42 protein-coding genes and 1 riboswitch (2 of these 43 running past the window's edge) are annotated in these 57671 nt (G+C 66.9%); of the genes, 15 read left to right on the top strand and 27 right to left on the bottom strand.

Annotated features, from left to right (window positions below; translation table 11 throughout):
* The 6 genes from uca to ACSFBL_RS11520 form a co-directional block, all read right to left on the bottom strand.
* On the bottom strand, positions 1–413 hold the 5' end (the start) of the coding sequence (gene uca / locus ACSFBL_RS11545) for an urea carboxylase (protein WP_435515893.1). The gene continues 3238 nt to the left of window position 1, outside the view; the window shows 413 of its 3651 coding nt (coding positions 1–413); the start codon lies at positions 411–413; its stop codon lies beyond the left edge, outside the window.
* 87 nt (positions 414–500) lie between these two features.
* A complete protein-coding gene (locus ACSFBL_RS11540; RefSeq protein WP_435515892.1) occupies positions 501–1142 on the bottom strand; it encodes an urea amidolyase associated protein UAAP2 in 642 nt (213 codons plus the stop codon).
* 8 nt (positions 1143–1150) lie between these two features.
* The gene (locus ACSFBL_RS11535) at positions 1151–1855 is read right to left on the bottom strand and encodes an urea amidolyase associated protein UAAP1 (protein ID WP_435515891.1); all 705 of its coding nucleotides are present in this window, start codon (positions 1853–1855) and stop codon (positions 1151–1153) included.
* On the bottom strand, positions 1839–2597 hold the full coding sequence (locus tag ACSFBL_RS11530; protein WP_435515890.1) for an ABC transporter ATP-binding protein: 759 nt from the start codon (positions 2595–2597) through the stop codon (positions 1839–1841). Before ACSFBL_RS11530 ends, ACSFBL_RS11535 begins: the two co-directional genes overlap by 17 nt.
* The gene (locus ACSFBL_RS11525) at positions 2590–3408 is read right to left on the bottom strand and encodes an ABC transporter permease (RefSeq protein ID WP_435515889.1); all 819 of its coding nucleotides are present in this window, start codon (positions 3406–3408) and stop codon (positions 2590–2592) included. The genes ACSFBL_RS11530 and ACSFBL_RS11525 overlap by 8 nt, the downstream gene beginning before the upstream one ends.
* A 36-nt stretch (positions 3409–3444) precedes the next feature.
* Positions 3445–4518, bottom strand: a complete 1074-nt coding sequence (locus ACSFBL_RS11520; RefSeq protein WP_435515888.1) for a putative urea ABC transporter substrate-binding protein — start codon at positions 4516–4518, stop codon at positions 3445–3447.
* A gap of 65 nt (positions 4519–4583) precedes the next feature.
* Positions 4584–4685: riboswitch (guanidine-I (ykkC/yxkD leader) on the bottom strand.
* A gap of 312 nt (positions 4686–4997) precedes the next feature.
* On the opposite strand from ACSFBL_RS11520, the gene ACSFBL_RS11515 reads away from it, so the two are divergent.
* Together ACSFBL_RS11515 and ACSFBL_RS11510 are read left to right on the top strand one after the other, a co-directional pair.
* A complete protein-coding gene (locus ACSFBL_RS11515) occupies positions 4998–6038 on the top strand; it encodes an isopenicillin N synthase family dioxygenase (RefSeq protein ID WP_435515887.1) in 1041 nt (346 codons plus the stop codon).
* On the top strand, positions 6035–6976 hold the full coding sequence (locus ACSFBL_RS11510; protein WP_435515886.1) for a hypothetical protein: 942 nt from the start codon (positions 6035–6037) through the stop codon (positions 6974–6976). The genes ACSFBL_RS11515 and ACSFBL_RS11510 overlap by 4 nt, the downstream gene beginning before the upstream one ends.
* A 132-nt stretch (positions 6977–7108) precedes the next feature.
* Here ACSFBL_RS11510 and ACSFBL_RS11505 read toward each other — a convergent pair whose 3' ends face one another.
* From ACSFBL_RS11505 to ACSFBL_RS11490, 4 genes are all read right to left on the bottom strand, one after another.
* Positions 7109–8338: a pyridoxal-phosphate-dependent aminotransferase family protein gene (locus tag ACSFBL_RS11505; protein WP_435515885.1), complete on the bottom strand. Its 1230-nt coding sequence runs from the start codon at positions 8336–8338 to the stop codon at positions 7109–7111.
* 20 nt (positions 8339–8358) lie between these two features.
* Positions 8359–8763, bottom strand: coding sequence for a nuclear transport factor 2 family protein (locus ACSFBL_RS11500; RefSeq protein WP_435515884.1), 405 nt, complete (start codon positions 8761–8763; stop codon positions 8359–8361).
* Between the two features lie 47 nt (positions 8764–8810).
* Positions 8811–10109, bottom strand: coding sequence for a flavin-dependent oxidoreductase (locus tag ACSFBL_RS11495; RefSeq protein ID WP_435515883.1), 1299 nt, complete (start codon positions 10107–10109; stop codon positions 8811–8813).
* Positions 10110–10400: 291 nt separating this feature from the next.
* Positions 10401–10790, bottom strand: coding sequence for a hypothetical protein (locus tag ACSFBL_RS11490; RefSeq protein ID WP_435515882.1), 390 nt, complete (start codon positions 10788–10790; stop codon positions 10401–10403).
* A gap of 39 nt (positions 10791–10829) precedes the next feature.
* On the opposite strand from ACSFBL_RS11490, the gene ACSFBL_RS11485 reads away from it, so the two are divergent.
* Positions 10830–12788 (top strand): vWA domain-containing protein, encoded by a 1959-nt coding sequence (locus ACSFBL_RS11485; protein WP_435515881.1) that lies wholly within the window; start codon positions 10830–10832, stop codon positions 12786–12788.
* A gap of 132 nt (positions 12789–12920) precedes the next feature.
* A complete protein-coding gene (gene panE, locus ACSFBL_RS11480) occupies positions 12921–13853 on the top strand; it encodes a 2-dehydropantoate 2-reductase (RefSeq protein WP_435515880.1) in 933 nt (310 codons plus the stop codon).
* Between the two features lie 334 nt (positions 13854–14187).
* Here panE and pbpC read toward each other — a convergent pair whose 3' ends face one another.
* The 6 genes from pbpC to ACSFBL_RS11450 all read right to left on the bottom strand — a co-directional run bounded on the left by pbpC (position 14188) and on the right by ACSFBL_RS11450 (position 24440).
* Positions 14188–16332: a penicillin-binding protein 1C gene (gene pbpC / locus ACSFBL_RS11475; protein WP_435515879.1), complete on the bottom strand. Its 2145-nt coding sequence runs from the start codon at positions 16330–16332 to the stop codon at positions 14188–14190.
* A 104-nt stretch (positions 16333–16436) separates the two neighbouring features.
* Positions 16437–17345, bottom strand: coding sequence for a polysaccharide deacetylase family protein (locus tag ACSFBL_RS11470; RefSeq protein ID WP_435515878.1), 909 nt, complete (start codon positions 17343–17345; stop codon positions 16437–16439).
* 116 nt (positions 17346–17461) lie between these two features.
* A complete protein-coding gene (locus ACSFBL_RS11465) occupies positions 17462–17728 on the bottom strand; it encodes a hypothetical protein (protein WP_435515877.1) in 267 nt (88 codons plus the stop codon).
* 27 nt (positions 17729–17755) lie between these two features.
* Positions 17756–18166, bottom strand: coding sequence for a PaaI family thioesterase (locus ACSFBL_RS11460; RefSeq protein WP_435515876.1), 411 nt, complete (start codon positions 18164–18166; stop codon positions 17756–17758).
* A gap of 25 nt (positions 18167–18191) precedes the next feature.
* Positions 18192–18470, bottom strand: coding sequence for a DUF2277 domain-containing protein (locus tag ACSFBL_RS11455; RefSeq protein WP_435515875.1), 279 nt, complete (start codon positions 18468–18470; stop codon positions 18192–18194).
* Between the two features lie 33 nt (positions 18471–18503).
* Positions 18504–24440: an alpha-2-macroglobulin family protein gene (locus ACSFBL_RS11450; RefSeq protein ID WP_435515874.1), complete on the bottom strand. Its 5937-nt coding sequence runs from the start codon at positions 24438–24440 to the stop codon at positions 18504–18506.
* Between the two features lie 128 nt (positions 24441–24568).
* Between ACSFBL_RS11450 and opgC the strand changes: the two genes are divergently transcribed.
* Positions 24569–25711 carry an OpgC domain-containing protein gene (opgC, locus tag ACSFBL_RS11445; protein ID WP_435515941.1) on the top strand — a complete coding sequence of 381 codons (1143 nt, stop codon included), beginning with the start codon at positions 24569–24571 and terminating at the stop codon, positions 25709–25711.
* Here the strand turns inward: opgC and ACSFBL_RS11440 are convergent.
* The 5 genes from ACSFBL_RS11440 to argH all read right to left on the bottom strand — a co-directional run bounded on the left by ACSFBL_RS11440 (position 25688) and on the right by argH (position 31341).
* Positions 25688–26422, bottom strand: a complete 735-nt coding sequence (locus ACSFBL_RS11440) for an SGNH/GDSL hydrolase family protein (protein WP_435515873.1) — start codon at positions 26420–26422, stop codon at positions 25688–25690. The two genes, opgC and ACSFBL_RS11440, sit on opposite strands and share 24 nt — an antisense overlap.
* 80 nt (positions 26423–26502) lie before the next feature.
* Positions 26503–27876 carry a UDP-glucose dehydrogenase family protein gene (locus tag ACSFBL_RS11435; protein ID WP_435515872.1) on the bottom strand — a complete coding sequence of 458 codons (1374 nt, stop codon included), beginning with the start codon at positions 27874–27876 and terminating at the stop codon, positions 26503–26505.
* A 4-nt stretch (positions 27877–27880) separates the two neighbouring features.
* The gene (locus ACSFBL_RS11430) at positions 27881–28852 is read right to left on the bottom strand and encodes a UDP-glucuronic acid decarboxylase family protein (RefSeq protein ID WP_435515871.1); all 972 of its coding nucleotides are present in this window, start codon (positions 28850–28852) and stop codon (positions 27881–27883) included.
* Positions 28853–28885: 33 nt separating this feature from the next.
* Positions 28886–29722, bottom strand: coding sequence for a glycosyltransferase family 2 protein (locus ACSFBL_RS11425; RefSeq protein WP_435515870.1), 837 nt, complete (start codon positions 29720–29722; stop codon positions 28886–28888).
* Positions 29723–29943: 221 nt separating this feature from the next.
* On the bottom strand, positions 29944–31341 hold the full coding sequence (gene argH / locus ACSFBL_RS11420) for an argininosuccinate lyase (RefSeq protein ID WP_435515869.1): 1398 nt from the start codon (positions 31339–31341) through the stop codon (positions 29944–29946).
* 49 nt (positions 31342–31390) lie between these two features.
* Here argH and ACSFBL_RS11415 point away from each other — a divergent pair, with 49 nt between their 5' ends.
* The 3 genes from ACSFBL_RS11415 to ACSFBL_RS11405 are packed head-to-tail and all read left to right on the top strand — an operon-like array spanning position 31391 to position 34388.
* Entirely contained in the window at positions 31391–32476 is a 1086-nt protein-coding gene (locus ACSFBL_RS11415) for a sensor histidine kinase (protein ID WP_435515868.1), read from the top strand.
* Positions 32473–33222, top strand: coding sequence for a LytR/AlgR family response regulator transcription factor (locus tag ACSFBL_RS11410; protein WP_435515867.1), 750 nt, complete (start codon positions 32473–32475; stop codon positions 33220–33222). The genes ACSFBL_RS11415 and ACSFBL_RS11410 overlap by 4 nt, the downstream gene beginning before the upstream one ends.
* Entirely contained in the window at positions 33219–34388 is a 1170-nt protein-coding gene (locus ACSFBL_RS11405; RefSeq protein WP_435515866.1) for an AI-2E family transporter, read from the top strand. Before ACSFBL_RS11410 ends, ACSFBL_RS11405 begins: the two co-directional genes overlap by 4 nt.
* A 120-nt stretch (positions 34389–34508) precedes the next feature.
* On the opposite strand, the gene ACSFBL_RS11400 is transcribed toward ACSFBL_RS11405, so the two are convergent.
* The 3 genes from ACSFBL_RS11400 to ppc form a co-directional block, all read right to left on the bottom strand.
* Positions 34509–42671: a glycoside hydrolase family 94 protein gene (locus tag ACSFBL_RS11400; protein ID WP_435515865.1), complete on the bottom strand. Its 8163-nt coding sequence runs from the start codon at positions 42669–42671 to the stop codon at positions 34509–34511.
* Positions 42668–42886 (bottom strand): hypothetical protein, encoded by a 219-nt coding sequence (locus ACSFBL_RS11395; RefSeq protein WP_435515864.1) that lies wholly within the window; start codon positions 42884–42886, stop codon positions 42668–42670. The genes ACSFBL_RS11400 and ACSFBL_RS11395 overlap by 4 nt, the downstream gene beginning before the upstream one ends.
* Before the next feature lie 162 nt (positions 42887–43048).
* Positions 43049–45895, bottom strand: a complete 2847-nt coding sequence (gene ppc, locus ACSFBL_RS11390; RefSeq protein ID WP_435515863.1) for a phosphoenolpyruvate carboxylase — start codon at positions 45893–45895, stop codon at positions 43049–43051.
* Positions 45896–45947: 52 nt separating this feature from the next.
* Between ppc and hemC the strand changes: the two genes are divergently transcribed.
* The 7 genes from hemC to ACSFBL_RS11355 all read left to right on the top strand — a co-directional run bounded on the left by hemC (position 45948) and on the right by ACSFBL_RS11355 (position 54135).
* On the top strand, positions 45948–46895 hold the full coding sequence (gene hemC / locus ACSFBL_RS11385; RefSeq protein WP_435515862.1) for a hydroxymethylbilane synthase: 948 nt from the start codon (positions 45948–45950) through the stop codon (positions 46893–46895).
* A gap of 1 nt (position 46896) precedes the next feature.
* Positions 46897–47667 (top strand): uroporphyrinogen-III synthase, encoded by a 771-nt coding sequence (locus ACSFBL_RS11380; protein ID WP_435515861.1) that lies wholly within the window; start codon positions 46897–46899, stop codon positions 47665–47667.
* Complete coding sequence (locus ACSFBL_RS11375) at positions 47664–48743, top strand: uroporphyrinogen-III C-methyltransferase (RefSeq protein WP_435515860.1); 1080 nt, start codon at positions 47664–47666, stop codon at positions 48741–48743. The genes ACSFBL_RS11380 and ACSFBL_RS11375 overlap by 4 nt, the downstream gene beginning before the upstream one ends.
* Positions 48744–48750: 7 nt before the next feature.
* Positions 48751–50034 (top strand): heme biosynthesis HemY N-terminal domain-containing protein, encoded by a 1284-nt coding sequence (locus ACSFBL_RS11370; RefSeq protein ID WP_435515859.1) that lies wholly within the window; start codon positions 48751–48753, stop codon positions 50032–50034.
* 276 nt (positions 50035–50310) lie between these two features.
* Positions 50311–51429 (top strand): polysaccharide biosynthesis/export family protein, encoded by a 1119-nt coding sequence (locus ACSFBL_RS11365; RefSeq protein WP_435515858.1) that lies wholly within the window; start codon positions 50311–50313, stop codon positions 51427–51429.
* Between the two features lie 16 nt (positions 51430–51445).
* A complete protein-coding gene (locus ACSFBL_RS11360) occupies positions 51446–51886 on the top strand; it encodes a low molecular weight protein-tyrosine-phosphatase (protein ID WP_435515940.1) in 441 nt (146 codons plus the stop codon).
* Positions 51883–54135, top strand: coding sequence for a polysaccharide biosynthesis tyrosine autokinase (locus ACSFBL_RS11355; protein ID WP_435515857.1), 2253 nt, complete (start codon positions 51883–51885; stop codon positions 54133–54135). The genes ACSFBL_RS11360 and ACSFBL_RS11355 overlap by 4 nt, the downstream gene beginning before the upstream one ends.
* A gap of 262 nt (positions 54136–54397) precedes the next feature.
* On the opposite strand, the gene ACSFBL_RS11350 is transcribed toward ACSFBL_RS11355, so the two are convergent.
* The 3 genes in view from ACSFBL_RS11350 to ACSFBL_RS11340 are tightly spaced (at most 7 nt apart) and all read right to left on the bottom strand, a layout consistent with a single transcriptional unit that may run on beyond the window.
* Positions 54398–55654, bottom strand: a complete 1257-nt coding sequence (locus ACSFBL_RS11350) for a glycosyltransferase WbuB (protein WP_435515856.1) — start codon at positions 55652–55654, stop codon at positions 54398–54400.
* Between the two features lie 7 nt (positions 55655–55661).
* Positions 55662–56879, bottom strand: coding sequence for a glycosyltransferase (locus ACSFBL_RS11345; protein ID WP_435515855.1), 1218 nt, complete (start codon positions 56877–56879; stop codon positions 55662–55664).
* Positions 56876–57671, bottom strand: partial view of a hypothetical protein gene (locus ACSFBL_RS11340; protein ID WP_435515854.1) — the 3' portion only. It continues 554 nt past the right edge of the window; only the last 796 of its 1350 coding nucleotides appear in the window; its start codon lies beyond the right edge, outside the window — the gene reads right to left on this strand; its stop codon occupies positions 56876–56878. Before ACSFBL_RS11340 ends, ACSFBL_RS11345 begins: the two co-directional genes overlap by 4 nt.

Raw genomic sequence — 57671 nt, 5'->3', positions numbered from 1 at the left:
GCGAGCAAGCCGCTGCCCGGCAACAAGGGAACGCCGTGTGCCTCGGCGAGTGCCCGGGCGGTGTGCTTGAGCCCGAAGGCCCGCATCTGCTGCGCCGTCGGGCCGATGAAGGCGATGCCGGCGTCCTCGCAGGCCTGCGCGAAGCCCGGGTTCTCGGACAGGAACCCATAGCCCGGATGAATCGCGCCCGCACCGGTCTCGCGTGCGACGGCGAGGATGCGGTCGGCATCGAGGTAGCTCAACGCCGCGGGCGCGGGGCCGATGCAGACGGCTTCGTCGGCCTGCCGCACGTGGGCCGAATCGGCGTCCGCCTCCGAGTACACGGCGACGGACTTCAGGCCGAGCGCGCGAAGCGTACGGATGATGCGGCACGCGATCGCGCCGCGGTTGGCGATCAATACTTTGTCGAACATGATGTGAAGCGCTGCTTTGGCAGGCCGTCCTGCCAGTTGGTCTTGCGTGCCGGGGTCGTCCCCGGCAAGGCGCCGCTTGCCGCGGCGCTAGTCCCAGATCAGGAGCTCGGCGGGCGTCGGGTTGTACGCATTGCAGGGGTTGTTCAACTGCGGACAGTTGGAGATCAGCACCAGCAGGTCCATCTCGGCGACGACTTCGACGTACTTGTGCGCCGCCGAGATGCCGTCCTCGAAGCTCAGGCCACCCTCGGGCGTGACCGGCACGTTCATGAAGAAATTGACGTTGGCGCCCAACTCGCGCTTGGCCAGGCGGCCGTCGTGCGCGCAGGCCCGCAGGAAGTTGTCGCGGCAGCTGTGCATGTAGCGCTTGCCCAGCGCGTAGCGCACGCTGTTGCTCTCCTGGGCGCAGGCACCGCCGAGGGTGTCATGGCGCCCGCAGGTGTCGGCGACCACGCGCAGCATGCGATGGCCGCGGTTCGAATACAGCACCGTGCCGGTCGTGATGTAGAGGCTGTTCTGCCGACGCAGCGTGCGCTGCGGATCGAATCGCTCGCTGCGGTCGTGCAGGTTGAAGAAGAGCGTGTCCACCGCCTGGTTGCCTTCGAGGTCGAGGATGCGCAAGGTCTGCCCGGCCTTGAGCTCCTTCAGCCACGGTTCGCCGGCGGCAAGGGTTTCGCGGAACACCGCCGTCTCCGGCGTTCTGGTGCTGGGTGTCAGTGTGTTCGACATGGAGGGCCTCACAGGTACAGGCGATCGGTGTTGATGAAGCCGCGCTGGTTCTCTTCGCACGACAGGCGGCAGATCTCGGCGACGGAGGCGTCGGGACGTTGCAGCGCCAGCCGCACAGGCTTGGGTGCATAGCGATCGTCCGGATCGAGCGGATGCTGGATCGCGGTAAGGATGACGAGCGTGTCCATCGGCGCATACAGCTCCACCAGATCGCCGGCCTTCGAGTTGCCCGGCGCGAAACGGAATGCGCCGGCCTCGTCCACATCGACGCGGCTGAACAGGTTGAGCGTCATCTGCAGGTCGGCGATGTTCAGCCCCCACTTGCCCATCTCCACCAGCAGGTTGTCCTGGCCATTGCGATGGAAGTCGTTGCGCAGTTCCTGGTAGCGCCCGTGGCCGTACAGGGCCTCGACCTCGCTCGCGTCGGAAACGCCGCCGATCGGGTCATGCCAGCCGCAGGTGTCGCGCACGATGGCGGCCAGCACGCGACCCATGTCGGAGTAAAGGCACTGGCCCGCCGTGAGCTTCGCCGTGTGCTGGCACTTGAGCGTGTCGGGGAGATTGAGCCGCTCGCTCTTCTCGTGCGCGTTCAGCATCAGCAGGCTGACGTTCGCGCCGCCATGGATGTCGGTGATGCGCAGCGACTGGCCGCGCTTGACGACGAGCGATGTGTGCCCGCCGCCCGGGACTGTTTCTTCAAGCAGTGAGTTCATGTGCGTTCTCTTGTCGAATGGGGTCGGTGGCTTGCGCCAGGGGGATGTCGTAGGTGATGCGCGCGCCGTAGGCGCCGGGCGCCTGTGGATCGACGCGCACCTTGTCGAAGACCAGCATGCGGCTGCCCAGTGCGAAGCCTTCCCTGAGGTCGTGCGTCACCATGAAGATGGTCAGCCCGGTCTCGCGCCAGAGCTTCAGCAGCAGTTCGTGCATGTCGCGCCGCACGCCCGGATCGAGCGCGCCGAAGGGCTCGTCCAGCAGCAGGATGCGCGGCTTCGTCACCAGCGCCTGGGCGATGGCGAGACGCTGCTGCATGCCGCCGGAGAGCTGGCTCGGGTACTTGTTCAGCGCGCCTTGCAGGCCCACGCGTTCCAGCATCGCGACCGCTTCGTCCTGCGCGGCACGACGGCGTGCGCCGAAAAGCCGACCGAGGAAGGGCGATTGCGGCAGTTCGAGACCGACGAGCACATTGCGCAGCACGTCGAGATGCTCGAACACCGAGTAGCGCTGGAACACCACGCCCCGGTGCCGGTCGGGCTCGGACGGCAGCGGCTTTCCGTCCAGCAGCAGCTCGCCCTTGGTGACCTGCTCCTGGCCGAGCAGCAGCCGGAGGAAGGTCGACTTGCCGCAGCCCGAGGCGCCGACCATCGAGCAGAACTCGCCCTCCTTGACGCTGAGGTTCAGCCGCTCCAGCACGACCTGGTCGCCATAGCGCTTCCAGACGTTGCGTACTTCAAGCATGGCGAGCACCTCCGAACCACGGGAAGGCGCGTTTCGTGATGCTGGCCAGCGCCAGGTCCATGAGCCAGGCCAGCAGCGTGATCCACGCCACGTACGGCAGGATCACGTCCATGGCGAGGTAGCGCCGCACCAGGAAGATCCGGTAGCCCAGTCCGTCCGTCGACGCGATCGCTTCCGCGGCGATGAGGAAGAGCCATGCGGAACACAGCGACAGCCGCAACGCGACGAGCAGGCGCGGCACGAGCTGGGGCACGATCACGCGCAACACCAGCGTCCAGCTGTTCGCGCCCAGGGTCTGCGCCTTGACCCACACTTCCCTCGGGATCTCGTTGGCCCGCTGCTGAAGATCGCGCGCCATGACCGGCGTGATGCCGATCACGATCAGCACCACCTTCGACAACTCGTCCAGGCCGAACACGATGAAGAGAATCGGCAGCACGGCCAGCGGCGGGATCATCGAGATCACCGTGACGAAGGGCGAGAAAGTCGCCGCGAACAACGGAATGCTCCCGAGAAGAATGCCGAGGAGCAACGCGATCGCCGCGCTGATCACGAGCGCGATCCCCAGGCGCTTCAGGCTCGCAGCCGTGTCCACCCACAGCAGGTAGTCGCCCGTTCGCTTGTCTTCGGCGAATGCGTACATCCTGACCGCATCGGCCATCTGCGCGGCACTCGGCAACAGCTTGTCGTCCGGGTTGTCCGCCAGTCGTGCCGTCGATCCGCAGAAGTAGATGACGATCAGCAGGATGAACGGCATCAGCAGGAGGAACACGGAGTTCCCTCGACCGGGACGTCGATTGATGAAACGCATGGTGCAAGGCCTCGCGGTTGCGATTGCGACGTCGGTCTAGAGCTTGCCTTCGGCGGCCATGCGGACGTAGGTTTGGTCGAAGCGCAGCTTGACGTTGTTGCGGTTGCCAAAGACCGCGCCGCCGTCGAAGGCCATGCCGATCGCTTCGGCGCTCTTCACGCCTTGCCCCAGGATGCCGTGCTCGAAGGAGAACTTCGCCACGCGGCCCATGATCTTCGGCATCTCCGGGCTGGTCGCGAACTCCAGGGCCGCCTTGGGCGTGTAGAAGAGCGCGGTGGTCGACAGCTGCGCCTTGAACCCGGCGAGGTCGGTGCCCGAGGCCTTGGCCATGGCCGTGAGGGATTTCGTGGCGCGCTCGTCCTTGGCGGACATGACCGACATCATCTCGAACCAGGCGCCGGTGAGCGCCTTCCCGAAGGCTGGGTTCTCGTTGAGCGTCTTCGTGTTGACGACCATCATGTCCATCAACTCGCCGGGCAGCTGGTGCGAGGTGTAGACCAGCGTCGCATCCTGGCCTTCGGCGAGCGAGGCGAGCATGGGGTTCCAGGTCGCCGCGTTCTTGACCGATGGCGTCGCGAAGGCGGCGACGATGTCCGCATCGCTGGTGTTGACGACCTTGATGTCGCGCTCGCTCATGCCGACCGATTCGAGGGCGCGCGCGAGGAAGTAGTGGGAGACCGAGAACTCGACCAGGTTCACGCTCTGCCCCTTGAGGTCGGCCAGCTTCCTGTTCTTGCCCTTGATCACGATGCCGTCGTTGCCGTCGGAGTAGTCGGCCACGATGATCGCGGTCGAATCGACGCCGCCTGCCGCCGGGATGGTCAACGCATCCATGTTGGCCATGGCGCAACCGTCGAACTTGCCGGCGGTGTACTGATTGATGGATTCGACGTAGTCGTTGAGCTGCACGACGCTGATGTTCACGCCGTACTTCTTGCCCCACCTCGCGAGGATGCCCTGCGACTGGGCCTCGGCCCACGGCATGAAGCCGGCGTAGATGGACGAGCACACCTTGAAATCGGTGCGGGGCGCTGCGTGTGCGGAATGGATGCCGGCGATGCCTGCCAGGCAGAGGGCGGCACAGCCCAGGAGTCGGGAGATCTTTGACACGGGACGATCCTCAAGTAGGGTGGAACAAGAAAGCCAGGGAGCGGCGCGGTCCTTCGATCGCGTCCATCTCCCGGGCTTTTGTCCCGCCGTGTAACCCCTACCGAGGTCGACAGCTCTCGGACCAGCATTCGCTTGTTGAGCGAACCGGAACCCTAGCCGTCCATTGCAAATTGTGCGTGCCAACCGGTTTGTCGCCGGCTCCCGCAACAGCTTGAGCAGGACTCGTGCCAAGCCTTGTCGCCTCATTTCGAGGCGCGGCGTTCCGGTTAACGAGACATGTGCGCACCTTCTCCCTCGATTGGTGCTTCGCATCCGCGCGGGCCCCGCGATTGGTGCGAACCGCACGGGCCCGGAAACTGCTTTTGACATCGCACTCTCGCACTCCGCGAGCCAGGACGACTTGGGCCCCGCATGGCATGCGAATGCATGCAGGGTAGACAGACTGGACGGCCAGGCACTTTCATTCAAAGGAGTTCAAGGTGCCAGGTGCCCAAGCCAAACACACGGCCTTCCAGGTCTTGCCCGTGGTCGATATTTCCGCGCTCTATTCCGCCGACCTTCGAGAGCGCCAGGAAGCGGCCGAACGACTCGGTCAGGCCGCACGCGATGCGGGGTTCTTCTATCTCACTGGCCATCGCGTCAGCGCGTCGCGCATCGCGGCATTGATCGCCCGGGCGAAGTCCTACTTCGCGCAACCGATCGACGAGAAGATGCGCCACTACATCGGCGATTCGTCGAACCACAGCGGCTATGTGCCCGAAGGCGAGGAGCGCTTCAGCGAGAACGTCGTCGACCGCAAGGAGGCCTACGACGTCGGGTTCGACTTCCAGCCTGCGCAAGGACGCAAGCCCTTGCTCGGCCCGAACCGTTGGCCGGACATGCCCGGGTTCAGGGAAGACGTCAGCGCCTATTACGAAGAGGTGTTGGCGCTGAGCAAGGTCCTGTTCCGCGGCTTCGCGCTGGCGCTCGGCGTCGAGGAAGACCGGCTGGTGCGCAACGTGAACCAGCCACCGAGCCAGCTGCGGTTGATTCACTATCCCTTCGACGCGCAGCCTCGGGGGGAAGGGCAGGGGATCGGCTCGCACACCGACTACGAGTGCTTCACCATCCTGCTGCCGACGGCGCCGGGCCTGGAGGTCATCAACGGCGCCGGCGAATGGATCCCGGTACCGGTCGTGCCGGGCGCCTTCGTGATCAACATCGGCGACATGCTCGAAGTGCTGTCGAACGGTGCCTTCGTGGCGACACGCCATCGTGTTCGCAAGGTGCCGGAGGAGCGTTATTCGTTCCCGCTCTTCTGTGCGTGCGACTATGACACCGTCATCGAACCGATCGTGCCCCGGCCTGCGGAAGAGGGGCCGAGCCCCTACGCCCCGCTGGTGTGCGGCGAGCACATCCATGCGCAGACGCAGCAGACCTTCACCTACCTGAAGCAGCGGATCGCACGCGGCGAGATGAAGCTGCCCGACGGCGCCCGGAAGGTCGACAGCTTCGGCCGGAAGGCAGAGGCGGTGCAATGATGCAACTCCGCGAACTCATCGAGATGCACCTTCGGCGCCCGTCGCAACATGTGCCGGAATGGATGATGGGGCTCTACCGGCGCCACTGCATCGCCTTCGCCGACGGAACGAGCGACACCGAGACGCAGGTGTTCTGGCTGCAGAGCCGCAACTTCTCCATCGACCTGCGGATTCCGCGCGACGACGAGCTGCCGGCGTCTGCAAAGCCGTGGGCCGAATACTCTGCGGCCGAACTGCAGGTGCTGGCCAACTGCGAGGGTTGGGTGGCGCAGTCCATATGGGATGGCGAGCAGCTGGTGTGGCGTGAACCGACCGCGCTGCAACTGCACGATCGATGGCCCGAGCCCGCACCATTGCGCAGGGTCGGCAATTGCATGGTGGAGTTAGCGCCCAGCGGTGCCTACGTCGAGGACTGGCGCTTGCAGCCGTCGGCGCCGGGTCCGCTGGTCGGGCTGCGTCTGATCGAGGAGCGCGAAGTCGGCAGCGGGCGGCTGCTCCACCGTGGCGGTGGCCTGATCGTGAGCGGAGACCATGCAGGTCTCGTGCTTGGCCGTCCGGAAGAACCGTCTCCGGGCGAGTCGCTGGTTCAGCAGGTTCTGGCGGAGGTCGGGAACGGGCAGGCGCTGAGCCGATTGATGGACTTCGAGACCTCGATGGCGCAAGGCTCGGTGCAGGACGGCTTCCGCGTCACGCACTCGACATGCCCCGGCCGCGTGGGCGAGGAGATCTTCGCGCTCGATGGCTTCAGTCTCGATGCCGACGGGACGGTGCGCCAAGTCGTCGTGCGAGAGGGTCTGGCCTCGGAGCGGTGCTTCGCGGTCGATGTCATCGAGCCCGCGTTCTCGTGGCCTCAAGTCACGCTGCAGACGGCCTCGGGGCAGGCCTGGCGCGCCCGTGAATTCGCAACCCTCGATCGCTACACGCGCTCACTGATCTGAAGGCATACCCCATGTATCGCATGACCCGCACGACGCCTGTGACCACCCAGGATGTGTTTCCCTGCTGCGGCCGGACCGGTCTCGCCTTGCTGCTGCTTGACCTGTTCCGCGCCGCGCGACAGAGGCGGGCCGCTAGACGCTGAGCGTCTGGCGAGGTCTCTCTCCGCGCTCCGAGAGCATGCGCTCCAGCGTGGCCATGCCCGCCGGCACGTTGAGAGAGGCTCCGTTCGCCTCCAGGCTCAGCCCGAACGCATGGAGCGTCCTGAAGAGGTTGTGCTCCCTGCATTGCTCTCCCATCTGTCCGATGCGCAGGATGTTCAAGCCGAAGGAGCCGGATATCTCGACCTTGTGCGTGCGGGACATGTAGGTTCTCGCCCGATCGGCATCCACGTTGTCGGGCAGGTTGATCCCGATGACCGAGTTGAGCCGTGAGGGTTTGTCGACGAGGAGCGAGAGGCCCATAGCTTCAATGCCCGCCTGGAGCGCTTCCGAGCACACCGTGTGCCGGAGGAAGCGGGTCGGCAATGTCTCCTCGCACACCAGTCGAAGCGCCTCGTGGATGGCCAGGATGCCGGAAACCGGGGCGGTGTAGTGGTACGAGTTCTGGTTCCAGAACTTGTCCGCGAGCCTCGCATCGAGGCACCAGTGCGGCATGCTGCCGTCGCGGCGCTCGATCCGCTCCCAGGCTGCCTGCGAGAAGGCGAGCAGGGACACGCCGGGGATGGACGACAAGCCTTTCTGTCCGCCGGTGATGACGGCGTCGATCTGCCAGTCGTCCATGTGCAGCGGCATCGTGCTGAGCGTGCACACCGCGTCGACGATGACGAGGCAACCATGGGCCTTTGCCACCGCGGCGATCGCCTGGAGATCCCTGTTATGGACCGTGTTGGAAGTTTCGCCCTGCACCAGGGTCAGCACGTCGTACTTCTGCGCCCTGAGTCGTTCGTCGACGAGATCGGGGCTCGCGCTCCGGTTGCCCGGGATTTCGAGGACATCCACCAGCCCGCCGACCCGGCGCGCCATCTCGGCCATGCGCTGGCTGAAGTAGCCGTTCGCGATGCTGAGCACCCGGTCGCCGGGCGCGACCAGGTTGGTGATGGCCATCTCCATCGCCGCGGACCCCGGCCCGGCGACGCCGAGCACATGCGACGAAGACGTCTGGAAGACATACCTGCCCATGTCCTTGACCTGGCCAATGACCTTGCCCATCGTGTCGCCCAGGTGGTTGATGACGATGGAGTTGGCATAGGCGACCCGGTGCGGAATCGGGACGGGGCCCGCGCCCATCATGAGGAGGGGCTCGTCCGGCAGGATGCTTTCAAGCGGAACGATGCGCGGCGGCGAGAGATGTGTGAGGGTCATGCGTCGAAGTATCTCAAGCCCTACTGGTTCGCCTGCAGCATCGCGGCCATCTTCTGGTGGATCAGGTTGACCGCCTTGAGGGGGCGAAGCATCACCTTGAATTCGCTGATCCTGCCTTCGTCGTTCCACTTGATCATGTCGACGCCGTTGACCTTGACGCCTTCGATCTCGACCTCGAACTCCAGCACCGCATCGCGATCGCCGGTGAGTTCGCGGACATAGCGGAACGACGGGTTGAAGAAGACCTGGAATGCGGCGCCAAGGTAGGCCTTCGTGACGGCCTTGCCGACCTGGGGCGTGTGAACCACGGGTGACAGGAAGACCGCGCCGTCCGCAAGCAGCGCATCGAGTCCACGCGCATCGTGTTCCTTGACGAGCTGGTGCCAGCGGGCGATCGGGCTTTCGGGAGAGGCGGAGGTGGTCATGGAATCCTCGTGGGGAGAGCAAGCGTTGGTGATTGTGGACCCGGGTCCTACGCGTTGCGTATGCGCGCGCCCGGTGCGATGGTCGGAGGCGCCGCGTTCAGCGTCTCGATGGCGAACCCGGCGGCTGCCTTGTAGCGCGCCATGAAGGCCTCGCGTTCGGCGGCGGGGATGACCTGGTCGATGTCGTCGAACATGCCGCCGCAACGCTCGTCGACCAGCCCCAGGATGCCGAACGGTCCGGCGCCGCGGTTGCGCAGCACCAGGGCCGAGATGTCGGCGCATAGCTTGTCGTTGTAGGCGTGGAGCGCGGCGCGGCCGACGCCGTGTTCCAGCATGGCCGCGCCCAGCACCCGCGCGTCGACGATGGCCTGGCTCGCGCCGTTGGAGCCGACCGGATACATCACGTGCGCCGCATCGCCGAGCAGCGCGACGCCGCCGTCCACCCAGTTCGGCACGGGGTCGCGGTCGATCATCGGGTACTCGAAGATTTCGCTGGCACCGCGCAGCATCGCGGGCACGTCGAGCCAGCCGTGGTCCCAGCCCTCGAAGTGGTGAATGAAGTCGTCGAGTCGGACGCGGCGGTTCCAGTCGCCCTGGGTCCAGCCGTTGGCGTTGTCGACGGTGATCTCGGCGATCCAGTTGATCGTGGCCAGGCCGGTCGCCGGGTCGGGCGGCGAGATGGGGTAGAGCACGACCCGGTGCCGCAGCGACCCCACGCCGACGAAGGAGGCGCCGGTGCGAACGGGGACGCCCGGGGTGGTGCCGCGCCACATGATGGCGCCGCCCCACTGGATCGGCGGCTGTTCCGGGTACATCTGCGCGCGCACGGCCGAATGGAGGCCGTCCGCGGCCACCAGCAGCCGGCCCTCGACTTCCGTCCGGCGGCCGTCGCGCGTCTCGACGAATGCGGTGACGTCATCGGCCTCGTTGCGGTAGCCGGTGATGCGGTGGCCGAGCCGGATTGCATCGGGGCCGAGGCGTTCGAGCGCCGCCCTGTACAGCAGCATCTGCAACTGGCCGCGATGCACCGAGTACTGCGGCCAGCGATAGCCCGCGCGCAGGCCGCGCGGCTCGGCATAGATGTCGTTGCCATTGCGGCCGACGAGGGCCCACTCGCGCGCCTGGATGCCGATGGTGCCGAGGACCGCGTCGTCGAAGCCGAGGTCGTACAGCTCGCGCACGGCGTTGGGCTGCAGGTTGATGCCGACGCCCAGTGGCTGCAGGGCGGGCACCGCCTCGAAGACGACGCAGGGCACGCCGATCTGGTGCAGCGTGAGTGCGAGGGAGATGCCCCCGATGCCGCCTCCGGCGATGAGTACGGGGCGAGTGTCCAAAGAGTCAGCCATGGCTCGGATTGTCATGGAAGCTGAAGCGCCCCGGCTCCCGCCCGCAGCGTCGACAGATCAGAAAGGTCAGCCGACCTGAAGGAATGCTCCATCTTCATTCAACGACTCTTCCCGTTTCACAAATTCATCAGAGTCCATAAAGTCGTTGGACGCTTTTTTTCGATTGCGTCCTACGACAAGTTGTTATTTGTTTTGCCTGGCCTGTAGGTCTATTTGGGTAATTCGAGTACGCCTATTTGTTAATCCCCTGAATGTTGAGGTGTAATTTTGGCTCAAAAGAAGACGGTCGTTCTAATAGGCAAACGCGGCGATGGCAACGGTGGCAGCGCGAACGATGCGGTGGCCCTGGGGGGCGCGCAGCCGTCCAGGATCAAGGCCCAGCCGGATGTCAAATACTTGCTCAAGAGCGATGCCCCGAGTGACGTTGCCCCTGCCAATGCCACCCTCAAGCGCGTCGGTGACGACCTGCATATCACGCCCGAGGGCGAATATGCACCTGCCCTCGTATTGGAAGGCTATTTCGCTTTGACTCAGCCGCCGAGTATTTATGGTGTGGGCGCGGATGGCCAGCTTTATGCCTACGGTCGCTCCAATGGCGGCACCATCTTTTCGCTGGCCGATGGTGAATCGTCGGCGATTGCCCTGACCGGAAATCCGGTCCCGGCGGACGATGACGATCAATTTGCATTCTGGCCTCTGATGCTCGCCGGTGGCTTTGCGGTGGCTGGTTTTTCGGCCACGGAAAGCGGCGGCGGCTGGAAGAATTTCGCGCCCTCCGAGCCGAAGGATGTGCCTCCGCCTGAAAAATCGTGGGTCAGCGATGGCATCAAGGGCACCATCGACGACGTGGGTGCAGTCACGGGCTTGCTCGCTCCAGGCGGTTTCACCGACGACAAGCGTCCCGAATTCAACGGCGTCGGCGAGCCCGGCTCCACGATCGTGATCGAAGACAACGGCCGGCCCCTTGGCCCGGCCAAGGTGGATGAGGACGGCAAGTGGTCGTTCATCCCGCCCTCGGATCTGGATGAGGGCCACCATTCATTGGTGGTCAAGGTGGTCGACATCGCCGGCAATGTCGGTGCAATCTCCGATCCGGCGTCGCTGACCCGCGAGTCCATGCTCTCGCTGCAGGCGAACGACACCGTGGTCCACGAGGCGGCGCTGAATGGTGGAACGGGCAAGGACTGGCTCGCCGTCGACGGAAGCAACACCAGCGACCGGAGCGCCAGCGGCAGCTTCAACCTGGGCGCGACGGTGACCGGCATCACGATCACGCTCGGCGGCCAGCCTACCGGCCTAATCCTGGCTGACCTGGCGTCCGGCAAGGCCGTCACGGTCGGCGGCGACACGTTGACCATCATCAACCTGGGCAACGGCCAGTACGGCTACACCTACACGCTGGGTGCACCGAAGAGCCACGACACCAGCGGCGGCAAGGTAGGCGAGATCGTGAACAACGACTTCAGGATCACGGCGACCGATGGCAGTGGCAAGTCTGTCTCGGCCAGCGGCGAGATCAAGGTCGTCAATGACGAGGTGACGGCATCGCCCGGGGACTTCATCATCGAGATGCCGAACGTTGCGGATGGCGTGGTGATCACGCTGATACTTGATCACTCGGGCAGCATGCTGGCCAAGGATGGCGGTACCACGTCGCGTTGGGATCTGGCCAAGGAGGCCACGCTGAACCTGCTCGACAAGTACGCAGAGAGCTATCCGGATTCGACGTCGTTCGAGATCAACCTCGTGGTGTTCGACGGCTTGTCCGGAGGTGCCAACTACACCTCGATCGCGGCCGCAAAGGCGGCTATCAATGCTGTGCCTGATCCCACCAACGGCGGCACCAACTACAAAGCCGCACTGGGAGATGCCGAGAGCCTCATCCAGGCCTCGATGAGCAAGCACGCGGACCACGACCAGAAGGTGTACTTCATCACCGACGGCGTGCCGTCACCCGGGTATGAGCAACCTGCCGGTTGGTCGACTTTCGTGACTGCCAACAAGGACCTCCTGGATGTCTATGCCGTCGGTCTCGGCCCGGCGGTGAACACGCCGGAAGCCACCGAAGAAATCATGAAGGTTCTTGGCGCAGGCGATCCGACCGATCGGTTCATTCCCGTCGTGCATGCGGAGGAACTCTCCGATGCCCTGATGGAAACGCTTCCCACCGTCGACGGCCACCTCCTGGACGCGACGGTGAACGGCGGACCCGCGGTCGTGGCGCTCGGCGCCGACGGAGGCTTCACGATCTCCCAGGTGACGGTCGGAGGCGTCGACTACACCTTCGGAACCGAAGGCACCGTCACCATCCAGGTCGCGAGCGGGCTGACCATGACGTTCGACGAGCAGGGCAACTACAAGATCATCACCTCGTTGGCTTCGCCGAACCTGAAGGTGCCGATGATCTTCACGTTGACCGACGCGGACGGGGATACCTCTGTCGTCACGGAGCAATTCCACTTCGGCGGTCCGTCGCTTCCCCTGTCAGTCACTGCGGACGCGATCGGATTCGACACGCTGGTGATGGATGCCAGGGACATGCACATCGACCTGTCGGCGCTGGAACCGCAGAGCATCGGGAAGTTCGACCTCCCCACCGGCGGCAACAACGTCTACACCAACCTGGCGGGCACGGCCGGGCTGCTGGTCGAGAGCAATTTCCACGTTGTCATCCTGTAAGCGTCCCGACGGACGTGGCGGCCGGCTCGGCCGCCACGCCCCGCGTGACCCGTTGTGCGGAGTCGCATGCCGGCAAGCTTTCTCACAACGGCGCAGAATGCGCCGTCGTATTGCAGAGAGAGAGAACTTCACATGCGATTCCTGGTAGTGGGCGCGGGCGCCCTGGGTGGCTATTTCGGCGGGCGTCTGCTGGCCGCAGGCGAGGACGTGACTTTTCTGCTGCGGCCCCGTCGCGCGGCGCAACTCGCGAAGACCGGCCTGGTGATCAAGAGCCCGCAGGGGGACTTGACGCTTCCGTCGCCACCCTCGGTGCAGGCCGACGCGATCGGGGGCCCCTTCGACGTGGTGATCGTCGGCTGCAAGGCCTATGACCTGGCCGAGACGATGAAGTCGTTCGCATCCGCCGTCGGCCCGGGCACGGTGATCCTTCCCCTGCTCAACGGCATGCGTCACCTCGACGACCTCGCGCAGCGCTTCGGCCGCGAACGCGTGCTGGGTGGCCTGTGCATGATCTCGGCGGTGCTGGACGGCGACGGCACGGTCCTCCATCTCAGTGACGTGCATGGCCTGACCTATGGCGAACTCGACGGCGCGCGTTCGCCGCGCTTGTGGGCGCTGGAGGCTGCATTCGCCAAGGCCCGCTTCGATGCCGTCGCGTCCGACAAGATCCTTCAGGACATGTGGGAGAAATGGGTGCTCATCGCATCGGCCGCCAGCATGACCTGCCTCATGCGCACCAATGTCGGCGACATCGTGGCGAGCGGGGCTGCCGATCTTGCGAACGCCATGGTGGACGAATGCGTCGCCATCGCAAGCCACAATGGATTCGCGCCGCGTCCCATTGCCATCGAGCGAGCCCGCGCGGTGCTGACGACGCCCGGGTCGATGATGACTGCCTCGATGTTCAAGGATATCGAGCGCGGCGCGCCCATCGAGGCCGATCACATCGTGGGGGACCTGCTGCGGCGCAGTGCGGACAGCAAGGCGCTGTCGCTGCTTCGCGTGGCGTTCGCGCACCTCAAGGCCTACGAGGCGCGGCGGGCGAGGGAAGCGCTGCCAACCTGATGCGACAGATCATCCGCAGTGTCCGCTGATCCTTACTTCAGCCTGCAATAGGGCCAGCCTTCGACGTTGGCCCAGATGCTCGCGCGAATCCACGCGACCACGAGTTGCGGGTCTTGCGCTTGCGGCACGGTCGTCATTCGGATCAACATCTTGGGCCTCCATCAGTTGGCTGTTCGGCTTATTCCATGATGTAGTTGTACGTGTGGCTGTCGGCGTCGCCCAGCAGTTCACGCCGCACGACGTCGTGGGCTGCGGCGCGGCTTTCACGTCCGCCATTCGCAGATGCAAGGGCGTCGGTGCCCGCTGACAGGCGTCGGACGAAAACGCGTACAAGTCAGGGCTTCGCGCCCGCAACCACGCCGGCGCCGCGAACCTCCAGCCTGAGTTCGTCGACCACGTGGCCCTGCGCATCGACCAACTCGATCCGATGCCGGCCGGGCCAGGGCAGCCACTGGGCGCTGTTGCCGCGCGCGAATGGCTTGCCGTCGATTCGCCACTGCAGCCCGCGGCCTTCGGCCTCGAAGCGCACGCGCTGGCGGTTCGGCGGGATGTCGGGGTCGAGCGCGATGATGGTGCCGTTGGACGGCGCGGTGATGCGCGGCGCCGATTCCGTGGCGGGCGCATCTGGCGAGAGCGCGAACATCGCCTGCTCGGTGCCGGCGATGAACCACTCGCTGCGCGCGGCTTCGAGTTCGTCGCCGAAGCGCACGTGCGCCTGCACGATGCCGGATGGCGGCGCCGGTGCGCGGCTGGCCTCGTTGCGGTGAAGGAAGCCCATGACCTCGGCCCAGATCGGGGCAGCCCCACTCGTGCCGCTCACGTCCCACATCGGTGCGCCGCTCGCGTTGCCGACCCATACGCCGACGGTGTAGCGCTGCGACCATCCGACGGCCCAGTTGTCGCGCATGTCCTTGCTGGTGCCGGTCTTCACCGCGGTCCAGAAGCGGGTGCCGAGCACGCTGTCGAGGCCGAAGGTGCGGGCGCGCGCGTTGGTGTCGCTGAGGATGTCGCCGACGATGAAGGCAGCCCGCGGATCGATGGCGGGGACGTCGCGGCGCAGCGGGCGCTGCGCCACCATGAACCGCGTTTCGCCGAATCGCCCACCATTCGCCAACGTCCGGTAGCCATTGGTCAATGCCAGCAGCGAGACCTCCGCACTGCCGAGCGCCAGGCTGTAGCCGTAGTAGTCGCCGCTTTGGGCAAGGGCCATGCCGGCAGAGCGCAACTGCCGCGCGAAGGCATCGGGCGACACCATCACCAGCGTGCGCACGGCCGGCACGTTGAGCGAGGCGGCCAGGGCCGTACGCGTCGACACGTACCCCTTGAACTGGCGGTCGTAGTTCTGCGGGATGTACAGGCCGCTCGCGGTGTTGATCTGGGCCGATGAATCGTCGAGCAGCGAAGCGGCCGTCAGCCGCCGCTCGGCGATGGCCTCCGCGTAAAGGAAAGGCTTGAGCGTGGAGCCTGGCTGGCGCTGCGCGAGCACGCCGTCGACCTCGGCGGCGCGGCTCAGGCCGCCGGAGGACCCGACCCAGGCGAGCACCTCGCCGCTCGCGTTGTCGAGCACGACGAGCGCACCGTCTTCCACGTTGCGGCCGCGGAGTTCGCGCAGGTGACGCTGCAGCGTGTCGAGCGCAAAGCGCTGGAGCGGCGTGCGCAATGTCGTGCGAACGCTTGCCGCGTCGGGGCCGGCTTCCTTCAGTGCGCGCCGCGCGAGATGAGGCGCGATGCCTTCGCTCGCGTCGAAGTCGCGGCGCTGCAAGGCCGCGCTCGCAAACATGTCGAGCGCCTCGCAATCCGGCTTGCTCTCCGGCTCCATCGCGCGCATCAGCTCGCACGTTCGCTGCGCGATGAGCGCCGGCCTGGCGTTGGGCGCACGGACCAGCGCCGCGGCCAGTGCGGCTTCGCGCGCGTCCAGTCCGTGTGGCGCCTTGCCGAAGAGGGTGCGCGAGAGCGCATCGATGCCGACGATCTCGCCGCGGAAGGGCACGGTGTTCAGGTACGCCTCGAGGATCTCGTCCTTGCGCCAGTTGCGCTCCAGCCGCTGCGCAGCGACGGTCTGGCCGAGCTTCTGCGTGACACTGCGGCCGCTGCCGCCGCGCCGCAGGTCGTCGTCGAGCAGGCCCGCGAGTTGCATCGTGATGGTGGAAGCGCCGCGCGTGCGGGTGTTCCAGAGGTTGCCCCAGGCGGCGGCGGAGACGGCGCGCCAGTCCACGCCGCTGTGCTCGTAGAAGCGCTTGTCCTCGCTCAGCACCATCGCAGTGCGCAGGGCCGGGGAGATGTCCGCCAGCGCGATCCACTGGCCGCGGCGCACGGCGGTGTCGGTGCGCACGCGCTGCAGCAGTGCGCCGTCGCGGTCGAGCACCAGGGTGTCGGAAGGGCGGAAGTCACTGCGGACTTCGCTGAAGGTCGGCAGCGCCCACGCGGGCGCCGCGAACGCGGCGGCCACCACGATGGCGAGCAGGCGACGGTTCTGCACGGCGATGCTCCCGCGCGTGGATCAGGCCATGCCCGGCACGGGGAGACGGGCGTTTCTGGAGCGGGGCATGGGGAGTGAAGTCGGATCGCGGAGCGGCGGAACCGCTAGCTTGCCACAGGCGCGGCCACATGCCGGCAGATCGCGCCCGGCGTGGAAAACCAGATCTCTCCGCGGTCGCGCAGGCGGGCAAGGTGCTCAAGCGCGCGGCGCAGATGCCGCAGGCGGTAGGGCTGGCCGACGATGTACGGATGCAGCGCCACGCCCATCACCAGCGGCTGGCGGCGGGACTGCTCGAGCATCTCGTCGGCGTTGTCGATGATCATTTGCGCGAAGTCCTTCGCATCCATCTGCCGCGCGATGATCATCGGAATGTCGTTGAGCTCCTGCGGATAGGGCACCGCCCACAGCGTGCGGCCGCTGCGCGTGCGCATCGGCACCGGCTGGTCGTCATGGCACCAGTTGAGGGTGTAGCTGTAGCCGGCCTCGGCCAGCAGGTCGGGCGTGCGGCGGCTTTCCGAGATCCAGGGCGAGAGCCAGCCCGAGGGCGCCATGCCGCTTTCCTCCAGCATGCGTGCGCGGCATCGGATGAGCAACGCGCCTTCGTTCTTCTCGTCCATGTCGGCCTGGCGTTCCGAGTTGCTGTGGCCGTGGCCGACAAGTTCGTCGCCGCGTGCGACGCAGGCCGCGACGAGCTCGGGGCAGTGGTCGTACAGCGCAGTGTTCAGCAGCGTGGCCGAAGGCAGGCCGAGGCTGTCGAAGAGTTCGAGCATGCGCCACGCGCCCACCCGGTTGCCGTACTCACGCCACGAGTGATTCAGAACGTCGGGATGCGGCGCCGCTGGGCCGATGCATGCACCCATGCCTTCGCCGAAGGCGAAGTGCTCGAGGTTGAGGCCGATGTACACGGCCAGGCGCGCGCCGTTCGGCCATGCATGGTCCGCGCGGCGCGTGATGGGCATGTAGTCGAAACGCTCATGCGTGGGCAGGGCGCCGAGGTAGCGGGCTTCGGGCATGCGGGAGGTCTCCAGTTTGGGGCGCGTCCCGTTGGTCAGCAAGATACATGCCGATGGTCAACCATCCGTGTCGCATGCAGTGTGCATCGGTCCTGCCCACCGGCCGAGCGCCTACTTCACAGCACTTTCCATTTGACGAAAACGGCGACCGCGAGCGGCACGAGAAAGATCAGCAGGAAGATCGGCAACTCCTCGAAGAACGAATAGCCCGCCTTGGCCACGCCGATCCACATGTTGGCCGCCGCCACGACGAACCACAGCACGGCAAAGGCGATCGTCGCCGAGCGCATTGAATCCGCCAGCCCGTTGGACATGAGCTTGGCCACGCCGACGCAGGCGCCAAACAGCACGAAGCCGCCGAGGATGAAGACAAGCGTGCGCATGGGGATCCTCCCGCGGTCGCGGCGAAATCAGGCGTCGAGCAAAAGCTGCGTCTGCGTCACGACCGCGCACAGCTTGCCCTCGGCCGACCGGATCGTGGTCTGCCACACCATCGTGGTTCGTCCGCGGTGCAGCGCCACGCATTCGCCGGTGACTGTCGTGTCCACGCGGGCGCCGCCGATGAACTTGGTGCTGGAGTCGGTGGTCGTCGTGCGCTTGCCCTGCGGCATGTTGATGACCGTGCCGACGGCACCCAGGGTGTCGGCGAAGGCCATGAATGCACCGCCGTGCAGGATGCCGCCAGTGGTGCAGAGGTCCGGACGCACCTTGAGCTCGGCGACGACGCGCTCCGGTTCGAGCGTGACGAGGCGCACGCCCATCAGGCCGGGGAAGACGGGGTCGAGGATCTGCTGGATTTGCTCGATGGTCATGGTCGGCATGGATGCTTCCTTCAGGAACTGCGGTTCAGTGCTGGGCGTTGCCGAACCGGGCTGCCGTCCTGGCACGCGCCCTGGCGGCCTCGATGTCGCGATCTCGTGGGTCCGCGGTGGTCACCAGTGATTCGATCAGCACACGGGCAGACGCTGTCACGTCCTCGACCGCGCGATCAAAGGCCGCTTCGTTGGCCTTGGACGGATGGTTGAACCCGCTCAGCTTGCGGACAAACTGCAGCGCCGCGGCCCGCATTTCTTCCTCCGTCGCCGGAGGATCGAAGTTGAACAGGGTCTTGATACTTCTACACATCTTGCCTCCAGGATGGGTGCGGTGATCAACGTGTTATTTCGCGGCTTCGACCTTCATTCTGGCATTCGGTGACTCTCCGAACATCTCGGGGGCGTACAGGGCCTCCACCCGGCTGGGTGGCAAGGCGAAGTCGCCGACGTTGTTCAGGCGCACGGTGTATTCCATCTTCACCACGCCCTTGGGCAGGTACTCGTAGTAGCTGCGGAAGGCCTCGAAGCTGCGTTCCTCGAAGGCGGGCCAGCCCGCACCCGAGCGCTTCTCGCCCTGCGTCGCGATCTGCGAGTCGCGGCCGAGGCCGCCGCCGAGGATCGTCGCGCCGCCGGGGATCGGGTCGGTGATGGCGACCCAGGTCATGTCGGCGCTCGCGTTCACTTCCAGGCTCACGCGCAGGATGTCCCCGCGCGTGTAGACGCCCTTCACCGCCTGTTCGACGGGCGTGATGATCTTGGTGATCGCATAGCCCGCCGCGAACGGTGCCTTGAGTTGCACCGCCGCGACCGACTGCAGCGTGAGCCAGGGCTTGCCGGAGCCGCTTTGCGTGACGAGGAGGGTGTCGTGCGCCGCGGGCGCCTCCGGCCACGGGATGAACATCGTGTTGTTGCGCAGGTTGCCCGGCGATGCCGGTGCGCCGAAGGCGCTCGCCTGATTGGGTGCGCCGGAGGCATCGCCGGCCTTGATCCTTTCGACCTTGCTCCAGTCGACCTGCGCCGTGGCCGCGCCCAGGTTTGCGGCGGTGATGCCGGTGACCGGCGCGCTCTCGAAGCGCTTCGAGAACTTCTCGAGCGCCAGCCCGCCCCACAGGTTGGCGGTGGTGGTTTGCCATGCGCCCTTCTGCTGGCGTCCGATGAAGCCGCTGGCGAGCCTGCCTATATCGTCCTTCCACGCGGGATCGTTCATGACGGCCAGCAGCAGGCGCGCGGTGTTCACGTCGCCGTTGGTCATCAGCCACCACCAGTGGTCGTCCTGCTCGGTGCTGAACACCACCTTGGTGCCCTGGTAGCTCAGCCGCGACTTCAGCACGTTGTTGGCCTCGTCGATGCGTTGCTGGCGCTGCGGCACATCCTGCACGCGGCGGAGGATGTTCAGCCAGTCGATTACCGCGCTGGTCGGCCACTGGTTGGGCGCGATGGTGATGCTGCCCGTCATGCGGCCCTGCGCCTTGCCGTAGCGCGACAACGCCTCCAGCGCCGCGAGCTTGCGCACATCGAGGTCCTTGCGCGGGCTCCAGAACTCGCGCTGGATGCGGCCCTCGACGAAGGCGGCCAGCCCCTGCGCCATCGGTGCGACGGCCGATTCGGGCAGCGCGAAGGCGGGATCGAGCGCGGCCGCTTCGTGCGTCGCGGCGAGCACATAGGATGTCAGGATGTCGCTGCCCCGGTTGGACTCGCCATCGCGCGGCGGGAAGTAGCTCGCCAGGCCGTCGCTGTCGAGATAGCTCGGCAACTGCGCGAGCACCGCCTGCCAGACCTTGCCGTCGCGCAGGCCGATGGACTTGCTGGCCTTCTGCTCCAGGCAGATGTAGGGGTAGGCCGCGAACCAGTCGCGCACGCCGGTGAGGCCTTCGGCCAGCCTGGGCTGCAAGGACAGCCGCAGGCCGCCGCGGCCGGGCAGGGCATCGGCGGGTGGTCCGACGTCGAGCGTGAAGGGCCCGTCGAGCTGCACCAGCGTCGCCTGCTGCACCGTGAGCGGCACGGCGGGCACGATGCGCTGTCGCACCTTCAGGGCGTCACGTGCGCCGGACAGCGTGTCCTTCGCCTCGATCTCCCACAGGATGGCTTCGGCGCGCGTTTGCGCGAGTTGTGCCGGCGCGGTCACGGTCCAGGCCAGTTCGCGGGCCTCGCCGGGCGGAATCTCGACCGTCTGCGGCTCCAGCGTGAGCAGCGTGGCGCGCGGCGTCGCTTCGACTTTCATGGCCTGCGGGGTCGTGTTGCGCAGCGTGATCTGCGCGCGGAACTGGTCGTCCTCGCGCACCAGGGGCGGGAGGCCGCTGATGATCTGCAGGTCCTGCGTGGACTGGATGGATGTCTGGCCGGTGCCGAACAACCCGGTGCCCGCGTCGGCCACGGCGACGATCCGGAAGGTGGTAAGCGCATCGTTGAGCGTCACGGTCACGGTGGCCTGGCCGTTGGCATCGAGCACCACGGCGGGCTTCCACAGCAACAGGGTGTCGAGCAGCTCGCGGGTGGGGCTCTTGCCGCCGCCGCCGCCCGCCGGCACGGCCTTGCGGCCGTAGTGCCGGCGGCCGACGATTTCCATCTGCGCGGTCGAGGTGCTGACGCCCCAGCTCCGCCGTTGCAGCATGGCGTCGAGCAGGTCCCAGCTGTCGTTGGGCATCAGCTCCAGCAGGGCCTGATCGACCGCCGCGACCGCCACTTCGGCGCCGGCAGCGGGCTTGCCATCGGGCAGGCGGCCGGTGATGGTGACCTGCGCCTGGCCGCGCACCTGGTAGCTGGCCTTGTCGCTCGCCACCTTCACTTCGATGCGGTGCGACTGCGCGCCGACGCGGATCTCGGCCAGCCCGAGGCGATAGGCCGGCTTGCTCAGGTCGACCAGCGCAGTCGGCGCGACGTACTCCTTGCCCTCGTACCAGAAGGCGGTCCACCATTCGCGCGGCGCCTTGAAGCCCCAGGTGAAGAAGCTGTACCACGGCACCTCGCGAAGCCGTCCGCGCAAGGCGAGCACGCTCACGTAGACGTTCGGTCCCCAGTCGGGCTTGACGACGAGACTCACGGTCGGGTCCTGCCCGTTGAGCTGCACCACATGCGACTCGATCACGCCCTCGCGCTCCACCGACACCAGCGCGGTCGCGAAGCGGAAGGGGCTGCGCACCTGGAACTTAGCGACCTCGCCGGGCTGGTAGCTCTTCTTCTCCGGCAGCACGTCGATGCGGTCGTGGTCCTCGCCGCCGAACCACAGCTCGCCCTGGCGCGTGACGTAGACCGAACTCGACGCACGGCTGTCGCGGCCGTCCCTGTCGGTGGCGCTCGCGATGAGCTCGACCTGCCCCGGTTCCTTCAGCTCGACCTCGCACAGCAGCAGGCCGCGCACGTCGCTCTTGCCGGTGCAGATGGTGCCGATCTCCTTCACGTCGGTCTTGTTGTCGTAGGTGTAGAAGCCGCCCACCATGCGCTTGCGGCTGGTGGTGGTGATGCGGGCGATGGCGCGCACGTTGAGCGTCACGCCTTCCTGCGGCTTGCCGGCCAGGTCGAGCGCCAGCGCCTGGAAGCGGAGCTTCTGGCTGGTGGAGACCCAGCCCTCGGTCTTGATGCCGGCGATCACGGCGGCGGGCCACAGCGTGTGGGTGCTGCGCAGGGTCTGCACTTCGCCGTTGGGATCGGCATACGTCGCTTCGAGCAGCAGTTCGCGCGGCGTGGACCTCGTCGGCGGGATCTTGTCGATGGTGAGTCGGCCCGCGCCGTTCTTGTCGAGCGTGAGCGGCAGCTTGTCGGCGATGACCTTGGCATCGTCCGGGCTGGACGATTCGCCCGTGTCGGATGCACCCTCCTTGCCGGGCGGCGAGAAGCTGAAGGCATCGAAGTCGACGAACGCCGGTTGCTTGCCGCGCACCATCGCCGACACATGTACCGGCAGTTGGGCCGCGCCGCCGCCGGACACGTAGTTGATCTGTACGTCGACCGGCAACGAAGTCACTGCCACCAGGGGCCGCTTGTCGCTCGGCGCGATGCGGCCTTCGAGCACCGGCAGGCGGAACTCCTCGACGCGGAACTGGCCGGTGCTGTAGCTGCGCGCTTCGCCTTCCTTGCCGCTGCGCAACTCGACCTGATAGACGCCGAGCTTCGCGGCCGGCGGAATCGGGAATGTGTTCTCGCCGCTGCGCCCGCCGGTCGCGGTCTTGCGCCATTGGACGGGTTGCGTGAACTGCTGGCCGCTCCCCACATGGGTCACGACCAGTGTGTCCGGGGACGTGTCGGGCAGCCCGAAGCCCTTGCTGGTCTGCGTGCGGATCAGGTGCTTCATCGACACCGTTTCGCCGGCGCGGAACAGCGTGCGGTCGAAGATGGTGTGAGCGACCCGGTCGGGTTGCGGGTCCATGCTGGTCGGCACGTTGAAGCGCCAGGGCTCGATCCCGCGCTGCCAGTCGCTCCAGGTGAAGGCCAGGTCGTCGACGCCCGCTTCGTCCTTCGCGCGGGCGCTGACGAACCACACATCGGCGCTGTCCTCATCGTCGCTGTTGCAGCTCGGCGCATTCGGCGAAAGGCCCGGGAACTGCACGATGCCGCGAGAGTCGGTCGTGCCGCTGGCCACTTCCTTGCCGTCGCAGCCGGAGACGCGCACCGCGGCATTCGGCACCACCTTGCCCTTGTCCAGCGTCGTGACCCAGGCCACCGAGTTCTCGCGGCCGAGCTTGAAGTGCACCGCGAGATTGGTCGCGAGCGCAGTGGTTCGCACGTACATCGTGCGGCCGCTGCCGTAGCGCTCGTCGAGCAGTGCGTCGCCGAGTTTCTGCGATGCGATCTCGAGCACGTGGAAGCCCGGCGTCAGCGGAATGCCGATCACCTCGAAGGGACGCGGGTCGGTGCCGTCGGACTTGGGCATGTCGAGCGTCTTCACGCCGCCCTGGCCATTGAGCAGCGACACCATGCGCGTCTGGATGTTGTCGGCCTCTTCCTTGTCGATCACTTTCGGCAGCGCGCCCTTCACGTCCCGTGCGGCCTGCTTGCGCGTGATCGTGTAGTTGCTGTCGTAGCGACGCACCTTGCGGAACCACGCGATGATCTCCGCGTCGGTCCGCGGGTTCATGTCGCTCACCCGGCCCGGCGTGAGCGCCTGGACCTGCAGCGCGGGCTCGACCCTTCGCACGGTGACCGGCATCATCGCCGTTCCGTCCGGCTCCGCCAGCCGTTCGAGGACGCCGAAAGGCGACGCGGCGAATTTCGCGAGCGGCGGCATCGCCCCGGTGGCGGCTTTCATCGGAAAGCTGTCCGGCGATGCCAGCGCGCGGCCGGATGCATCCTCGAATTTCGGCGGCAACTCGATCGTGAACTGCGCCTGTTCCGCAAACGGCGGCGGAAAGGTCACGGACTCCACGATCGCATCCGCGTCGTTGGCGACGTTCTCGTCGAACCGGGGCTTGACGGTCTTTCCGCTGCCCTTGAGCGTGACCTCGCCGGCGAGCCTGCGCGCGACCGGCGCGTTGAACTGCAACACCATCGGCCGCAGCGGCAGGCACGCCGCCTGCGCGTTCTCGCGCTCGCAGGTGAACGAGACGGCGAAGGGCTCGCGCACCTCGAATTTCAGGCGTCGCTCGACGTTGTTGATGACCCCCGAAGGCGTCGCCACGCCCTTGCCATAGACCAGTTGCATGCGGCTGCCGGGCGTCAGCGTGCGATTGCATTGCAGGGTGACGAAACGCAGGGGCTCCTTCTCGGCGTCCTTGTCGCGACCGAGCGCCTTGAGCAGGGCGGTGCGCTGTTCGCCCTCGACACGCCGGACCGGAATCCGCTCGCCGATGTCGCCGGCCGCGCACCAGACGTTCTCCTGCACGCTTTCGGGCGTCGCCGCGCCGTTGAGTTCGAGCATGAACAACTGCTGCTCGTCGATCTTTCCGTAGCTCGGCTGCCAGTTGCGAATGAAGGGGCCACCGCTGTTGAACTGGTAGCGCTCGGGCCCCGTGAGGGTCGAACCCGCGGGCGACCTGAAGCCCGCGACACGTGTGGCCGTGCAGCGCACGCCGGGTGGCAGGTCGTTCTCGAAGTCGAACACCCATTGCTTCTCGCCGGTCCAGCGGCCCGTGCCTTTCGCGGCCTGCGCGTCGGTGCAACTCAGGGCGATCGGGGCAGGCGCCTTGGGGTCGCCGAAGTTGGCGGCCGGCTGGTCGAACTTGGCGACGACCTGGCGGATGCGCGCCACCTCTCCCTGCGGCGTCAGGCTGGTGATCTGCAGGGCATGGCTTTGCCCGACCAGGAACGCGGTGGCGGCCAGCAGAAGACTCGTGATGGTTCGACTCAAGCGGTATCCCTCCTCTGGGGAGCGTAGCCGATTTGGCCTTGCGCCAAGGCCGTCCAGGGGGTCGCTCCTTACAATTGGAGGCTCGTCGTGCGGGTGTCGCGCGGACCGCCTCAATGAACACGCCGCTGATGAAACGCTACTGGGAAATCGATGCATTGCGCGGGCTCATGCTCGTGCTGATGACCATCACCCATCTCCCCACCCGCCTGACCGACCCGCTGGGGCAGCCCTTCGGCTTCGTCTCCGCGGCCGAGGGCTTCGTGCTGTTGTCGGCCTTCGTGGCGGGGCTGGTCTACAGCCGCATCAGCTACGGCCGCGGCGTCGATGCGATGCGGCAGGCCTTCTGGCGGCGCGCCCTCAAGGTGTACCTGAGCCAGGCGGCGGCGCTGCTCTTCCTGTTCACCATCATCACGGCGCTGAGCATGCGTATCGACCAGCCGGCAGTGAAGAACCTGCTGTCCTTCTACCTGGCGAATCCGCGCGAGGGCTTCATCTATTCGCTGCTGCTGGTGTACGAGCCCGCACTGCTCGACATCCTGCCGATGTACATCTTCTTCATGCTGATGAGCCCCTGGGTGCTGGCCTTCGCGCTGCGCCACGGCTGGACCGGCGTGATGGCGGCGAGCGCCGCGGTCTGGGGCCTGGCCCAGTTCGGGCTGAGCGAATGGCTGTACGAATTCGCGGTGCGCTACTTCGGCCTGCCGGTGCCTTTCCATGAGATGGGCGCCTTCAACGCCTTCGCCTGGCAGTTTCTCTGGTTCACCGGCATGTGGATGGGCGCGAGCCGCAATGCGCCTGATGCGCAGCCGTTCCGCTTTCCGAAGTGGCTGGTCGCCCTGGCGGGCGCCGCGGTGCTGTATGGCTTCTACTGGCGCCACCATGGCATCAACGGCCAGGCGCCCTTCGGCGGGGACGTGGAACTCAACCTGCTCTTCGACAAGTGGCAGCTGGGGCCGCTGCGCATCGTGAATCTCGTCGTGATCGGCATTGTCGTGATCCGCTTCGGCCCGGATTTCATGCGCCGCATCCCCCGCCTGCACTGGCTGGAGGCCATGGGCCGGGCGTCGCTGCCCGTGTTCTGCGCGCACCTCGTGGCGGTGCTGACAGTGCTGGCCGTCTACGGCGACAGCCAGACCGCACGGCCCTGGTGGGGCGATGTGCTGTTGCTCGGCGTGGTGTTCTCGGGGCTCTACGGCGTGGCCCGGGCGGTCCAGTGGTGGGACGAGCGGGGGCGGCCCCCGGCGCCGCTAGCGGAGCCCTTGCGCGACTGAAGCATCGGCCCGCGTCGCCGGGTCCGCCAGGCGCTGCGCGATGACCGACTGCCAGAGGCGATAGCCCTCGTCGTTCATGTGAAGCTGGTCGCCGCGGAACAACTCCCTGCGCGGCCGGCCGTCGGCGCCCATCATCGGCGTGAAGACATCGATGTATTCGCTGTTGGGCAGGCGATTCAGGTAGGCCGCGATCACGTTGTTCGTCTCGTGGATCTGCGGCAGGAGTTTTTCGCGCGAGGGGCTCGGCTTGACCGAGATGTAGGCGATGCGCGTGTTGGGCAGTTCAGCCCGCACCGTGTTCGTGAACTGCGCGAAGCTCTCGAGGACCTGCAGCGGCGTGCGGCCTTCGGCGAGGTCGTTGTCGCCGGCGTAGACCAGCACCAGCCGGGGCTTGTAGCGCACCACGAGATCGTGCGCGAACCGGCTGCATTCGGCCATGGTCGAACCGCCGAAGCCGCGGTTGATGACCACGGGCTGCTGGCGGAAGTCCTGCGCGATGTTGGGCCACATGCGGATGGTGGAACTGCCCACGAACAGCACGCCGTCGGCGGCGGGCAACCCGGCCTTGTCGGCACTGGCGAAGGCATTGAATTCGCCTTGCCAGCGGCTCTGGGCGGCGTCGTTGCCCGGGACGGATTGGGCCTGCGAGCCCAGCGTTGCGAGCAACGCGAGCGACAGGGCGGCAAGGCGGAGAGCTTTCATCGACACCATGGAATCCAAACGTTCTTCGACCGGAGCACGTCGGCAAGTTCCGGCCGACGCGTCGGCGAATGGTAACGGCTCGTGATGGTTCAGAGGCTGTTGCGCCCGATGCCCTGGTAGACGATGCCGGCTTCCTTCATCGTGGTCGGCTCGTAGAGGTTGCGGCCGTCGAAGATGACCGGCGATTTCATCATCGCCTTGAGGCGTTCGAGGTTGGGACTGCGATAGGCCTTCCACTCGGTCACGATGATCAGCGCATCGGCGCCGTCGAGCGCCTGCATCGGGTCCTTGCCGGACACGAAGCTGATGCCTTCGAGCAGCGAGGGGGCGTCGGCGAAATCCAGCTTCAGCACGCGCCGCGTCTCGTCGACGGCGATCGGGTCGTGCGCGACCACCCGCGCTCCGGCACGCAGCAATGCGCCGATCACCACGCGGCTGGGCGCCTCGCGCATGTCGTCGGTGTTCGGCTTGAAGGCCAGTCCCCAGAGCGCGAAGGTCCGGTCGCTCAGGTCGGGGCCGAAGCGGGCCAGCACCTTGTTGGTCAGCACCTGCTTCTGCTCGTCGTTGACCGCCTCGACCGATTCGAGCACGCGCAGCGCCTGTCCGTGGTCGCGCGCGGTGCGCGTCAGCGCCTGGATGTCCTTGGGAAAGCAGCTGCCGCCGTACCCCGTGCCGGCGTAGAGAAAGCTGTAGCCGATGCGCGGATCGGAGCCGATGCCCTGGCGCACCGCTTCGATGTCGGCACCCACGCGATCGGCGAGATTGGCCAGCTCGTTCATGAAGCTGATGCGGGTGGCGAGCATCGCGTTGGCCGCGTACTTCGTGAACTCCGCCGAGCGCACGTCCATCACGCGCGTGCGCTCGTGATTGCGGTTGAAGGGGGCATAGAGGCGGCGCATCCAGCCCAGCGCCTCGCGGCCGTCGTCGTCGCCACTGTGGCCGATGACGATCCGGTCGGGCCGCATGAAATCCTCCACCGCCGCGCCTTCCTTCAGGAACTCCGGATTGCTGACGACCGAGAAGCGCAGGTCGGAGCGTCCGCGCTTGTCGAGTTCGTCCTGGATCGCAGCCGTGACGCGGTCTGCGGTGCCCACGGGCACCGTCGACTTGTCGACCACGACCTTGAAGCCGTTCATGTAGCGGCCGATGTTGCGGGCCGCGGCCAGCACGTACTGCAGGTCGGCGCTGCCGTCTTCGTCGGGCGGGGTGCCGACGGCGATGAACTGCACGTCGCCGTGGGCGACCGAGGCTTCGATGTCGGTGGAGAACGAGAGGCGCCCGGCCCCGACGTTCGATTCGACCAGGTCGCTCAGGCCGGGTTCGTAGATCGGGATGCCACCTCCGTTGAGCGTGGCGATCTTGCGCGCATCGACGTCGAGGCAGAACACGTGGTTGCCGATGTCCGCGAGGCAGGCGCCGGTGACGAGGCCGACGTAGCCGGTGCCGATGATCGAAATGTTCATGGGTTCAGGTGGCGTTGGGTTTCGAGAGCAGTTGGTCGAAGTAGGCGATGGTCTTCGCGAGACCTTCCTCCAGCTGGGTGCGCGGCGCCCAGCCGCCGAGTTCCTTCTGCGCGAGCGAGATGTCGGGGCGGCGTTGCTTGGGATCGTCGGCCGGCAGGGCCATGCGCACCAGCTTGCTGCTGGAGCCTGTCAGTTCGATGACCTTGTTGGCCAGTTCCAGCATCGAGAACTCGCCGGGGTTGCCGATGTTGATCGGGCCGGGAACCTCGTCGCCGGTGTCCATCATGCGGAGCATCGCCTCGACCAGATCGTCGACGTAGCAGAAGCTGCGGGTCTGCTGTCCGTCGCCGTAGATCGTGATGTCCTCGCCCTTGAGCGCCTGCACGATGAAGTTCGACACCACGCGGCCGTCGTTCATGTGCATGCGCGGTCCGTAGGTGTTGAAGATGCGCACGACCTTGATGCGCAGCTTGTGCTGGCGGTGGTAGTCGAAGAACAGCGTCTCGGCGCAGCGCTTGCCTTCGTCGTAGCAGCTTCGGATGCCGATCGGGTTCACACGGCCCCAGTAGGCCTCGACTTGCGGATGGATCTCGGGGTCGCCGTAGACCTCGCTGGTGGAGGCCTGCAGGATCTTGGCGCGCACCCGCTTGGCGAGGCCGAGCATGTTGATGGCGCCATGCACGCTGGTCTTGGTGGTCTGCACCGGATCGTGCTGGTAGTGGATCGGCGAGGCGGGGCAGGCGAGGTTGAAGATCTCGTCCACCTCGATGTAGAGCGGGAAGGTCACGTCATGCCGCATCAGCTCGAAGCGGGGATGATCGAGCAGGTGCTCGACGTTGCGCTTGGTGCCGGTGAAGAAGTTGTCGACGCAGAGGACGTCGTGCCCCTGTTCGATGAGACGATCGCAGAGATGGCTGCCCAGGAAACCGGCGCCGCCGGTGACGAGGATTCGCTTGGAAGCGTTGTATTGACGCATGCGCGTGATCACTCCGTAAAAAGGGTCAATCGGTCAGGGTCGCTGGGACCGCTGTTCGTACATCTTCGCGTCGACCAGCATTCGAAACCACAGGGCCTGGAAGAAGGCAAAGTAAAAGCCGGTCTTTCCATCCAGGAAGCCGAGGCGGAATACGTAGCGGTAGACGAAGTAGCCGAGCGAGCGAATGCCCGTCGGCAGCTTGTAGTAGAGCTCCTTGATGAAGCGAGTGCGCTCGCGGGCATCGCCCATGAGTCGGGGTTGCAGCACGTTGCTGGCGGCCAGGCGGGGACCGAGCTTTTCCTTCGCCTCGGCGTCGCTCCAGCGATTGTGACTCGCGATCCAGTCGCTCAGCCGGGCCGAATTCTTGTCGTGCATGAAGCCGTCGAGCCGCCCGGGCTTCGCGGTGCTGATGAAGTGCTGGTCGTACAGCCGCGATTCGCAGCGCCCCAGCCCTGAACGGAAGAGCCTCAGGTGCCAGGGGTTCACGCCGCTGAAGCGCAGCATCTTGCCCATGAAGTAGTCGCGGCGACGGATCATGTAGGCGTCGAATTCGGGCGTGCCCGAAAGCACGGCGCTGATTTCGCCGACCGAGCGGTCGTCCAGCACCTCGTCGGCGTCGAGGTGGATCTGCCACGCGTACGAACCCTCGATCTGGGCAATGGCCCAGTTGCGCTGGTCGCTGTAGTTGGAGAAAGGGCGCTGCACCACGGTGCATCCCAGTTCCTCGAGGATCGCGGGCGTGCCGTCCGATGAATGGGAGTCGACCACGTAGACGTGGGGACTCACCTTCTTCGCCTGGGAGACGGTTTCCCGAATGATCGAGGCGGAATTGAAGGTCAGGATGACGACGACGCAGCGGGGTAGTTCCATGAGGTTTGGGCGCTCGGATTGCAGCTCGGAGGGTGGAGCTTGCCACCTTCATAAGCGCGAAGCGTGCCAAACTTTAGCACTACATTCTTACGTTTTGGAACACATCCGACGGCCGGCAAAGGCCCACCCAACGGCCTATGACCTTGGTCTGCTATTGTTGTGATAGCGGGAAACGTAATGCCAGCAAGGTGTGAAGCCAGTTCCGGGTTAACCCGAAGACCTCAGGCCAGCCGTTTTCGATGCCGTGCGATCTGTTGCCGGACCTGCGCCGGCGCGGTGCCGCCCAGGATGTTCCGGGCCGTCAGCGAGCCGCGCAGGCTCAGCACGCCATAGACGTCCTTCTCGATCGTCGGATTGAAGGTCTGCAGCACGGCCAGCGGCAGTTCGGACAAGTCCACCTTGTGCGAGATTGCCGCCTTGACCGCATGCGCCACGGTTTCGTGGGCGTCGCGGAAGGGCAGGCCCTTCTTGACCAGGTAGTCGGCGAGGTCGGTGGCAGTGGCGTAGCCGCGCAGCGCGGCGTTTTCCATCGCTTCGGGCTTGACGGTGATGCCGCCGACCATCTCCGAGAAGATGCGCAGGGTGTCCTTGACCGTGTCGACGGTGTCGAACAGCGGTTCCTTGTCTTCCTGGTTGTCCTTGTTGTAGGCCAGCGGCTGGCCCTTCATCAGGGTGATCAGCGCCATCAGGTGGCCGACCACGCGGCCGGTCTTGCCGCGCGCAAGTTCGGGCACGTCCGGGTTCTTCTTCTGCGGCATGATCGAACTGCCGGTGCAGAAGCGGTCCGCGATGTCGATGAAGCCGAAGGACTGGCTCATCCACAGCACCAGTTCCTCGCTCAGGCGGCTGATGTGCACCATCGCCAGCGATGCGGCTGCCGTGAATTCGATCGCGAAGTCGCGGTCGCTGACGGCGTCCAGGCTGTTCTGGCAGACCTCGTCCATGGCGAGCGCGCGGGCCACCGCCTCGCGGTCCAGCGGATAGCTGGTGCCGGCCAGCGCCGCGGCGCCGAGCGGCAGGCGGTTCACGCGCTTGCGCACGTCGGCCATGCGTTCGGCGTCGCGCGCGAACATCTCGACGTAGGCCAGCATGTGGTGCCCGAAGCTCACCGGCTGGGCGACCTGCAGGTGCGTGAAGCCCGGGAGGATCACCTCGACGTTCTTGTCGGCGATCTCGATCAGCGACTTCTGCAGGTCGACCAGCAGGCCGCCGATCAGGTCGATCTCGCCGCGCAGCCAGAGGCGCACATCGGTCGCGACCTGGTCGTTGCGGCTGCGGCCGGTGTGCAAGCGCTTGCCCGCATCGCCGACGAGTTGCGTGAGTCGGGCCTCGATGTTCAGGTGCACGTCTTCGAGATCGAGCTTCCATTCGAAGGCGCCCGATTCGATTTCCTCGCGAATCTGCTTCATCCCGCGCTGGATGTCGGCGTGGTCCTGCGTGCCGATGATTCCCTGCGCAGCCAACATACCGGCATGCGCGAGCGAACCCTCGATATCCGCCTGCCACAACCGCTTGTCGAAGAAGACGCTCGCGGTGTAGCGCTTCACGAGGTCGCTCATCGGTTCGGAGAACAGGGCGGACCAGGCTTCGGATTTCTTGTCGAGTTGGTTTTGGGTCATGGGAGCCGTTCGGGAGGCAATAATGGGTTTGTCACCCAATGTTTCTGTGATGCGCAACCCGTCGATTTTATCGGGCACCCCTTCGTCGTCTGCGACGACCGCAGCGGCGTCCTCGCAAGCCCGGACGCGGCTGCCCTCGCGCGGCGGCGTGGTGCTGTTCGACGCCTGCCAGATCGGGGTGGTGCTGCGGGCCGTGCTCTTCGTCGAAGTGGTGGTGGCGGTCTCGGCCCTGTTCCTGGCGACGACTTTCCCGGAATGGCTGCTGCTCGCCGGCACCGTGACAGGGGGGGCCCTGCCCGCGACCCTGCTCTGGCTGCTCGTCGCATGCGCGCTGAAGAAGTTGCTCGGCCGATTGCCGCTCCATGCGCAGTACGGGGCGGGTGCCCTGCTTGGCGCGCTGTCCGGGCTCTACGGCTGTGGACTGCTTCGATTGACGGGCGTGGTGGCCAATGCGCCATGGCTGGCAAGCGCGCTGGCCGGCGCACTGTTCGCGGGCCTGATGATGGCGGCGTTGGTCCTGCGTGCGCGCGGACAGACGCCGGCGGCGACCACGGCGCGACTCCAGGAGTTGCAGTCCCGCATCCGTCCGCACTTTCTATTCAACACACTGAACAGCGCGATCGCACTGGTGCGCGAGGAACCGGCCAAGGCCGAGGCCATGCTGGAAGACCTGAGCGAGCTGTTCCGGCAGGCCCTGGCGGACCCGGGCGAGTCGGTCACGCTCGCGGATGAGATTGCACTGGCCCAGCGCTACCTCGCCATCGAAGAGGTGCGTTTCGGCGACCGGCTCCGGGTCCGCTGGGACATCGACCCGGAGGCCAACGCCGCCCGACTCCCGCCGCTGCTGCTCCAGCCGCTGGTCGAGAACGCCGTCAAGCACGGCGTGGAGCCGAGCCCCGAGGGCGCCAGGCTGCGCATCCGCACTGAACGCCGCGGCAGCATGGTGCTGATCGAGGTGATCAACAGCCTGCCGCCGTTGCGGTGGGCCGACCAGCCGCTGCCGAGAGGACACGGCATTGCGCTGGACAACGTCCGCGATCGGCTTCGACTGCTCCACGACATGCAGGCGCAGTTCAGCGCCGGCATGGACCAGAAAAGCTATCGCGTCCGCATTGCCATTCCCGCAGACACATGACTCCACTCCGTACCCTGATCGTCGATGACGAAGCGCTGGCGCGTTCGCGCCTTCGCTCGCTCCTGGCCGATTGCCGTTCGCCCGCGGCCGAGGTCGTCGCCGAGGCGGCGCACGGCGAAGGCGCGCTGCATCAACTGGCCAGCACCCACTTCGACCTCGTGCTCCTGGACGTCCACATGCCGGGCATCGACGGGGTCGAACTGGCGCGCAAGCTGCACGGCCAGCCGGGCGCGCCGGCGATCGTGTTCGTCACGGCCTTCGCCGCGCACGCGGTCACGGCCTTCGAACTGGAGGCGGTCGACTACCTGACCAAGCCGGTGCGGGCCGAGCGCCTGCAGCAGGCGCTGCAGAAGGTCGAGCGCCACCTCAAGGACCGGCGACCGAGCGCGGTGGACGGGCCGCAGGACGTCCTCGTCATCCAGGACCGGGGCCGCACCGAACGCGTGCCCGTGCACGAGGTGCTCTACCTGAAGTCCGAGTTCAAGTACCTCACGGTGCGCACCGCGTCGCGCAGCCACATCTTCGACGGCTCGCTGGCCGAACTGGAGGAGCGCTTTCCCGCGCGATTCGTGCGCGTGCACCGCAATGCGCTGGTCGCCCGCGCGGCCATCCGTGCGCTCGAGAAGTACGACGACGGCGAAGACGCCGAAGGCTGGGCACTCCGGCTCGACGGGATTCCGGAGCCGGTCGTGGTGTCGCGGCGGCAGTTGTCCACCGTTCGCGAGTTGCTGAAGGATCCTCGGTGACCGAGGAGGCCAGTTCCGTCGTGGAGGAAGTCCCGGTCGAGCCGACCGATGAGCCCGATCGCGTGCTGCTGCACATGCCGGTCGATGTGCGCAGCGTGTCTCTGGTGGTGCTGGCGGTGCTGGCGACCGTGTTCGCGCTGCGCTGGGCGGCGGCGGTGTTCATCCCGCTGATGGTGAGCCTCATGCTCACCTACGCGCTGGCGCCGCTGGTCGACGTGCTGGAACGCTGGAAGATCTCGCGCTGGATCGGCGCTGCCGTCATCCTCCTCGGCCTGGGCGGCGCTTTCGGATGGACGGGCTACTCCCTCTCGGGCAATGCTTCCGAGCTGCTCGATGCGTTGCCTGTCGCCGCGCAGAAGCTGCGGATCGGGATGCGCGGCACCAGCCGCCCCACCGACGCGAGCGCGCTCGACACGGTGCAGAAGGCCGCCGCCCAACTCGAACAGGCCGCCGAGGAAAATTCGGCCAAAGTGGCGGCGCGCAAGGGCGTGGCGCGCGTGATCGTCGAACGTCCTTCCTTCAACGTGCGCGACTACCTGTGGAGCGGCACGGTCGGCCTGATCGCCGCGGCGGGGCAGCTCACGCTGGTGGGTTTCCTCACCTTCTTCGCGCTCGGGTCGGGCGACACCTTCCGTCGCAAGCTGGTCAAGATCACCGGGCCCAGCCTGCAAAAGAAAAAGATCACCGTGCAGGTGCTGGACGACATCACGAAGCACATTGAGCGCTACCTGATCGTGCAGATCCTCACCAGCGCGCTGGTGGGCATCGCGACCGGGCTCGCCTTCTGGGCCATCGGGCTTGAGAACGCGGCGGTCTGGGGCATCCTGGCGGCGGTGACCAATCTCATTCCCTACATCGGCTCCGTCATCGTGATGGCCGCTGCCGGCCTCGTGGCGTTCCTGCAGTTCAATGCCATCGATCTCGCGCTGCTGGTCGGTGGCACCTCGCTCGTGATCCACACGCTGATCGGGAATCTGCTGGTGCCGTTCCTGACGAGCCGCACGAGCCGCATGAATCCGGTCGCGGTGTTCGTCGGCGTGATCTTCTGGGGCTGGCTCTGGGGGATCTGGGGCTTGCTGCTGGGCATTCCGATCATGATGGTGGCAAAGGCCATCTGCGATCACGTGGAAGACCTGCAACCTATTGGCGAACTCCTGGGGGAGTGAAGCTCGCCCTCAGGCTTGCGGGGATCAAGCTCGCCCCCAGGCTTGCCCACTTCGTGTGGCCGCCTTCCCTCGGCCGGGGGCGATACCGGCGGAGCCGGATCTGCGGTATCTCGCGAAGGGTTATCCCACGTGGATGACGGATTGGTCGGGGAGTACGCGCCAGATGATCCACTCGCCGATGGTGATGTGGTGGGTGGGTTTGGATGGCTCGGGCGGGTTGCCGTGTTGCAGGGTGAATGTCTTGCCTGCGAGGCGTAGCGTGATCTCGAAGCCGGCCCAATCTTTCGGCCCGCGGGGAGTGAGGGAGAGCTGGTCTCCGCGCATGGTGAGGCCCAGCAGGGTCTCCACCGCTGCGCGGTGCATCCAGGCGGCGGAGCCTGTGTACCAGCTCCATCCGCCGCGTCCGGCATAGGGCGCGGCGCCGTAGACGTCGCCGGCCATCACGTAGGGCTCGAGCTCATACAGCGGGCCGTGCTCCGGGTGGCGGGCGCGATGGGCGGGGCTCAGGCCCTCGAAGGTCTTCCATGCGGCCTCGATGTCGCCTTCCAGCGCCTGGGCCATCAGGGCCCATACGGCGGCGTGGGAGTACTGGCCGCCGTTCTCGCGCACGCCGGGCGGGTAGGCCTGGATGTAGCCGGGGTTGTTGGTCGAATGCGCGAGCGGCGGATGCAGCAGGCGCATCAGGCCGTGTTCCTCGTCGTGCAGGTGCTGCTTCATCGAGGCGAGCGCCTGCGTGGTGTGCTGCTGGTCGGAGGCGCCCGAGAGCAGTGACCAGGCTTGGGCGATCAGGTCGATGCGGCATTCGTCGTTGGCGGACGAGCCCAGTGGCGCGCCGTTGTCGAAGAAGGCGCGCCGGAACCAGGCGCCGTCCCAGCCGGCGGCGTGCAGGGCGTTGATCCAGCCCTGCCGGGCCTCGAGCCAGCGCTGTGCCCGGCCGAGTTCTCCCCGCGCGCGGGCGAAAGGCGCGAAGCGCTCGACCACGCTGCACAGGAACCACGCGAGCCAGACGGATTCGCCGCGGCCCTCGTGGCCGACGCGGTTCATGCCGTCGTTCCAGTCGCCGGTGCCCATCAACGGAAGGCCGTGCACGCCGGTCGCGAGACTGCGGTCGATGGTGCGTGCGCTGTGCTCGTAGAGGCTGGCGGTCCGGCTGCTGACCTGAGGTGCGTAGTAGGCATCCTCCGCGCCGGCCGGAATTTCCGGACCTTCGACGAAGGGCACGATCTCGTCCAGCACGGACCGGTCCGCCGTGACTTCGACGTAGTGCGATGCGGCATAGGGCAGCCACAGCAGGTCGTCCGAGAAATGCGTGCGCACGCCGGCACCGCCCGGCATGTGCCACCAATGCTGGACGTCGCCTTCGGCAAACTGCCGTGCCGCGTTGACGAGGATCTGCTCGCGCAGGCGCGCCGGATCGGTCACCGCGAAGGCCATGGCGTCCTGCAACTGGTCGCGGAATCCGAAAGCGCCGCCGGCCTGGTAGAAGCCGGCCTTGGACCAGAGCCGGCACACCAGCGTCTGGTACATGAGCCAGCGGTTGACCATGGCATCGAAGAGCGGATCGGGCGTCCTGACCTGCAGGCGGCCCAGCAGGTCGTCCCAGAAGCCGCGTGCCAGCGCCAGCGCCTCGGGCACGTCGCGCTGCTGCCAGCGTCGCGCCAGCTGCATCGCGGCTTCAGGGTCGTCCGCGTGCCCCAGCATGAAACTGAACGTGGCGCCTTCGCCGGCCGCGAGGCTGAACTCGCCGGCAATCGCGGCGCAGGCATCGAGGCCGCTGCCGCCGCGGCCGCCGAGCGTCTCGGGCAGTTCGATCGCGCCGCGGCCCGCGAAGAACTCGCTGCGATCGCAGGTCCATTGCGTTGCGCCCTGGAGGCCGGCGAGCTGGACGAAGCCGGTGCTGCCGCCGAAGCCGGCGCTCGACTCGCGCTGCTGGCCGAACACGGCCGGCAGGTCCTCGGGCTTCCATGTGTGGACGGTCCGCCGTTCACCGCGAGCGGCGCCCAGTTGCCACTCGACCATCGCGACAGCCCGCATGCGCCGAGCGCCGATGCCTTCGTTGCGGACGGCCACGTGCACCAGCTTCATCCGCTCGTCGCGGTCGGCGAAAAAGGTCGTTTCCAGGACCACGTTGCGATGCAGGCATTCGAACACCGTGTAGCCCTGGCCATGGCGCACGCGGTGCCGCGCCGCGACAACGCCGCGACCGGCAGGCGTGAGAGGGAAGAGCTCGCCGGTATCGAGGTCCTGCAGCAGGTAGTGCTCGAAAGCCGGGTCCTGCACCGGATCGTTCGACCATGGCGTGACCTGGTGGAGCCGGCTGTTGATCGCCCAGGTGTAGCCTGTGCCCGATTCGGAAATCTGGAAGCCGAACGACGCATTGGCGATCACGTTGACCCACGGTCGCACGGTGCGCCGGTTCACGTCCACCTCGAAGCGGAACTCGCCGCTCGCCGCATCGAAGCCGCCTTGCGGCGCGATCAGGGCATCGTTGATGTGCGCAGTGGGCGGAAGTGTCGAGAGCGCGACGCGTCGCACGTCCTCGTTCGCCGGCCCGACGGCGGCATCGCGCAGCGCGGCCACCTGTGATTCGAGCGCGCGCCCGTCGGCGGTGAAGACGACCCGGGCCAGGCTCGACAGCGCGGCTTTCTCCGACGGCGCTACTTCGGAATCGCGCAGCAAATAAAAGCCCGCGGCGTCGTTCCGGGGAAAGCTGTTCTGCGTCTGCTGTGCGACAAGGGCGCGCAAGGCCTCGATGTCCCGCTGCAGCGGCATCAGGTAAGAGTGGGGCTCGCTGTTGAGCACCACGAGATCGCAGGCCACGCCGCCGAAGCCCCACCATGGCTGCGCGCGCAGCAGCGTGTCGACGAGGCCCTTGCCGGCCACGGAGTGGATGTAGACCAGCACGATCGGCTTGTCGCCCGAGATGCCGAAGCGCCAGATCTGACGAAGGTCGATCAGCCCCCGGTCGCGCATCGCGCGGGGCGTGGTGTAGGTCAGGATGGTCGTGAGGTCCTGCAGCGCGAGGTTCTTGGCCGGGTCGATGCTCAGGTCGCGCAGCCGCACCTGCGCCAGGGTCGCGGCCATGCGCGTCGCGCGTTCGACGTGCATCGGCTGCAGGTAGCGGTCGATGCCGGGCATCAGGGCTTCCACGTCGTCGTCGGCCGACGTAGCGAAGGTCACGCGTGCGGTGGCACCCGGCGGAATCGACAACCGCACGCGCAGGCAGGCGATCGGGTCGAGGCCATTGATCGGCGTGCCGTCGGCGCCCAGCGGCTGCGGGTCGAGCGACGGCGTGGCGAGCGTGCGGTTGCGTCCAATGAAGGCACGCCGGTCCGTCATGCAATCGACGGCCAGCACCTGTGCATCCACCGACGCGACGAAATGCGCCGCCGCGACGACCGGATCGCCATGGAGGCGCGGCTTGCGCGACATCAGCAGCGCACGCCAGCCCGGCTCCCAGCGGCTCTCGACGAACAGGTTCGCGAAAGCGGGATGCGCCTCGTCGGCCTTGGGGTTGGACAGCACCGGCTCGAAGTAGGAGATGAGTTCCAGCGTGCGCGTCTCGCTGCCGGTGTTGTGCAGCGCGACGGTGCGCAGTTCGGTGTCGTCCTCGGGGCTGATGAGCACCGTGGTGCGCGCCTGCAGGCCGGGCCCCGTCGCGTCGAACTGCACCTGGTCGGCCAGGAAGCGGGCCCGGTAGCGCCAGTGCTCGCCGGGGGCCGGCAGGGCGGTGAGCGAGGTGAGCGCGCGGCTGTGGGTATCGCGCACGTAGAAGAAGGTGCCGTAGCCGTCGCGCAGCGGATCGTCCCGCCAGCGGGTCACGTTGAACGAGCGCCAGCGGCTGACGCCCGCACCGTTGGCGCGCAGCGCGACGGTGTAGCGGCCGTTCGACAGCAGGTGCGTGGGCTGGAAGCCCGGTTCCATTGGATCGACGCTGCGGGGCTGGAAGATCGGCGGCGCTTCTGCGGTGGCGGGTTCCGGCGGCGTGCGGGGATCGGCGCTGCCGATGATCTGCCGCGGCGTGCGCTCATGCAGCAGCGATGCGTACGCCTCCACCAGGGGAGAACTGCCGAACCACCGGCGCGGCGCATCGTTGCGCACCGCATTGCACAGGGCCACCAGTGACATGCCGTGGTGATGTGCCATGACGTTGCGCACGACGGTGTAGGGCTGGCCCTCCGGTTGCCGCGAGACGGTGAAATCGACGGCGTCGAAGAAGCCGAACTCGCCGCGTGCGCCGAGCGATTCGAGCAACTGCAGGTTGATGACCGCATCGGCCGGCCGAAGCACCGCCGCCATGGCGGTGGCGTAAGGCGCGACCACGCGATCGGTAGGCGGCGTGCGGCGCAACGCGAGCCGGGGCACGCCGAAGGGCGAGTACTGGTAGGCCAGCGAGTGGTCCCGCGCGAAATACGCGGATTCGGAAACGCCCCAGGGGAGGTTCTGCGTCGAGCCGAAACTCTGTTGTTCGCCGATGGCGGCCAGGTTCGCCACCTGCAGCAGGCCGCCGAGCGGCTCTGCCATGACGAGCGTCGGCATCAGATATTCGAACATCGAGCCCGACCAGGACTTGAGCCCGGGCTTCACGCCCACGGAAAGGAAAGGGCGGCCGAGCGCCATCCAGTGGCGGCGCGGCACGTCGCCCTTGGCGATGGCCAGGAAGCTCAGCAGCCGCGACTCGGACGCCAGCAGGTCGTAGTAGCTCGCATCGAGCACGTTCTCTTCCACGCGCAAGCCGATGTGGAAAAGATGGCGCTTGGTGTCGTAGAGCCCGCGGAAATCCATGCCCGCGCACAAGGTCTCGCAGCGCTGAGCGATGGCTTCCAGCGCCTCGGCCTCCGCGCTGGCGGGGGCAAAGGCGCGACAGGCCTGTGCGACCGCGATCAGGTGTCCCGCGAGATTGCCGCTGTCGACGCTCGACACGTACGCCGGCGGCAGCATCCGCAACGACTGGGTGTCGTACCAGTTGTAGAGATGCCCGTCGTGCTTGTCGAGGCGGTCGACGGTGTCGAGCGTGGCGGCCAGCCGCGCAGCCATCTTCCCCGTGTCGATCCAGCCGAACTCGCGCGCGCAGCAGCAGGCCAGAAGGTACATGCCGATGTTCGTGGGCGAGGTGCGGTGCGCGATGGTGGGCTCGGGTTCGAGTTGGAGGTTGTCGGGCGGAAGATGGTTGTCCTCGGGGCCGACCACGTGCTCGAAGAAGCGCCAGGTGTCGTGCGCCAGCGTTTCGAGATAGGCGCGTCGCTCGGCGGTGAGTTCGCCTTCGGTTGCGGGCCGGGTCCGGCTGCTCCACCATGCGGCGACCGGTGCGAGCGCCCACAGCACGAAGAGCGCGGGGCCCATCCATGGATGCGGACTCCACAGCGACGCCACGGCGAGTGCGATGCAGACGAGGCTGGTCGGCGCCGCGCCCCGAAGGAAGGCGGAGAGCTCATAGCGCGCCTGCGCTTGCGCCTGTGCGGCGGTCGTCCACTGGAGCAGGTGCCGGCGACTCACCGCCAGGCGCCACATCGCGCGCAGGGAGGCATCGAGCAGCAGGCGCGTCTGCGCCGCGAGCTGCACGAACTGCCACGCGGCACTCGCCATGGCGCGCAGCAGTTCCGTCGCGCCGACGTCGAAGAAGTGGGGCAGCTCGATCGAGCGCCGCGTCGGCACCAGTCCGGCGAGTGCGCCGAGCAGGGGGCCGAGCACGAGGGCGGATGCCACCGCGGCCAGCGCCCAGGTCAACGGAAAGGAATCCGTGAAGACCACCCAGGCCAGCAGCGCCGTCGAGGTCGGCACCACCATGGCCCGGCGCAGGTTGTCGCTCATCTTCCAGAGCCCGAGCGCATCGATGCCGTAGCGCCGCGCGCGCAGCATGAGTGGCAGCAACTGCCAGTCGCCACGCACCCAGCGGTGCCAGCGCGAGGCGGCGACGCCGGCGTGATGGGGGTGGTCCTCGATCAGCACCAGGTCGCTCACCACGGCGCAGCGCGCGACCGCGCCTTCGAGCAGGTCGTGGCTGAGCACCGCGCCCTCGGGAACGCGCCGGTCCAGCGTCGCATGGACGGCGCGGACATTCAGCAGGCCCTTGCCGGTGAAGGAGCCGGCGCCGAAGACGTCCTGGTAGAGATCGGAAGCGCTGTTGCTGTACGGGTCGAGTCCGCACTGCCCCGCGAACATCCAGTGGAACAGCGAGCGTTCGTCGCGCTCGGGAAAAGGCGTGACGATGCGCGGCTGGAAGATGCCGAAGCCCGCCACCACGCGTGCATCGGCTTCCGCGATCTGCGGTGCGTTCAGCGGGTGCGCCGCCACCGCAACCAGCTCGCGCAGCGTGCCGGGCGGCAGGCCGGTGTCGCTGTCGAGCGTCATGACATAGGGGATGCGGGCCGCGAGTTGCGAGCCTGCCGCCGTCGGCACGAAGCCGGTCGCATCGCCGGCGGCCAGCAGGCGCAGCAGCATCTCGAGCTTGCCGCGCTTTCGCTCCCAGCCCATCCAGCGCTGCTCGGTGTCGGACCAGATCCGCGGGCGGTGCAGCAGCATGAAGCGCGGCGGAGCACCGTTCGGTGCGGGATAGGTTTCGTTGAGCGCGGCGATGCGCTGCATCGCATCGTCGAGCAGGGCGGCATCGCCCGGCATCGAGGCTTGTGCGGCATCCGCCCAGTCGGTCAGCAGTGCGAACTGCGCGTGCTCTTCGCGATTTGCGAGCCAATGCAGCTCGAGGTGATGGGCGAGTTGGGCATTGGCCGCCACCGAACTCAGCATGGAAGGAATGACCACCAGCACGCGATGCGCTTCAGGGATGCCTGTCGCGAAGTCCAGCCGCGGCAGCGCGCGCACGCGCGTCGACTCGGCCACGATGCGGTGCACCAGCGCGATCACCGATTCGGAAAGCGGCCAGGCCACCAGCACCAGTGCCACCACGGAGGTCCAGGATGCATCGGGCCAGCCGACGTGGTTCAGGCCATGAACCGATGCGGCCAGAAGCAATGCCGTGGCGACGACGATCGTCAGCGCGTAGAAAGGCAGGCGCCAGCTGCGATGGGAAATCCGGCGCAGCGAAAAGGGCACCGACCGGTCGCCGCCCGCGTGCGCCAGCGCCGCGATCAGCGCCGGCCGGCCTTCGCCGAAAAGGTAATAGCCGGCCGTCCGTTCGGCCAGGGACCAGCGCGTCTCTTCGTCCTCGAAGGCCTCCACGTCGCCGGCGGCTTCGAGCGCCAGGCCCACCACCACTTCCGCGACTTCGCGCTCTGGCTTGCGCAGGGCGCGCGCCACTTGTTCCATCGAGTGCGTGATCTGCTGGCGCGTGAGCTCGCTCTCGCGGCCGTAGCTCGGCAACTGTCGCAGCACGCGCAACGAGCGGCTGACAGGTTCGATCAGGTCGGCCCATTCGACCTGCCCGATCATCCGCAGGGTGGTGATGATGTTGCCGACGGTCAGGTTGGCGGCGGCCTGCGCGGTCTGCGCATCGGCGATCAGCGCGGGGCCGTTCGGGCAATGCTGCTCGGTCCATTTCACGAGCGCCGGAGCGTCGTCGCCATGCTCGACCGGCAGGCGTTGCCACAGCTGCGTGAGATAGCTCTCCTGCATGCCGCGGCTCTGGAGCGCGCGAAAAAGCACATCGAGGTCCTGCATCGAGAGGCTCGCTGCCGAATCCCACACCGCATGCGCAACCTCGCGTGCCACCTTGCTCTCGGCAATGCTCTCCGCGACGCGACGCAGGTTCTCGAGGAGCACGACGCGCAGCGTGGTCGGAAAGGCCCACAACTCGCCGAGCGTCAGTTCGTCGATGTCCTGGTAGGCATTGAGGAAGGCGGTGAACAGATCCTTGTTCAACACGCTGTCGGTATGCGCCACATAGGCCCAGGCGATGCCGTAGACGCGCGGCAGGCCGGCCAGCGGCGCCGCTTCGAGCTTCGGAAGGCGCGCGTAGTAGCTGCGCGGCACACCTTCGCGGATCTGCTGGAGCTGTGCCTCGACGAGGTGGAAGTTGTCGAGCAGCCATTCGGCCGCGGGCGTCACGTAGCGACCGCTCTGCGAGATCAGGGCGATGTAGTCGAAGGCGCCGCGCAGCGATTCGAGGTTCTTGTCGACGCGGGGAAAGAAGGGCGTTGCATCGCCACGCGTGCTTCCGCTCTGCACGACCTGCGCGCGCGCGAGGCTGTGGCCGTGCTGCTCGAAGCGCTGCGTGCCGAACAGTTCGGCCCTGATCGGTGCTTCGACCGGTTCGTGCGGACCGAGGAGGAGTTTGCGTGCGTACTGGCTCAGCGCGTCAAGCCGGTCGACGACCGCTGCGGCGCTCAAGCGATCGCGAACAGGCCGATGGCGAGCACCACGGCCACGCAGGCCATCGTCACGATGCGACCAGCGGCGACTGATCGCACCTGCTGCAGATGGCTCCGCACTGCGAACCATCGTCCTTGTGCCAACGCGCAATGTCGCATGTGCGATGCCAGCGCATCGAAGTCACCGCTGACGAAGTCGATTTGTGAACGGGCAAGCGATTGCGGGGTAGACATGGCAAAGATTCCTGTGAACGGCCCCTTGAGCCGCCGCGCGATTGCGAGAGCTGTGAACGTACGGGTCAGGGTACTCCTCATTGCAATACCCTTCGCTTCTCCTGCGCCGGCTGTTGGCGTAGGAGACGACGCACACAATACGAACGCGCGTCTTCTTCTTCGCTAGCCGGTATTCCGCAGTCCAGCCGCTACACCGTTGATGGACATGTGGATGCCCCGCTGCAGGCGCTCATCGTCCTGCCCCGCGCGGTAGCGACGCATCAGTTCCACCTGCAGGTGATGCAGCGGATCGATGTACGGGAAGCGGTGGCGGATGGAGCGCTGCATCTCGGCGTTGCCTGCGAGCCGCGTCTTGGCATCGGTGATCAGCGTCAGCGCATCCGAGGTGCGGTGCCACTCCGCCTCGATCATCGAGAACACCTTCTGCCGGAGCTTCTTCTCGGCCACGAGCTCGGAGTAGCGCGAGGCCAGCGCGAGGTCGCTCTTGGCGAGCACCATGTCCATGTTGGACAGCAGCGTTCGGAAGAAGGGCCATTGCGCGTACATGCGCTGCAGCAACGCCTGCCGCTCCTTGCGTTCGGACGGCGTCGCCGCCTTGGCAAGGAATCGCTCGATCGCCGAGCCGAAGCCGTACCAGCCCGGTAGCGTCAGCCGGCACTGGCCCCAGCTGAAACTCCAGGGGACGGCCCGCAGGTCCTCGATGCTTCGGCTCGGATTGCGGGAGGCCGGGCGCGAACCGATGTTGAGCTCGGCGATCTCGCGGATCGGCGTGGCGCTGAAGAAGTAGTCGCCGAAACCCGGTGTCTCGTACACCAGCGCACGGTACGCGGCCATGCTGGCCGCCGAGAGTTCGGCGGCCGCGGCAACGAAGGGCGCAGGCGCGGCCTTGGCGGTCGGCAGCAGCGTGGCTTCCAGCGTGGCCGCCACCAGGGTCTCGAGATTGCGCCGCCCGATGACGTGGTTGGCGTACTTCGAACCGATGACCTCGCCCTGCTCGGTCAGGCGGATCTGTCCGCGCACGGTGCCCGGCGGTTGCGCGAGGATCGCCTGGTAGCTCGGGCCGCCGCCACGGCCCACCGTGCCGCCACGGCCATGGAACATGCGCAGCCGGATCGGCACGCCGCTTTCGGAATTCAGCTCGTCGAACAGCGCCACCAGCGCGAGCCCGGCGCGGTAGAGCTCCCAGTTGCTGGTGAAGATGCCGCCGTCCTTGTTGCTGTCGCTGTAGCCGAGCATCACGTCCTGTTCGGCGCCCGAGCGCTGGATAAGGGCATGGATGCCCGGCAGCGCGTAGAAGGCCCGCACGATCGGCGCGGCGTTGCGCAGGTCCTCGATGGTCTCGAACAGCGGCACGACGATGAGGTCGCAGGTCGCGTTCTCCGCGAGAGTCCCGCGCAGCAGGCCGACTTCCTTCTGGAGCAGGAAGGCTTCAAGCAGGTCGCTCACCGTTTCCGTGTGGCTGATGATGTAGTGGCGGATGGCCGCGGCGCCGAAGCGCGCACGCGCCGTGCGGGCGGCCGCGAAGATCGCGATCTCGCTCTTGGCCAGCGGTGAATAGTCGGCGTCGGGCACACGCAAGGGCCGGGCATCGTCGAGCAGCCGCAGCAGCAGTGTCTGCTTGGCCTCTTCGGCCAGCGAGGCGTAGTCGGGCTCGATGCGCGCCGTGGCGAGCAGCTCGGCGACCACCGCTTCATGCTTGTCCGAGCTTTGGCGCAGGTCGACCGTCGCGAGGTGAAAGCCGAACACTTCCACCGCACGGATCAGCGGATGCAGGCGCTGTGCGGCGAGCACCGCGCCGTGCTTGTCGCCAAGCGATTCCTCGATCGTGCGAAGGTCTGCGAGGAACTCTTCGGCGTTGGGGTACGGGTTCTGCGGCGGCACGGCATGTCGCGCCGCCTGGCCGCCGGTGAGATCGCGCAGCGTGGCCGCGAGGCGCGAATAGATGCCGGTGAGCGCGCGGCGATAGGGCTCGTCGACGCGATGCTCGTTCTTGTCGGGCGAGCGCTCGGCCAGCGCCTGCATCTCGACCGACACATCGACCAGCGTCGCCGACAGCGACAGTTCGCCGCCCAGGTAGTGCACTTCCGTGAGGTAGTGGCGCAGGGCCAGTTCGGCCTGGCGGCGCAGCGCGTATTCCAGCGTCTCGGCGGTCACGTTGGGGTTGCCGTCGCGATCCCCGCCAATCCACTGGCCCATGCGCAGGAAAGGCGCCACCGAGGGCACGGTGCCGCCGTGGGCCAGCGCCTTCTCCAGATCGGCATACACGCGTGGGATCTCGCGCAGGAAGGTCGCTTCGTAATAGCTCAGCGCGTTCTCGATCTCGTCGGCGACCGTGAGCTTGGAGAAACGCAGCAGCCGCGTCTGCCACAACTGCGTGACGCGGGTGCGCATCTGGGTTTCGTTCTCGGCATATTCGATGGGCGTTAGCGCGTCCTTCTTGCCGGCGAAGGCCTGCTGCCGCAGGGCAATCTCGTCGCGTGCGGTGAGCAACTGCGCGATGGCGCGCTCGGCGTCGAGGATGCTCTTGCGCTGCACCTCCGTCGGGTGCGCGGTGAGCACCGGCGACACATAGCTGTGCGCGAGCGATTCCACCACCGCCTCGGGCTTGATGCCGGCCTTGCGGATGCGCGCCAGCGCGATCTCCACGCTGCCTTCGGCGCTTTCGCCGGCTCGCTCGGCCTCGGTGCGGCGCCGGATCTGGTGGCGGTCTTCCGCCAGGTTGGCGAGATGGCTGAAGTAGGTGAAGGCGCGGATCACGCGCACCGTCTCCGCCGCGCTCAGGCCCTTGAGCAAATTCTTGAGCGCGCGGTCCGCCGCATGGTCCGCGTCGCGCCGGAATGCGACCGACAGGGTGCGAATCTTCTCCACCAGTGCGTAGCTGTCCGCACCCTCCTGCTCGCGGATCACATCGCCGAGGATGCGGCCCAGGAGCCGGATGTCGTTGATGAGGGGCAGGTCTTCGTCACTGTGCCGGCGCTTCGCGGCGGCCGGGGCGGGGCTCTTCTTCATTCGGAACATCTCCTCGTCGGATGGGCCTGCGGCGACGTTGCTGCGGCGCAACATGCTAGCATCCCGCGGTCTCTTTCTCATTGGAAAAACGGTCTTGACCAACATCGTCATCGCCACGCGCGAAAGCCGGCTGGCCATGTGGCAAGCCGAGCACGTCCGGGCACTGCTGCAAGAACAAGGCCACACCGTCAGCCTGCTCGGCATGACCACCCGTGGCGACCAGATCCTCGACCGTTCCCTCAGCAAGGTCGGCGGCAAGGGTCTCTTCGTCAAGGAGCTGGAACTCGCACTCGAAGAGGGGCGCGCCGACATCGCGGTGCACTCGCTCAAGGACGTGCCGATGGACCTGCCCGACGGCTTCGCGCTCGCCTGCGTGCTAGAGCGCGAGGATCCGCGCGACGCGCTGGTGTCGCCGCGCCATGCGTCGCTCGACGACCTGCCCCAGGGGGCCGTGGTCGGCACTTCGAGTCTGCGCCGCGTGGTGCTGCTGCGTGCACTGCGGCCCGACCTGCGCATCGAGCCCCTGCGCGGCAACCTGGACACCCGGTTGCGCAAGCTCGATGAAGGCCAGTACGACGCGATCGTGCTCGCCGCAGCCGGCCTCAAGCGGCTCGGCCTGGAAAACCGCATCCGCCAGACCTTCGAGCCCGACGCCATGCTGCCGGCGGCAGGGCAGGGCGCCCTCGGCATCGAGGTGCGCGCGGATCGACAGGACCTGATCGACCTGCTCGCTTCGCTGTCGAGTCGCAGCGACTGGCTCGCGACCGCCGCGGAGCGTGCAGTCAGCCGCGCGATGGGCGGAAGTTGCTCGATGCCGCTCGCCGCCCACGCGCGATGGCAGGCCGGCGGCGCTCTGCGCATCGATGCCGCCTGGGGCGATCCCGAAGGCAGCGAGCCGCTGGTGCGCGTGCACACGGTGGCCGAGGCGACGGATTTCGCGCGGGCCGGCGCGCTCGGAGACGACGCCGCGAGGATGCTGCGCGCGGCCGGCGCGCACTGAGATGGCATCGGCAAGGGTGATCGTCACGCGACCGGCCCGCGAGGCCGCGCGCTGGGTCGACGACCTGCGTGCGGCAGGACTCGATGCGGTCGCGCTGCCCCTCATCGCCATCGAGCCGCTGGAAGATCCTAAGGCGCTCGATGCCGCGCGACAGCGGCTGTCCGATTACGACGCGCTGATGTTCGTCAGTGCCGCCGCTGCCGAGCATTTCTTTCGTGGCGTCGATGTTGCCGCGCCGCTGCGGCCCCGCTTCTGGGCAACCGGGCCCGGCACCATGCGCGCCATCAGGGAAGTGGGCGTGCCTGCGTCGTCGATCGACGCGCCGGCCCCCGCCGCCTCGCAATTCGATTCCGAAGCGCTGTGGGCGGTTGTGCGGTTGCAGGTCGGCCCAGGTGCGCGCGTGTTGATCGTCCGCGGCGGCGATGCCTCCGGCCAAGCTGCCGGACGCGACTGGCTCGCGCGCGAGATCACGGCCGCCGGCGGTGCCTGCGACGAGGTGGCCGCCTATCGTCGCGTGCTGCCCCTCTTCGGCGACGCCGAACGCGATCTCGCGGCCCAAGGCGCGTCGGGAGCCGCGGTGTGGCTCTTCAGTAGCTCCGAGGCCATCGCCAATCTCTGCCGGTCGATGCCCGGCACGTCCTGGCACGCAGCACTGGCGGTCGCCACGCACGAGCGTGTCGCCGATGCCGCGCGTACCGCGGGTTTCGGTCGTGTGCAAGTGTCTCGACCTGATCTGCCTGCGTTGGTCGCGTCGATAGAATCCTTTGCATGAGCGACGCTTCCGTCTTGAATGAGCCCTTGCAGGAACCCGTGGCGCGCGCTCCGGTGCCGGCCAACCTGCAGGCCAGCCATGCGGCGGCCGTGGCGCTGCTCTCGCGCATCCTGTTCGGGTTGCTGGCGGTAGTCGCCGTGGCCGCGCTGGTGACTTCGCTCGCGCTCTGGCAGAAGGTCAGCGGCATGCAGGAACAGCTTGCACGCCAGAGCGCCGATGCGCTGGCCCAGTCACTGGAGGCCCGCACCCTGGCGCGGCAGGCGCATGAAGTCGTGCGCGACACGGCGGCCCGCCTCGCGCTGGCCGAGACGCGCGTCGGCGAGGTGGCGTTGCAACGCACCCAACTCGAAGAATTGATGCAGAGCCTCTCGCGCTCGCGTGACGAGAATCTCGTCGTCGATATCGAGGCGGCCGTCCGCCTGGCGCTGCAGCAGGCGCAGGTCACGGGCAACGTCCAGCCCTTGCTCGCGGCCCTCAAGGCCGGCGACCTGCGCATCTCGCGCGCCTCGCAGCCGCGGCTGGCACCGCTGCAGCGTGCGATGCAGCACGACGCCGACCGCCTGCGGGCCAGCGCGAGCGCCGACAACGGCGAGGCGCTGCAAAAGCTCGACGACCTCATCCGCAGCGTGGACGACCTGCCCGTGCTCAACGCCGTGGGCATGCGCGGGACGGGCGCAAACGCGCAGCAAGTCGAGCCGGTGCCGGCGGACGCGCCGTGGTGGCAGCGTTTCCTGGTGCAGGTGCGCAACGAGGCGCGCTCGCTGCTGCGCGTCGGTCGCATCGAGCGTCCCGAAGCCGTGCTCCTGACACCGGACCAGACCTTCTTCCTGCGCGAGAACCTCAAGCTCAAGCTGCTCAATGCGCGACTCGCGCTGCTCTCGCGGCAGGTCGATACCGCGCGCGGCGAACTGGCCACGGTGTCGGCGTCGATCAATCGCTATTTCGACCCGTCTTCGCGCCGCGTGCAGGCCGCTGCCACGCTGGTGCAGCAGCTCCAGGCACAGGTGAAGGCCACGGAGCCGCCGCGTATCGACGAAACTCTGGCCGCGCTAGCCACGGCCGCATCCGGTCGCTAGGCGGGTCATGCGCGCAGCTCTCTGGTTTCTCGCCCTCTTCGGCATCGCGGCTGCGGTGGCGCTGTTCGCGGGCAACAACCAGGGCACGATCACTGTCTTCTGGCCGCCGTGGCGGGTCGACTTGTCGCTGAACCTGGTGCTTCTGCTGCTGTTCGGCGCTTTCGTCCTCCTGCACCTCGCGTTGCGGGGCCTCTCGGCCTTGTTCTCGCTGCCGAAGCAGGCGCGCCAATGGCGCATGCAGCAAAAGGAGCGGGCGCTGCATGCGGCCCTGCTCGATGCGGCGGTGCAGTTGCTGGCGGGTCGGTTTTCCCGCGCGCGCAAGGCCGCGCTGGCAGCCCTCACGCAGGAGCGGACGCTGGCGGCGCTGGATGCCCGGCTTCCCCAGGCTTTGCAGGTGCGCGTGATGGCGCATCTGCTCGCGGCAGAGAGCGCGCAGTCGCTGCAGGACCGGCCGGCGCGCGATTCGCATCTGCAGCACGCGCTCAACGAAAGCGCGGAGCGCGGTGCCTTGTCCTCGCCCGAAACACGCGAGGGCGTTCAATTGCGCGCCGCCCGCTGGGCGCTGGACGACAGCGATGCCCCCGCTGCCCTGGCGCGGCTGGAGGAACTGCCACAGGGCGCGCAACGCCGAACCCTCGCCCTGCGCCTGCGCCTCAAGGCAGCCCGGCAGGATCGGAGGACCCTCGAAGCGCTCGAAACGGCGCGGCTCCTGGCCAAGCACCGCGCCTTCTCGGATGCGGCGGCGCGGAGCATCGTGCGAGGACTGGCGACCGAACTGCTGTCGGGCGCGCACGATCCGGCCCAGCTGTTGAGAGCCTGGAACGAGTTCGACACCTCGGAGCGTGAAATGCCCGAGGTCGCGATCCACGCGGCCCAGCGCATGGTGGCGCTGCGCGGCGACCTGACGCTGGCGCGGGCCTGGCTGCTGCCGGTCTGGGAGCGCATGATCGAATTGCCCCAGAGTCTGGGCGAATCCCTCCGCGTGAAGTTGGTGCGGGCGCTGGAGGCGGGGCTGGATTCGGTCGATGCCGATTGGCTGGCCCGGATCGAGTCGGCGCAAAGAAACAACCCGCGCGACCCGAATCTGCAGTACCTTGCGGGCATGGCTTGCATGCGGCGGCAGCTTTGGGGCAAGGCGCAACAGTTGCTCACACAGGCGGGGCTCGGCTTACAGGACGCCAACCTCCATCGACGCGCCTGGCAGGCACTTGCACAGCTTGCGGAAGCACGCGACGACAACGACCAGGCCTCGGCTGCCTGGAAACGCGCCGCGCAGACTGAGAATCCCTGAAAAATACCCGCCGCAACGGGGCCGCTTGCTATCAGAATGGTAGCAATTCGAGATGTTACGAGATGAAAACCCACGGCCGTGGACTACATCTTCCGTATTCTTTTTGGGTCATAAAGCACTGCTTCGCTCTTGCTAACGACCTACGCCAAGAAAGGGTTTGAGATGCCCAATCTCCTGATGTACAGTCGTAACTGTTTGCAAAAGTATTCATTTCAGGGTCACGACGTGGGGTTGGTTTTGAATCGTCATCTATTACATGCCGCTTTGTTTGTTGCCGTGGGCCTTCTGGTCCAGGGCTGCGCGCCCTTGGCACCGGGCTTCCGCTCCGCAAGCAACGATGCTTCGAAATCGGTGTCGCCCGCGGGCTTCTCGACGGCCAATACCGATCCGCCGCCCCCGGGCGCGCTGATCGAGATCACGCCCGACTTGATCCAGGCGCAGCGTGCGGCGACGCTCGAGACCAAGCTCGGGCCCGACGTCATGGCGTTGATGGGCCAGGCCGGGCCCTACCGCATCGGCATCGGCGACGTCGTTGGCATCGTGGTCTTCGATCATCCCGAGATGGTGTTCAGCTCGGTGCCCGCGACCACGGTGGCTGATCCCGCCAGCGTTTCGCCGGCGCCCGGCTACATCGTTTCCAACACCGGGCAGCTGAGCTTCCCCTACGTGGGCAAGCTGAACGTGGTCGGGATGACCATCCAGGAGCTTGAGGAGGCCGTCGTCCAGCGACTGGCGAAGGTCTTCAAGAATCCGCAACTCAGCGTCCGCGTCGAGGCCTTCCGGAGCAAGCGCGCCTACCTGGAAGGCGAAGTGCGTACGCCGGGCCTGCAGGTCTTCACGGACATTCCAATGACGCTCTCCGAGGCCCTCAATCGCGCTGGCGGCGTTGCGCCCACCGGCGATCGGACCTCGGTGAATCTCACGCGCGACGGCAAGACCACGCGCATCGACATGATTGCCATGGCCGACGCCGGCATCGATCCGAGCCGCATCCCGCTGAAGAACGGCGACATGATCTACGTGCGCAACCGCGACGAGAGCAAGGTCACCGTGATGGGCGAGGTGACGCAGCAGATGGGCGTCCAGTTGCGCAGCGGCCGCCTGAGCCTGAACGACGCGCTGATCGAAGTCGGCGGCCTCAACCTGACCACCGCCAATCCGCTGCAGATCTACGTGATCCGCAACGAGGCGAAGGGCCAGTCGATCTTCCACCTCGACGCGCGCACGCCGACGGCCATCGCGATGGCGGATGGTTTCGCGCTGAAGCCCAAGGACGTCGTGTATGTCGATCCGGTCCCGCTGGTCCAGTGGAACCGTGTGCTGAACCTCGTTCTTCCGACCGCCACGACCGCGATCACCTACCGCCAGTTGGGTTCGCCCATCAACGGACAGTAGAAGATCGATCGTGACCATCCAGAACGTCCTCGTGGTGTGCCTCGGAAACATCTGCCGGAGCCCGATGGCCGAGGGTCTGCTCGCCTCCGCCCTGCCGGATGCGCAGATCGGCTCCGCGGGGCTCGAGGCGCTCGTGGGACATCCGGCCGATCCGATCGCCTGCGAACTGATGGAAGAGCGGGGCATCAGCCTCGCCGAGCACCGCGCACGCCAGATCAGCCATGAGCTGTGCCAGCGGGCGGATCTGATCCTCGTGATGGATCGCGAGCAGCGGCGCTGGCTCGAGGAGCGCTATCCCTTCGCCGTCGGCAAGGTGTTTCGACTCGGCGAGTTCAGTGACAGCGAAGTTCCCGACCCCTATCGCGCCGGCCGAAATGTATTTGCCCAGTCCCTTTCGCTCATAGAAGACGGTGCCCAGGAATGGGTCAAACGCATATCAAGAGTATCCAGCCGATGACCTCCACTCTCACTCCAAAAGTCAATCCCAGTTCGCACGGCACGACGGACGAGGAGGATCTCAACCTTGGGCACTACCTTGAAGTCCTGACGGCCCACAAGTGGCTGATCGCCGCGGTCACGCTGGTGGTGTTCGGGATCGGCGTGGCCTACGCGCTGCTAGAGCGGCCGATCTACGAGGGCAACCTCGTCATCCAGGTGGAGGATCCGGACACCAGCAACAAGGGCATCCTGAGCGAAGCGGGCGGGCTGTTCGACGTCAAGACGCCGGCAAGCGGCGAGATCGAAATCCTTCGCTCGCGCATGATCGCGGGCCAGGCGGTGGAAGCGACCAAGATCTACGTCGCAGCCGTTCCACGCTACGTTCCCTACATCGGCGGCTGGATGGCGCGGCGCGCGACCGCGCTGTCGGACCCGGGCTTCCTGTGGCTCGACGGCTATGTGTCGGGCACGGAGCAGATCGCGGTGTCGGAATTCAACGTGCCGCTCAACATGGAGGGCTCCCTCTTCATCCTGACGGCCAAGGGCGGTGGTCAGTACCAGATCTCGAATCCGGGCCTGGCCGCACCGTTGACCGGCACTGTGGGCACGATGCTCAAGGCCAACGTGGGCAAGGAAAGCCTCGAACTCCTGGTGACCGTGCTCGACGGCAAGCCGGGCGCCCAGTTCAACCTGGTGCGCTCCGCCAAGCTGCCGACCATCGTCGGACTGCAGACCAGCCTCAGCCTCGTCGAGCGGGGCAAGTCGTCGGGCATCATCAACGTGTCGCTGCAGGACAGCGATCCCTACAAGCTCACGCGCGTGCTGAACGCGGTCGGCGAGCAATACGTCAAGCAGAACATCGAGCGCAAGGCGGCCGAAGCGCAGAAGACGCTGTCCTTCCTGGACGTGCAGTTGCCGCAGTTCAAGCGCCAGCTGGAAGCTTCCGAAGAGGCCTACAACCGCTTCCGCGTGCAGAAGGGCACCGTCACCATCGGCGAGGAAGCCACGCTGATCCTGACCCAGGCGGTCGATCGCCAGACGAAGCTCCTGGACGCCCAGCAACGCCGGCGTGAACTCGAAAGCCGGTTCACGGCGAATCACCCCACCGTCCAGACGCTGGATTCACAGATCGCCGCCCTGAAGACGGACATTGGCGAGATCCAGGGCCGTATCAAGAACCTGCCGACCGTGCAGCAGGACGCGGTGCGCCTGGAGCGCGACGTGAAGGTGAACACGGAGCTCTACCAGTCGCTGCTCAACAATGCCCTGCAATTGCGGCTGGTGAAGGAAGGCAAGGTCGGCAACGTCCGCATTCTGGACGAGGCGATCATGCCGATGTACCCGGTGAAGCCCAACCGCAAGGTCATCATGGCCGCGGCCTTGGCGCTGGGCCTGTTCCTGGGTGTCATCGCCGCCTTCCTGCGCAACGCTTTCGTCGAGCGCAGCATCCGCGACCCGCATGAAGTCGAGGCCGAGAGCGGCCTGCCGGTGTTCTCCTCCATTCCACTGAGTGCGGCGCAGGAAGCGATTTCCAAGCGACGACTGAGCGGGGCCACCGGCGTCCGATTGCTGGCCATCGAGCACCCGGACGACCCCGCGGTGGAAAGCCTGCGGAGCCTGCGCACCGCGATGCAGTTCGCAATGCTGGAGGCGCCGAACAATCGCGTGCTGATCACCGGCCCCACGCCGGGCGTCGGCAAGAGCTTCGTGACGGCCAACTTCGCCGCGCTGATGGCTGCGGCGGGGCGGAAGACGCTGCTGATCGATGCCGACCTTCGGCGCGGCCACACGCACCAGTATTTCGGGCTGCAACGCCATGGCGGCCTGTCGGAACTGATCGCCGGCAGCCTGACCGTGCAGCAGACCGTGCACCGCCAGGTGGTGCCGAGCCTGGACTTCCTGGCCACGGGGCAGCTGCCTCCCAATCCCGCGGAACTGCTGGTGTCCGACTCGTTCAAGTCGACGCTGGAGAAGCTCTCCGAGCAGTACGACCTCGTCGTCATCGACACGCCGCCGGTGCTGGTCGCCGCCGACACCAGCACGGTTGCCATGCATGCGGGCACGGTGCTGCTGGTGGCGCGCGCCGATCTGTCGACCATGGGCGAGCTGAAGGAAAGCACGCGCCGGCTCGTGATGGGCGGCAAGACGGCGACCGGGGTGCTGCTCAATGCGATGAACGTCGGACGTCGCCAGTACGCGGCGTACAAGTACGGTCGCTATCGGTACACGAACTACAACTACGAGAGCATCCTTCCCGAAGAGCAGTAGCTCGCCCCCAGGCTTCGCGCACTTCGTGTCGCTTCGCCTACCCCCTACCGGGGGCAACACCGGCGGCCCGGCTGAGCCGGTTCCGCGGTGTTCCTGGACTCGCCCCCAGGCTTCGCGCACTTCGTGTCGCTTCGCCTACCCCCTACCGGGGGCAACACCGGCGGCCCGGCGGAGCCGGTTCCGCGGTGTTCCTGGATTCGGCCCGGGGCGCGGTTCATCCCACCTCATCCCATCTGGCCCGGCATTGCCGGGCCTTGGTGTTTCAGGAGGGGGCCTGGCTTTGGCGGGCTTGGGGTTCGGGGGTGATGCAGTCCTGGAGATCGCGCTCGAATTGGGCGAGGACTGCGTTGCGGTCGAAGCGATCTTCGGCGAAGGCGCGGGCGCGGATGCCGAGGTCGCGGCGCAATTCGGGTTGGGATGCGAGGGTCAGGACGGCGTTGGCGAAAGGCTTGGCGTCGTCGGGCGCCACCGCGATGCCGCATTGGGATGCGACCTTGCCCAGTTCGGTTTCGGGGCGTGCGCCGGCGACGACGGGGCGGCCGCTGCTGAGCATGCCGGTGAGCTTCGAAGGCATCACGAGGTCGGCGGCGTCGGCGCGCTGGGGGAGCAGGTGGATGTCCGCGAGGCCCAGCAGGTCGCCCAGGCGTTCGACGGGTTGGAGATCGAGAAAGCGCACGTTGGCCTGGCCTTCGCAGCGCTTCATCAGGTCGGCGCGGCCGGCGCCGTTGCCGCAGAAGACGAACTGGAGCTTCGGCTGGTCGCGGAGCATGACGGCGGTCTCCGCCAGCAGCTCGAGGCCCTGCTTGGCGCCCATGTTCCCGGAATACAGCGCGACCACGGCGTCGGAGGGGATGCCGAGTTCGGCCCTGTAGGGGCTGTCGGTGCGCAACGGCTGGATGGCGGATACGTCGGCCCAGTTGGGCAGGGAGACCAGGCGCGCGTCTTCGGTGCCCTTGGTGCTGGCGCGCTCCATCATGCGCAGCGAGATGGTCGAGATGCGGTCGAAGCGTCTCATCAGGCCACGCTCGATCGACGCGACGAAGGAGCGCAGGCGCGCGCCCTTGAGCAGGCCGAGTTCGAAGGCGGCGTCCACCTCGTAGTCCTGGATGTGCAGCCATGCCTTCGCCGAGCGCAGGCGCGCGAACGCGAGCGCCGCCGGCGAGCAGAACAGGGGCGGCTCGGTCACCCACACCACGTCGGGCTTCCAGTTCCATTGCGCGAGCAGGGCGGGCACGCTGGTCAGCGCGAAGCTGGCCAGGTGGAGGAGGCGGCGAAGGCCGGTCACCTTGCGTGGCACCCACAGCGGCGTGCGAATCACCGTGGCGCCGTGCCATGTCTCGGTGGCGTACCGCGAGGCGCTGTAGCCGGGCCAGACGGCCCAGTCGGGGTAGTAGGGCGGCGCGGTGACGACGCGCACCTCATGGCCCTGCGCCGCCAGCCAGGCGACCATTTCGCCCGTGTACTTGCCGATGCCGGTGAGTTCCGGCGCGAAGTTGATTCCGTAGACGAGCAGCTTCATGAAACCTTCAGACTGCGTTGCGGCGCTGGCTCGGGGCAGCTTGCCTGTCCTGGAGCGGACCGAAGCGTGACGCCCCGGGCGAGTGGTCGCCGATGATCTGGACGAGCGTTTCGGCGACCTGCCCGACCTGGAAACGGAACTGGAAGCAGCGCAACGCCGCGACGCGCATGGCGGCCACTTCCGACCGCGGCAGCGCCAGCCAGCGTTGCAGCGTCTCGACGGTCGCTTCGAGCGTGTCGTCGCCGACCAGGCCGGCGCCGTCCTCCGCGATTTCGCGCCAGATGTTCACCTTGTTGCTGATGAGCACGGGCTTGCCGCAGGCGAGAGCTTCCACGACGGCGATGCCGAAGTTTTCCTGGTGCGACGGCAGGCAGAAGGCGTCGGCGGCATAGAAGGCGCCCCACTTCATGTCGCCGGACACCATGCCCGTCCAGGTGATGCGCGATGCGATGCCGAGCTGCTCGGCCCGCTGCTTCAGCTGCTGGACGAGGGATTCCTCGCCGGGGCCGGCCATCACGAGGCGCAGGTCCGGGGCATCGGCCAGCACGCGGGCGAAGGCCTCGACAAGCAGATCGCCGCCTTTCTTCTCGTGGACGCGGCCGAGATAGAGCAGCAGCTGCTTGTCCTTGAGTTCAGGGTATGCCGAAAGAAAGCTGGCCGCGAGTTCCCGTGCGTTCGAAGGCGGCGAAGACGTGCCGTACGAGCCCACCACTTCCCGCGCGCGATAGAGCCAGAAGGATTGCCGCGCCAGCACGCGTTCTTCCTCGCAAGTGAAGATCACCGCGGCCGCATCGCGCAGCACCCGGTACTCGCCCCAGGGCCAATAGAGCCACTTCTTCAGGTGCTTGAGCGGATAGCGGCGCTTGAACCACGGGTCCAGCATGCCGTGCGTGTAGACGAAGTAGGGCGTGACGGACCCGCTCAGCGCTCGCCATGCCGCGAACCCGGTGTATTGCCAGAGGCCGTTGACGATCACGGCGTCATAGCCGGTCGCGTGCTCGCGCAGCCACGGGACGACCTTGGCGTCGTAGTGATAGCCGCTCGACGGGCCCAGCGCGTGGACCGGGGCAGGGCAGTCGCGCACGATCTGCTCCGTCGGACCGTCCAGCGACAGCAGTTCGCTGGTGTGGCCCAGCGCGACGAGCGCCTGGTGGATTTTCAGCACGCCCTCGATCGGTCCGCCTCCTCGGGGGTCGACCGACGTGATCAGATGAAGGAGCCTCACGACGACGCGCTTCGAGGAGGGAAGAATTCCATGTTCGGGAATCTGAAGACGAGTAGCCCGAACGCCAGCATCGGCCCCAGCAGGCCATGCGCGGAGATCTGTCCCACCGCCGGCCAGGTGAGGACGGCCAGGGCCACGGTCATCCACAGCAGGATCGGGTAGACGGAGCGTTGCCTGTATGCGAGGCGCACGGCTTTGCCGATCCCGACGGCCAGGACCACGATCTTGAGCGCGGTGAACACGTAGCCGATCAGGCCGCCTTCCAGCAGGATCCGGCTGGCTTCGACTTCGGCCAGTGCGAAGACGGTGGAGTCGCCGGTGCGCACATAGGTGGCCAGGTTCGAGCCCAGACCCAGTCCATAGCCGAGCCACGTGATCTTTTCGTAGGTATAGGGCTCGCCGATGAAGATGTGGAGCATGCGCTCCCAGAAATCCTCGACCTCCGAAGCCTGCTCGAAGCGCTGCCCCGTGACTTCGATGGCACCGCTGAATGCATAGAGGAGTACAGCCACCAGCATCATGCCGAACACGATGGCGATGGCTGCCCTGACTTTGCCCTTGCCCTTGGCCAGCCACAGCCTTCCGGCGAAGTAGGCTGCCAGCATCACGCCCGAGTAGATGACGGCGGCGCGCGATCCGCTGACCACGCTGGCGATCACGAAGCAACCCAGGACCGCTGTCACGAAGAGGAACTGCAGCTTGGTCCGCTTCCTGGCGCCGACGAGCGCAAAGACGAGCGGCGCCGTCAGTGCGATGAAGGTGGAATAGCCGAGCGTGAAACTGAACGTCCCT

It is taken from the genome of Variovorax glacialis (genome assembly GCF_051216375.1).
Classification (GTDB): Bacteria; Pseudomonadota; Gammaproteobacteria; order Burkholderiales; family Burkholderiaceae_C; genus Variovorax.
The sequence above is the reverse complement of the archived record's forward strand: the minus strand, read 5'-3'. Positions and strand labels throughout refer to the sequence as shown.

Excerpts from the sequence above, each read along its gene's own strand:
- ACSFBL_RS11415 (WP_435515868.1), top strand. The coding sequence starts at position 31,391 with ATGCGCAACCCGTCGATTTTATCGGGCACCCCTTCGTCGTCTGCGACG.
- ACSFBL_RS11350 (WP_435515856.1), bottom strand. The coding sequence starts at position 55,654 with ATGAAGCTGCTCGTCTACGGAATCAACTTCGCGCCGGAACTCACCGGC.
- ACSFBL_RS11470 (WP_435515878.1), bottom strand. The coding sequence starts at position 17,345 with ATGCCCGAAGCCCGCTACCTCGGCGCCCTGCCCACGCATGAGCGTTTC.
- ACSFBL_RS11535 (WP_435515891.1), bottom strand. The coding sequence starts at position 1,855 with ATGAACTCACTGCTTGAAGAAACAGTCCCGGGCGGCGGGCACACATCG.
- ACSFBL_RS11380 (WP_435515861.1), top strand. The coding sequence starts at position 46,897 with ATGGCATCGGCAAGGGTGATCGTCACGCGACCGGCCCGCGAGGCCGCG.
- ACSFBL_RS11375 (WP_435515860.1), top strand. The coding sequence starts at position 47,664 with ATGAGCGACGCTTCCGTCTTGAATGAGCCCTTGCAGGAACCCGTGGCG.
- ACSFBL_RS11525 (WP_435515889.1), bottom strand. The coding sequence starts at position 3,408 with ATGCGTTTCATCAATCGACGTCCCGGTCGAGGGAACTCCGTGTTCCTC.
- ACSFBL_RS11495 (WP_435515883.1), bottom strand. The coding sequence starts at position 10,109 with ATGGCTGACTCTTTGGACACTCGCCCCGTACTCATCGCCGGAGGCGGC.
- ACSFBL_RS11465 (WP_435515877.1), bottom strand. The coding sequence starts at position 17,728 with ATGCGCACGCTTGTCTTCATCCTCGGCGGCTTCGTGCTGTTTGGCGCC.
- ppc (WP_435515863.1), bottom strand. The coding sequence starts at position 45,895 with ATGAAGAAGAGCCCCGCCCCGGCCGCCGCGAAGCGCCGGCACAGTGAC.
- ACSFBL_RS11370 (WP_435515859.1), top strand. The coding sequence starts at position 48,751 with ATGCGCGCAGCTCTCTGGTTTCTCGCCCTCTTCGGCATCGCGGCTGCG.
- opgC (WP_435515941.1), top strand. The coding sequence starts at position 24,569 with ATGAAACGCTACTGGGAAATCGATGCATTGCGCGGGCTCATGCTCGTG.
- ACSFBL_RS11530 (WP_435515890.1), bottom strand. The coding sequence starts at position 2,597 with ATGCTTGAAGTACGCAACGTCTGGAAGCGCTATGGCGACCAGGTCGTG.
- ACSFBL_RS11395 (WP_435515864.1), bottom strand. The coding sequence starts at position 42,886 with ATGTCTACCCCGCAATCGCTTGCCCGTTCACAAATCGACTTCGTCAGC.
- ACSFBL_RS11540 (WP_435515892.1), bottom strand. The coding sequence starts at position 1,142 with ATGTCGAACACACTGACACCCAGCACCAGAACGCCGGAGACGGCGGTG.
- ACSFBL_RS11505 (WP_435515885.1), bottom strand. The coding sequence starts at position 8,338 with ATGACCCTCACACATCTCTCGCCGCCGCGCATCGTTCCGCTTGAAAGC.
- ACSFBL_RS11355 (WP_435515857.1), top strand. The coding sequence starts at position 51,883 with ATGACCTCCACTCTCACTCCAAAAGTCAATCCCAGTTCGCACGGCACG.
- hemC (WP_435515862.1), top strand. The coding sequence starts at position 45,948 with ATGCTAGCATCCCGCGGTCTCTTTCTCATTGGAAAAACGGTCTTGACC.
- ACSFBL_RS11455 (WP_435515875.1), bottom strand. The coding sequence starts at position 18,470 with ATGTGTAGAAGTATCAAGACCCTGTTCAACTTCGATCCTCCGGCGACG.
- ACSFBL_RS11460 (WP_435515876.1), bottom strand. The coding sequence starts at position 18,166 with ATGCCGACCATGACCATCGAGCAAATCCAGCAGATCCTCGACCCCGTC.
- argH (WP_435515869.1), bottom strand. The coding sequence starts at position 31,341 with ATGACCCAAAACCAACTCGACAAGAAATCCGAAGCCTGGTCCGCCCTG.
- ACSFBL_RS11500 (WP_435515884.1), bottom strand. The coding sequence starts at position 8,763 with ATGACCACCTCCGCCTCTCCCGAAAGCCCGATCGCCCGCTGGCACCAG.
- ACSFBL_RS11510 (WP_435515886.1), top strand. The coding sequence starts at position 6,035 with ATGATGCAACTCCGCGAACTCATCGAGATGCACCTTCGGCGCCCGTCG.
- panE (WP_435515880.1), top strand. The coding sequence starts at position 12,921 with ATGCGATTCCTGGTAGTGGGCGCGGGCGCCCTGGGTGGCTATTTCGGC.
- ACSFBL_RS11425 (WP_435515870.1), bottom strand. The coding sequence starts at position 29,722 with ATGGAACTACCCCGCTGCGTCGTCGTCATCCTGACCTTCAATTCCGCC.
- ACSFBL_RS11430 (WP_435515871.1), bottom strand. The coding sequence starts at position 28,852 with ATGCGTCAATACAACGCTTCCAAGCGAATCCTCGTCACCGGCGGCGCC.
- ACSFBL_RS11440 (WP_435515873.1), bottom strand. The coding sequence starts at position 26,422 with ATGGTGTCGATGAAAGCTCTCCGCCTTGCCGCCCTGTCGCTCGCGTTG.
- ACSFBL_RS11435 (WP_435515872.1), bottom strand. The coding sequence starts at position 27,876 with ATGAACATTTCGATCATCGGCACCGGCTACGTCGGCCTCGTCACCGGC.
- ACSFBL_RS11410 (WP_435515867.1), top strand. The coding sequence starts at position 32,473 with ATGACTCCACTCCGTACCCTGATCGTCGATGACGAAGCGCTGGCGCGT.